The 49,644-nt window shown below is 38.9% G+C and carries 40 protein-coding genes and 1 rRNA gene; 13 read left to right on the top strand and 28 right to left on the bottom strand.

Annotated elements, in window-relative coordinates:
• Window positions 1-8: 8 nt before the first annotated feature.
• Window positions 9-434, bottom strand: coding sequence for a hypothetical protein (locus XM47_RS16900; protein WP_048695194.1), 426 nt, complete (start codon window positions 432-434; stop codon window positions 9-11).
• Between the two features lie 731 nt (window positions 435-1,165).
• On the opposite strand from XM47_RS16900, the gene XM47_RS16890 reads away from it, so the two are divergent.
• Window positions 1,166-2,128, top strand: a complete 963-nt coding sequence (locus tag XM47_RS16890; protein ID WP_048695190.1) for an integron integrase — start codon at window positions 1,166-1,168, stop codon at window positions 2,126-2,128.
• A 204-nt stretch (window positions 2,129-2,332) separates the two neighbouring features.
• Here the strand turns inward: XM47_RS16890 and XM47_RS16885 are convergent, their stop codons facing one another.
• The 6 genes from XM47_RS16885 to XM47_RS16860 all read right to left on the bottom strand — a co-directional run bounded on the left by XM47_RS16885 (window position 2,333) and on the right by XM47_RS16860 (window position 6,599).
• Window positions 2,333-3,673, bottom strand: a complete 1,341-nt coding sequence (locus XM47_RS16885) for a DUF4403 family protein (protein WP_149865546.1) — start codon at window positions 3,671-3,673, stop codon at window positions 2,333-2,335.
• A gap of 159 nt (window positions 3,674-3,832) precedes the next feature.
• The gene (locus XM47_RS16880) at window positions 3,833-4,225 is read right to left on the bottom strand and encodes a TM2 domain-containing protein (RefSeq protein ID WP_048695185.1); all 393 of its coding nucleotides are present in this window, start codon (window positions 4,223-4,225) and stop codon (window positions 3,833-3,835) included.
• Window positions 4,226-4,250: 25 nt separating this feature from the next.
• Entirely contained in the window at window positions 4,251-4,475 is a 225-nt protein-coding gene (yidD, locus tag XM47_RS16875) for a membrane protein insertion efficiency factor YidD (protein ID WP_048695183.1), read from the bottom strand.
• Window positions 4,468-4,692 (bottom strand): DUF4177 domain-containing protein, encoded by a 225-nt coding sequence (locus tag XM47_RS16870; protein WP_048695180.1) that lies wholly within the window; start codon window positions 4,690-4,692, stop codon window positions 4,468-4,470. The genes yidD and XM47_RS16870 overlap by 8 nt, the downstream gene beginning before the upstream one ends.
• Before the next feature lie 83 nt (window positions 4,693-4,775).
• On the bottom strand, window positions 4,776-5,912 hold the full coding sequence (locus XM47_RS16865; RefSeq protein WP_048695177.1) for an FAD-dependent monooxygenase: 1,137 nt from the start codon (window positions 5,910-5,912) through the stop codon (window positions 4,776-4,778).
• A 105-nt stretch (window positions 5,913-6,017) separates the two neighbouring features.
• On the bottom strand, window positions 6,018-6,599 hold the full coding sequence (locus XM47_RS16860) for a uracil-DNA glycosylase family protein (RefSeq protein ID WP_048695174.1): 582 nt from the start codon (window positions 6,597-6,599) through the stop codon (window positions 6,018-6,020).
• A gap of 23 nt (window positions 6,600-6,622) precedes the next feature.
• Between XM47_RS16860 and XM47_RS16855 the strand changes: the two genes are divergently transcribed.
• Window positions 6,623-7,537 (top strand): DMT family transporter, encoded by a 915-nt coding sequence (locus tag XM47_RS16855; protein ID WP_245623494.1) that lies wholly within the window; start codon window positions 6,623-6,625, stop codon window positions 7,535-7,537.
• A gap of 48 nt (window positions 7,538-7,585) precedes the next feature.
• On the opposite strand, the gene XM47_RS16850 is transcribed toward XM47_RS16855, so the two are convergent.
• From XM47_RS16850 to XM47_RS16820, 7 genes are all read right to left on the bottom strand, one after another.
• Complete coding sequence (locus XM47_RS16850) at window positions 7,586-8,041, bottom strand: GDP-mannose mannosyl hydrolase (RefSeq protein WP_048695171.1); 456 nt, start codon at window positions 8,039-8,041, stop codon at window positions 7,586-7,588.
• A 186-nt stretch (window positions 8,042-8,227) separates the two neighbouring features.
• Complete coding sequence (locus XM47_RS16845) at window positions 8,228-12,454, bottom strand: cobaltochelatase subunit CobN (protein WP_048695170.1); 4,227 nt, start codon at window positions 12,452-12,454, stop codon at window positions 8,228-8,230.
• A 141-nt stretch (window positions 12,455-12,595) separates the two neighbouring features.
• Window positions 12,596-16,795, bottom strand: a complete 4,200-nt coding sequence (locus XM47_RS16840; protein ID WP_245623493.1) for a cobaltochelatase subunit CobN — start codon at window positions 16,793-16,795, stop codon at window positions 12,596-12,598.
• Between the two features lie 100 nt (window positions 16,796-16,895).
• A complete protein-coding gene (locus XM47_RS16835) occupies window positions 16,896-17,201 on the bottom strand; it encodes a DUF2149 domain-containing protein (protein ID WP_048695167.1) in 306 nt (101 codons plus the stop codon).
• On the bottom strand, window positions 17,188-17,814 hold the full coding sequence (locus XM47_RS16830; protein WP_078061950.1) for a MotA/TolQ/ExbB proton channel family protein: 627 nt from the start codon (window positions 17,812-17,814) through the stop codon (window positions 17,188-17,190). The genes XM47_RS16835 and XM47_RS16830 overlap by 14 nt, the downstream gene beginning before the upstream one ends.
• A 65-nt stretch (window positions 17,815-17,879) precedes the next feature.
• Entirely contained in the window at window positions 17,880-18,998 is a 1,119-nt protein-coding gene (locus XM47_RS16825; RefSeq protein ID WP_048695164.1) for an HmuY family protein, read from the bottom strand.
• 46 nt (window positions 18,999-19,044) lie between these two features.
• Complete coding sequence (locus tag XM47_RS16820) at window positions 19,045-21,174, bottom strand: TonB-dependent receptor plug domain-containing protein (RefSeq protein ID WP_048695161.1); 2,130 nt, start codon at window positions 21,172-21,174, stop codon at window positions 19,045-19,047.
• 170 nt (window positions 21,175-21,344) lie between these two features.
• On the opposite strand from XM47_RS16820, the gene XM47_RS16815 reads away from it, so the two are divergent.
• The 4 genes from XM47_RS16815 (at window position 21,345) to XM47_RS16800 (ending at window position 23,830) form a co-directional block, all read left to right on the top strand.
• Window positions 21,345-21,797 carry an energy transducer TonB gene (locus XM47_RS16815; protein WP_172656555.1) on the top strand — a complete coding sequence of 151 codons (453 nt, stop codon included), beginning with the start codon at window positions 21,345-21,347 and terminating at the stop codon, window positions 21,795-21,797.
• Between the two features lie 385 nt (window positions 21,798-22,182).
• Entirely contained in the window at window positions 22,183-22,428 is a 246-nt protein-coding gene (locus tag XM47_RS16810; RefSeq protein ID WP_048695158.1) for a hypothetical protein, read from the top strand.
• A complete protein-coding gene (locus XM47_RS16805) occupies window positions 22,425-22,706 on the top strand; it encodes a cell division protein ZapA (protein WP_048695155.1) in 282 nt (93 codons plus the stop codon). The genes XM47_RS16810 and XM47_RS16805 overlap by 4 nt, the downstream gene beginning before the upstream one ends.
• An 83-nt stretch (window positions 22,707-22,789) precedes the next feature.
• Complete coding sequence (locus XM47_RS16800) at window positions 22,790-23,830, top strand: IS110 family RNA-guided transposase (RefSeq protein WP_048695151.1); 1,041 nt, start codon at window positions 22,790-22,792, stop codon at window positions 23,828-23,830.
• A gap of 582 nt (window positions 23,831-24,412) precedes the next feature.
• Here the strand turns inward: XM47_RS16800 and XM47_RS16795 are convergent.
• A complete protein-coding gene (locus XM47_RS16795) occupies window positions 24,413-25,450 on the bottom strand; it encodes a helix-turn-helix domain-containing protein (protein WP_048695147.1) in 1,038 nt (345 codons plus the stop codon).
• Between the two features lie 128 nt (window positions 25,451-25,578).
• Between XM47_RS16795 and XM47_RS16790 the strand changes: the two genes are divergently transcribed.
• The 5 genes from XM47_RS16790 to XM47_RS16770 all read left to right on the top strand — a co-directional run bounded on the left by XM47_RS16790 (window position 25,579) and on the right by XM47_RS16770 (window position 30,176).
• The gene (locus XM47_RS16790) at window positions 25,579-27,693 is read left to right on the top strand and encodes a TonB-dependent receptor domain-containing protein (protein WP_048695144.1); all 2,115 of its coding nucleotides are present in this window, start codon (window positions 25,579-25,581) and stop codon (window positions 27,691-27,693) included.
• Between the two features lie 89 nt (window positions 27,694-27,782).
• Window positions 27,783-28,388, top strand: a complete 606-nt coding sequence (locus tag XM47_RS16785) for a PepSY-associated TM helix domain-containing protein (RefSeq protein ID WP_077066594.1) — start codon at window positions 27,783-27,785, stop codon at window positions 28,386-28,388.
• Between the two features lie 4 nt (window positions 28,389-28,392).
• Window positions 28,393-28,893, top strand: a complete 501-nt coding sequence (locus tag XM47_RS16780) for a DUF2271 domain-containing protein (protein ID WP_048695139.1) — start codon at window positions 28,393-28,395, stop codon at window positions 28,891-28,893.
• Window positions 28,893-29,762, top strand: coding sequence for a DUF4198 domain-containing protein (locus XM47_RS16775; RefSeq protein WP_048695137.1), 870 nt, complete (start codon window positions 28,893-28,895; stop codon window positions 29,760-29,762). Before XM47_RS16780 ends, XM47_RS16775 begins: the two co-directional genes overlap by 1 nt.
• Window positions 29,763-29,798: 36 nt before the next feature.
• Entirely contained in the window at window positions 29,799-30,176 is a 378-nt protein-coding gene (locus XM47_RS16770) for a DUF6746 family protein (protein WP_048695135.1), read from the top strand.
• A gap of 364 nt (window positions 30,177-30,540) precedes the next feature.
• On the opposite strand, the gene pyrC is transcribed toward XM47_RS16770, so the two are convergent.
• The 11 genes from pyrC to XM47_RS16715 all read right to left on the bottom strand — a co-directional run bounded on the left by pyrC (window position 30,541) and on the right by XM47_RS16715 (window position 45,626).
• Complete coding sequence (gene pyrC, locus XM47_RS16765) at window positions 30,541-31,578, bottom strand: dihydroorotase (protein ID WP_048695132.1); 1,038 nt, start codon at window positions 31,576-31,578, stop codon at window positions 30,541-30,543.
• 50 nt (window positions 31,579-31,628) lie between these two features.
• A complete protein-coding gene (locus XM47_RS16760; protein ID WP_048695131.1) occupies window positions 31,629-32,858 on the bottom strand; it encodes a hypothetical protein in 1,230 nt (409 codons plus the stop codon).
• Window positions 32,859-32,889: 31 nt separating this feature from the next.
• Window positions 32,890-34,329 carry a metalloprotease TldD gene (tldD, locus tag XM47_RS16755; protein ID WP_048695129.1) on the bottom strand — a complete coding sequence of 480 codons (1,440 nt, stop codon included), beginning with the start codon at window positions 34,327-34,329 and terminating at the stop codon, window positions 32,890-32,892.
• A gap of 5 nt (window positions 34,330-34,334) precedes the next feature.
• Window positions 34,335-35,159, bottom strand: coding sequence for a carbon-nitrogen hydrolase family protein (locus XM47_RS16750; RefSeq protein WP_245623492.1), 825 nt, complete (start codon window positions 35,157-35,159; stop codon window positions 34,335-34,337).
• Window positions 35,152-39,099, bottom strand: a complete 3,948-nt coding sequence (locus XM47_RS16745; protein ID WP_048695126.1) for a YhdP family protein — start codon at window positions 39,097-39,099, stop codon at window positions 35,152-35,154. The genes XM47_RS16750 and XM47_RS16745 overlap by 8 nt, the downstream gene beginning before the upstream one ends.
• The gene (gene rng, locus XM47_RS16740; protein ID WP_048695123.1) at window positions 39,099-40,574 is read right to left on the bottom strand and encodes a ribonuclease G; all 1,476 of its coding nucleotides are present in this window, start codon (window positions 40,572-40,574) and stop codon (window positions 39,099-39,101) included. Before rng ends, XM47_RS16745 begins: the two co-directional genes overlap by 1 nt.
• Before the next feature lie 8 nt (window positions 40,575-40,582).
• Entirely contained in the window at window positions 40,583-41,158 is a 576-nt protein-coding gene (locus XM47_RS16735) for a Maf family protein (protein ID WP_048695121.1), read from the bottom strand.
• Complete coding sequence (gene mreD, locus XM47_RS16730) at window positions 41,158-41,634, bottom strand: rod shape-determining protein MreD (RefSeq protein ID WP_048695120.1); 477 nt, start codon at window positions 41,632-41,634, stop codon at window positions 41,158-41,160. The genes XM47_RS16735 and mreD overlap by 1 nt, the downstream gene beginning before the upstream one ends.
• A complete protein-coding gene (mreC, locus tag XM47_RS16725; RefSeq protein ID WP_048695117.1) occupies window positions 41,631-42,473 on the bottom strand; it encodes a rod shape-determining protein MreC in 843 nt (280 codons plus the stop codon). Before mreC ends, mreD begins: the two co-directional genes overlap by 4 nt.
• Before the next feature lie 49 nt (window positions 42,474-42,522).
• On the bottom strand, window positions 42,523-43,569 hold the full coding sequence (locus tag XM47_RS16720) for a rod shape-determining protein (protein ID WP_048695114.1): 1,047 nt from the start codon (window positions 43,567-43,569) through the stop codon (window positions 42,523-42,525).
• 146 nt (window positions 43,570-43,715) lie between these two features.
• Window positions 43,716-45,626, bottom strand: a complete 1,911-nt coding sequence (locus tag XM47_RS16715; protein ID WP_048695112.1) for a transglycosylase SLT domain-containing protein — start codon at window positions 45,624-45,626, stop codon at window positions 43,716-43,718.
• Between the two features lie 214 nt (window positions 45,627-45,840).
• On the opposite strand from XM47_RS16715, the gene fadB reads away from it, so the two are divergent.
• Window positions 45,841-47,985 carry a fatty acid oxidation complex subunit alpha FadB gene (gene fadB / locus XM47_RS16710; RefSeq protein ID WP_048695107.1) on the top strand — a complete coding sequence of 715 codons (2,145 nt, stop codon included), beginning with the start codon at window positions 45,841-45,843 and terminating at the stop codon, window positions 47,983-47,985.
• A 13-nt stretch (window positions 47,986-47,998) separates the two neighbouring features.
• A complete protein-coding gene (fadA, locus tag XM47_RS16705; RefSeq protein ID WP_048695104.1) occupies window positions 47,999-49,162 on the top strand; it encodes an acetyl-CoA C-acyltransferase FadA in 1,164 nt (387 codons plus the stop codon).
• Here the strand turns inward: fadA and XM47_RS19525 are convergent.
• Window positions 49,121-49,378: a GIY-YIG nuclease family protein gene (locus XM47_RS19525; protein WP_216595998.1), complete on the bottom strand. Its 258-nt coding sequence runs from the start codon at window positions 49,376-49,378 to the stop codon at window positions 49,121-49,123. The genes fadA and XM47_RS19525 overlap by 42 nt on opposite strands.
• Before the next feature lie 93 nt (window positions 49,379-49,471).
• Window positions 49,472-49,586, bottom strand: a 5S ribosomal RNA gene (rrf, locus tag XM47_RS16700).
• Between the last annotated feature and the right edge of the window lie 58 nt (window positions 49,587-49,644).

Genomic DNA, 49,644 nt, shown 5'->3' with positions numbered 1-49,644 from the left:
AGGTGCAATTACTTGATGTTATTGATTAAGAATTTTCCCAGCAACTTATTATGACTAAGCCCAAAGGTCCTGTACTCACCTCTTGTGCCATTGCCGATAAAATTACCCGTTAGGTGTAAATATGAATCACACCTTCCATTGCGACCAATAATCAATATACCTTCGCTGATTTTATAAGATATCTCTTGGGTAATAGGGAAAAAATTTTCATCTGATGCAGTTACCGAAACAAACTTAATTTTTTTCCAATCACCTTCAATGCAGGAACGTGAAACTTTTTTAGTAAACTTAATGTGAGCAACACTGATGGTTGAATTATTTAAATTATTAATTTCAAGTCGCCAAGTTCCGTCTGGGCTGTGATCCGATGCGATTGCTTGACAGGGTAATGCAACAGTTATGAGTAAGAATAGTTGTAAAATATACCGAAGCATGAATATTGCACCTAACGCCTCACTAAGAGGCAAATAATAGTTGGTTAAAATAAGCGACGAAGGAGCAAAAACCAACTGTTATTTGTCCTTTTGAGTGACTTGTTATGTTTTAAATGTTAACAAGAACAATATTATTTTTTACTAGTTTTTATAAATATTTTATCGATAAGATAGTTACAAATTATAAGTAATAAAATAGTCATGAATATGAAAGAACCTATTAAAGTATAACTACCAAACATAAGTCCATTTTGTGCATAATGGATATTTTGTTCTGAGCCAGAAAATACTTTTAATGATAAGGGTATGTAAATTCCCATAAAGAGAATTCCCATTATAAAAAAGCCAATTTTTTTAATCATAACTCTGATTCATCCATGAAAACATAACAGCTTAATCATTAGAAGTGCGTATAGAACTTTTCAACATTAAGTATAACAACGCCATTCCAATAAGTTTTAAATTAATAATTTCATAAACTTAAGCTTAAATTAACTAAAGTGCAACAACAATTTTAGGCTAGAAACCAAGCCAATCGTCAAAGCGAGTCAAATATAGGGTCGTTATGTAAATTCACTATTATAAAAAACAAATAAAATCATATTGTTAATTACTATTATCTTCAGGAAACCAATACCTTGTTAAAAACAAAGCGAGAAATAATTTGAGTTTTTGGCATCTTGCCATTATAACTGTATAAATAACCAGCAATCAGGTTGGAGGATTTATTGATGGCTAAATCTCAATTTATCGAGTCAATTAGAACTGAGCTCAGAACCAAGCATTACAGTTATACAACTGAAAAATCTTATCTACATTGGGTTCGTACCTTTATTCGCTTTAGCGATTATAAACACCCAAAGGATATGGGGAATTCAGAAATTGAGCGCTTTTTAAATCATCTTGCTGTCAATCGGCAAGTCAGTGCAGCGACTCAAAATCAAGCGCTGTGTGCAATAATATTCATGTATAGATATGTCATTAAAAAAGAAATTACTGAGCTTGCATATTCGTTTACTAAACGGCAAAAAACCATCCCAACGGTACTGAGTACCCAAGAAGCGATGTCAATCATTACTAACCTGTCAGGCAAATATCAAATCATAGCCAGTCTACTATTTGGTGCAGGTTTAAGAATAAGTGAAGCACTAAGACTAAGGGTTAAAGACATTGATTTTCAAAATAAAAGTCTTTTTATCTTCCGTGGTAAGGGAAATAAAGATCGTTGTACAATGTTGCCTGAAAATTTAATTGTCCCGTTACAAGCCCAAATCGAAAACGCTAAGCAGTTACATCAACAAGATCTAAAAGACGGCTTTGGTCTTGCCTCTATGCCAATCAGTTTGATCAATAAGTACAAGTCTGCAGCCAAAGATACCGCTTGGCAATACATCTTCCCATCGAGTGTTCGCTGCATGCATCCACAAGATGGCTATATTTGTCGTCATCATATTCACGAAACCGCATTTCGAAAACAACTCAGACAGGCAGTCAAAAAATCAGCTATAGATAAACGCGTGACAGCTCATACTTTCAGGCATTCATTTGCAACTGAGTTACTGCGTTCTGGCGCTGACATTAGGACAGTTCAGGAACTGCTTGGTCATAATGATGTAAAAACAACTGAAATTTACACGCATGTTATTGGTTCTAAATTTGGCTATGCTCGCAGCCCGCTGGATCTGGCGTACTAAAATAGTCAAAATTCTAATAGAAAACTAGGTGCTTGCTTTGGATCCGAGAGCTAGCTTTCAACTAAAAGCTAATTAAGATCTGCTTCTCACTCATAGCTGCCTGTCAGGTGAAAAATGAACCTATTATTCAATAACAGTAAAATATAAGCTACAGATATTGATCAGTACAATCGCTAATTCATAGCCGTCCATCCACTTTGAAATTTACGGCTCAACTTTAACACTCACTAATCCAGACAAGCGTGTATCCACCACTAAACTATCTTGATTCACCACTAAGTTATCTACACTGATATTTTCTAGCAATGCCAGTACCTTAACATCTTTATCTGTTGGTTTATTTAGCGCTTTGTTGACCTTTGCAATCCCTTCATCCACTTTATCGCCAAATGAATATCTAGCTTTTTGTTTTATGTATTCTCGGATCATTTCAATACGCGCAACCGAAACCAAACCATCTAAAATAGAGTTATCCGTATTGGCCTGATATTCCAAACTATCTAGCGTGATACTTCGGTCTAACTTATTTAGGCTAGGCTTACCTTCAAAAGCAATTGTCCCTTTAAAACTAAACCAATTAAAAACATCAATCCATCTTAAAAATCGAGAGCGGTTGTCATATTCAAGCGTAAGTTTTATCGCCAATAAGCCATTAGCGCTGCTTTGTATATCCGGGTTATAAACTTTTAATTTGCCTTCATTATCTAACTTCTTTTCATATCCATTTGGTAACTTTTGATTAATTGCATCCAGCATCTCTTGGTATGGAATAACTAAAGGCAAGCCAAGTGAAAAGCTTCCTTGGTTAAGCGGCTTAGTTTCACTAATATCCAATAATGGCGCTTTATGCTGAGCTTCTACTTCACCTAAGAAAACATCGGTATGCCCAGAAACATTAATTGTCGTTTTTATCGCTTGCTGAGTTATTGCTAGACCGGAGTAACCAATTAAATTAGGACTAAACAATAAGTTCAGCTTTGGATTATCATTTATTTCCACTGGTTCTTGAATTTTTTGCCAAGCCAATTCGACCTGTCGCCTTAATTTTAAATTCGCTAACATTTCGGGGATCTCAGCGACAAACTCATTCATCTTAGCTCGAATTTGAGGATCGACCTGCTTAGCAAAACTAATTTTAATCAGGCCAAATAGTTCCAAACTTGGCTTTTTATCCCATTTATAATCTGGGTTAACCTCTACCGACAAAGACCAATCAGCATTTAGTTTAGGTTTCGCAATAATATAAACGGTTGCAGCAGCATTAACTGTTTCGCTAATCCCTGCTTTCGCCGATACTTGTGCTTTTATCGGTATAGAAAAATGTAAAGCATCATTAAATCCAGCAAGTTTAATCTCACCATTACGCTTAACCCAGCCATTAAGGTCACATCTTAATTTAATGAATTTATTTTTAACGCAAATTCGATTGGGCTCATTGATATCTGCGAGTAGATCCGGCAGTGCGTCATTCAGCTTGGCTTCAACAAATTCCAAACTCACCTCAATAGGCATAGAAACGGTCGATTGATTGTTTGAATTTGTCATAGCATTGGCCGTACTTCCCAATAAAAACAGGATGAATAAAAATAGCACTGTGGTTAATTTGCTTAACCGCGAAAATAAATACAATGGTGTCGTTAATATTGTTAAATACAAAATAGGTAACCTGGGTAATTCATAGGGTAAAAATAAAATCTATCTTGATTAAATCTGATTTAAATCGGCTTGAGTCATTTTACTGACTTCAGCTAAGGTTGAACGCATCACTTGATTATTATATTGATGCAGTATTTTCTGGCTATTAAATAATTGGAAGCATTCGTATAAGCTAACCGCTGCAAGCAAAACCCAACCATAACTCGTAATGGTCAACAGTCCAATCACTAATAATGCAATATCGATCACAGCATTTAGATTTTTACCTAGATAAAAATGATGCAAGCCGACAATAAAGAAGTAATTAAGTGCCGCGTAAGTATCTGGGTCTTTTATCCTTTTTACTTCGAGCCGGTAATAAAGTTTTTTTTGGTTTGGCGAGAGCTCGGCAATTTGTTGTCTTAAAGCTTCTTCTTCATCTTTTAAAAATTGCTCATCCATAAATCTATTACCAATCAGTGAAGTGCTAGTTTAACGGATCATAAGATGTGCTTGGGCAATCGCTTTGGTTACAGCGACAAATTCGCTTTATGCCCAGTTTAACACCGCTAAGCACACCATATTTTTCAATCGCTTGGGCCGTATATTCTGAACAGGTAGGCGAAAAATTGCAGGCTAAACCAAAGTAATGCTTTGACCCCCCATTCACTTGATAGCGGCGAATGGCAGCTAAAATAGCGCGTTTAACCACGTTTTCGCCCTAAGGTTACAATCACGGATTCTCGACTCCAAAATAACCAAAACCTTTTATTTTCTATCACTTGAAATACCAGTTCCCAACCATCTGCAGCCTCTTGATTTAGGGTTGATTCCAACCTTTTAAGCGGAAGTCCGCTCGAGCCAAATAACAAGGTGCCACAGCCGCCTTCAACCACGTGCATTACTTTATATTCATCAAACCTAGCCATAATAACGCCATTTAAATTGATTAAACTCTGGAAAATCAAGCATAACAAGAGAATCTGAATTTAACCAATTTGCTTAAATCAAACTAATAGGCTTTCTCAGATAATAACTTTTTCCAACCTATAACGTTGGCCGGTCCGCCTTTTTTAATTTTTAAATTACGTAAAAAGCGACCGATCGCAAATCGACCGATTCCTGCTAATTTAATAATTTTATTAGATTCATCCACTACCCACTTAATTCGGGTAAGTCGATTGGATTCAAACTGAACTAGAGCTTGCTCGATCGGCATTTGAGCTAATAACTCAGAGATACAATTAACATCTTCCAAAGCTAACCCAACACCCTGCTGCAGACTAGGCGGACACCCGTGTAACGCGTCTCCAATTAATAACACCTTCTGCTGTACGGCCTTAACTTGGCTAACCGACTTCAACTCACCTACGACTATATCTTGCCTATTTAGCTGAGCAATCGCTTGCTGTACTGGCTGACAATAATGCTTAAACAGTGTTTGAATCGCTTCATGCGCTGCTTGGTTAAAATACGATTTATCTTTATCGAAAATTTGCGCATAACAATATACTTTATCATCCGCAATAGGATAAATCATAAAGGCGGAGTCGCTCCCCACATAATAAACAGGGTGTAAATTTTTTGTCGATATTTGCGCGGTAAAGCGCCAGTTAGTCACACCTGAATAATTCAATTCAGAATTTGGAAAAACCAGCCCTCGAGTTTTAGAGTTAATCCCATCCGCCGCTATCACTAAATCATATTGTGCTGTGCCGCCATGATTAAAGTTAACCAATACTTGTTCACTGCTCTGAGAGATTGAATCGATTTGAGTGGAGAATTTAACTTCGGCTAAGTCAATTCCAGCTCTAAGAATTTCCATTAATTTACCACGCATTAAAGCAACAAATGGCGCTTTATCACAAGGTGATTGCTTTAGCGAAGCCGATGCCAATTCTCTGCCATCAGCTAAAGCGTATTCAATGTCGAAAACTTGATGAGCCGAGTTGAGTAATTCATCTTTAAGACCAAGCTTGTCTAGCTCTAACACGGCATTAGCGGGCAAACAAATAGCCGCGCCATCTTGTCGCCAAGAGTCTGCCTGCTCTATGATATCAGGTGAAAAGCCAAAGGCTCTTAACTTGCGATATAAGCTAATACCCGCAATACCAGCTCCAACTATGAGTATTTTTTTATTTTTATTCATTTTTAATTGCCTAAAGATAGCAGAAATCCATTACCGATTTGATAGTCGCCACATGATAACAAATGATACCAGCCACAGTGTGATACAACTAATTAGATTAAGGACTTAACCTAAAATCGCTGTTATATTTGTGCGTAAGTTTTCAACCACTTCTAATTCAAACCAAGGGTTTTTCTTTAACCAGATCTGGTTGCGCGGTGACGGATGGGGTAACACAAAATATGGAATTGGATATTGGGTTTGATAAGCCTGCCAGTTTTTGACTCTTTCGGTTAAACTTAAATGCTTGTCTCCGAGGTAATATTTTTGCGCATATTGGCCTATAAATAAAGTAAGCTGGATATTGGGCATTTGAGTTAACAATAACTGATGCCATTTAGGTGCACATTCGGGTCTAGGCGGTAAATCGCCAGATTTCCCTTTGCCAGGATAACAAAATCCCATTGGCATAATGGCTAATTGACTTGAATCGTAAAAAGTCTGTTTGTCGATTCCCATCCAATCTCTGAGCCGATTACCACTCGCATCGTCAAAAGGAATGCCTGACTCTTGAACCCTAGCACCCGGCGCTTGGCCAATAATTAGTATTTTGGCGGAAGGATTTGCTTGTACCACAGGTCTAGGTTTATGCTGCAAGCTTTTTGCGCACAACTGACAGTTGCGAATATCTTGTAATAATTTATCCAAACAACACCAAATAATGAGTAAAAGTGAATTTATTAACCATTAAAACTTTTCTAATAACCAGTTTAGCCCTAATTGCATTTGCTGGAAACTCAATTTTATGTCGTTTAGCACTTGGCGAACAGCATGCAGATGCAGCTGGTTTTACCCTAGTTAGGTTGGTTTCGGCCACTCTGGTATTAAGTATTCTGTTATTAATGACAAAGTTATTTGCCAGTAAAAGTTCGTTAACTGAGACCAAGCCAATAAAAGCAGCTGAAGCTAAAGGTAGTTGGCTTGCCAGTTTAATGCTGTTTTTATATGCCGTTACTTTTTCATACGCTTATCTATTATTGGATACTGGCACTGGCGCTTTAATTTTATTCGGTGCGGTGCAATTAACTATGATAACCGCCAGCTACTTATCTGGAAAAAAATTAAATTTACATGAGTGGCTTGGGGTTGTAGTGTCTTTTTCTGGTTTAACCTACTTAGTCATACCAAGCGTCGCTACGCCTAATTTTTTAGCCTTTGTGTTAATGCTTATCTCTGGCATAGCTTGGGGAATTTATACCTTAAAAGGCAAAAATTCAGTGAATCCACTCAGCGATACTAGCTATAACTTTATTCGAACCTTCCCCCTAGTTGTAATACTGGCCCTAATTAGTTTTAAACAAATCGAAATGGATACTCTCGGCTTAGTTTACGCGGTTACATCCGGCGCTATTGCTTCTGGGTTAGGATATGCGATTTGGTATTTAGCCATTAAAAACATCAGTATCACTCAAGCAGGGGTATTACAATTATTAGTCCCCATTTTAGCAACCTTAGGTGGGGTCACTTTTGCTTCTGAACAACTTACAACTCGGCTAATTATTGCGTCAGTATTGGTTTTAGGGGGAATCGTTTTAGTTATTGCTGCAGGTAAGCTAAAAAGCCGCACTAAACCGGTAACGAGTTAGTGGGCTATTTTACGCTTGGTGTTTTCACTAAAAGACCAAGCTTTAAAATTAGAAGTAGTTCTTGGTATTCTGGTGTACTAGCTCACTTGCCATTAACTCAGATTTAGACCACCAGCTCAGCTCCGAATGCTGATTATCTTTATCAAAATGAATTGCTTCGGTCACACTCAATTTATAACCAAGCGCAACATAGTGAGTATTCACATCAGCTTCGTTTGCAAAGTTATCTGAGTAAATATGGTCATATGCCCCTAATAATTTGGCATCGTCAAAGTTTAAGCTTTCAATGCAGCTAGCACCTAATTCGGTTGTAACGATGCGCTCAAAAGCAAGCTGCAGGGTTTCATTTTTACGTATCCTACCACCTGGTACAAACCAAAAACCTTGAGCGGGTTTATTCGCTCTTTGCCCAAGTAAATAACGCTCATTTTGATCTTCAATAATTAAATCAATCGACACCAAAGGTGTTGAGTTGATTATGTCTAAAAACTTTATCTTATCCATTTTTTTACGTGTAGAAAATTACGACTTTAAATTTGGGCCTAGCTTAGCATAAAGCTCAATTCAAACGCATAATAGAGCTAAGCCTAAACATTTAACCACTTACGTTTAGGACTTTAGCTCTATACTAGCAGATTAAGCTGCATTATTTTTCGCTTTGGTTTGCTTGGTGCTTACATTTAGCTGAACTCAGTTTGCAAACTTCTTGTTTGCTTGCTTAGATTGCCTAGTTTGGTAAATCGCACCAAGTAACATAATCAAAGCAATAATCGCTAAGCATTGCCAAATAAAATCGTTATCTTCAGTCTGGCTTTGCTCTGTTTGTTTTTCCAGCTTTTGTCCTTCAACTTGCTGTTTGGCACTATCATTTAACGCAGGTTCTTGAGCCAATTGAGTCTGATTTTTCGCTTTTTGAGCCATAGCTTGAGCTGCCATATCCTCTGCCGTTTTAGCGGCTTGTAAAGCTTGTGAACCAAATCCCTTGGCTAATTCATCAACATGCTCTCTAAGTGCGTCATTTAACACTATCAAGTCATATTGATTGACAAAGTCGACATATTTTTCAACCAGTTGCTTCAAACGCTCAGGATCTGCTTGCCAGTAATCTTTTCGTTCGGCTTCTAACATGCGCTCCATCATTCTAGCGAGTGCTGTTGGATTAACTTCTTCAAACCATTCATCTAACCCTAGGTTCAATTTATCTTTTAGGTAAACATCCATAAATTCATCCCACTGATCATTTCTGACTAAATTAGGATCAACCACCTGCCAACCAAAAAAGTTATCGATTCTAGACGCCATAGATACTGCGCCTGAATAGCCTTCTTTTTGCATTTCAGCAATCCAACGAGGATGGAAATTCCGTGTTCTCAATTCTTTGGCCATAAACAAAGCGGCATCTTCTGCTTTTGCATTATTTGCATCACGTAAGTTAGCCACAACCATATCTGGACTTTTACCGTCTATATTGCGTACCGCTAGGCTTAATGCACCAAAGTATTCAAACGGGTCATCTGTACTTAACATGCCAAACAAGTTAGAAGATCGGGCAAACATGGCAAGGTCTGTCCCAGACAATTGCTTAGCGTATAGCTGTACGTCTTCCCCTTGCGCATTGACGGCTTTTTCTCCCCAACGAGAGCTATCTGGGCCAAAGAAATAGCCCATTTTGCCTAAGTAATTATCGGAGATTTTTTTATCGCTCTCCCAAGTATCACTCGCCCAAGTTGAGTCATCTACACCTGAACCATAATCACCTGATTGATTTGAAAACATACGAATACTTGATAAGTATTCAGCTTCATCGGCTGCAACGCCCTGTTCAATTAAGCTCTGCTTCACTTTTTCGCTGTTGATTTGAACAAAATTATCCCAGATAGAATTGCTCTCTTGTTTTAACTCAGCGACTTGTTTAACCGCTTTGGCTAAAAGTTGCATCACATTTGGAAACGCATCTCGGTATAACCCAGTTGCAGACATAACCACATCAACTCTTGGGCGTTTTAATTCGCTATAAGGGATAACTTCTGTGCCTATCACTCTACCATCTGGTGTCCATTTAGGTTTAACCCCCATGGCGTATAAGATTTGCGATTCAAGGACACCGTAATGGCGCATAGTTTCAATTGACCAAAGCGAAAATGCCATTTTATCTGGATAGGTATTATGCTTTTTCTGATAGTTAGCTATCATTTCTTCAACTAACTCTTGCCCTTGTTGATAAGCCGCAGGCGTTGGCACTCTTGATGGGTCAAAACCATATAGGTTATAACCGGTCGCCAATGATTCAGGATGACGGATCGGGTCGCCACCGGTTTTAACTGGAATATATTTAGCTTGTAAAAAATCAACCATGCTATCGAGTTCACGGATCCCAGCCATGTTTTGATATAGCTTAATGCCGCGATTTATTTGAGTTTGTAAGGCTTCATCTAAATCATCAAACGCTATCGGTCTGTTTGCTTTGTTATCTCCGTCTTTAATAATGTAATTTAATGCGGTTAAATATCCCGCTAATTTTTTGACAGATAAGCTTTTTAATTCATCACCTTGATGCGCTTGGGTTGCGTGTTCATGATCTGAGTGCTCATGATCTGAGTCTTCATCATGTTTATGACTTGTGTTGTGATAGCTATGGCTATGTTCTTCATCGCCATGCTCAGCATGTCTGGTTTCATCTTGATTCAAATAATTTTGATGTTCAAACTCGGTTGCTAAACCGGTGAAGTCACGGCCTAACATCTGCACTAGGGTAGAAATAACTAAGTCTTGCTCAGCCAATGCGCCAAAGGTATGTAAACCCAGTGGCTGGTTTGCAGTTGCCAAAGATTCCATGTGGCTATGTAAGAGACTAAAAAAGTCACTCCACTCAGTAGTCGAAGATAAAGCGGTTTCGATTTGAGTTTGATTCCAACCTATGTCGTTACATATATTAATTTCAATACACTTTTCTGCAATTAGTTTAGCTGTTTTCTGCTTAACACCGCCTTGGTCTAACGCTTTGTATTGATGCATCAGTTCATGTAAATCACTCATGTCACCGTGTAAACCTGCGGCGGCAAAGGGAGGCGTCATGTGAGAGATAACCGTTGCTCTACCGCGTCGCTTTGTTTGCATAGCTTCACCGACATCATCCACAATGAAAGGGTAGACGACAGGCGTATCCCAAACGGCAAGATTACCTTGATCATAAATTGAAAGACCGCGCTCTTTACCGCCTAAATATTCTTGCGAGCCATGCGTACCTAGATGCACTATGGCATCAGACTGCCAATATTGTCTGGCATAAAAATAGGCTGCGAGGTAAAAATGATTCATAGGAACGAGTCCCTGATGATAAATTTGGTTTTCGTCGTTTTTGTTATCTGAGCGCGAAGGCTGACGCATAACCAACATATTGCCGTTTCTAATTCTTGGCAAAATGAAATAGTCTTTACCGTTTTTTTCCACCGCCATAAAGTTTTCTTTGGGCTCTCCCCAGTGATCACGGATTTCCTTGGTTAATTCAGCAGGTAAGCTGTTAAACCATGCTAAATACTCATCTATTGGCATGAGTTCCGCTAGGTCTTGTTCAAGCAACTCAGTTAACTCAAAATCACGATAAAATGGGTCCAGAATTTTTTTGATATTTGCTGTGATGTATTGGGCATCGCGTTCACCAGTTTGATAACCTTCGGCTGCGAGTCTTTGACTGATAGCTTCAATGCTCGCTGGAATATTCATAAATGAAGCACCAACATCTTTATCGCCCCAAACAAATACAGTCAGCTTTTTATCTTGGTTCGCTTTATATTTCAAATTAGCGACATTAACCGCCTTGTTGACCAAGTGCTCTAATTGATAGCTAATAATTTCTGTGGTTTGTGTTTTTCGATCCGTTGCCGCTACAACCATAGGATCAACCACACCTGCGGTTTCGGGTAAAACGAGTGTAAATGCCATCATACCTGGCGCAACGCCTTGCATATCAGCTTCCCAAGCTTGTTGGTCGCCGGAATAATATGTCATTGCCTGCATAACAGGTACGCCAAATTGCTCAAATTCGAGCTTACGTTTGTTCGCCCAATGAATATTCCTAAAGTTAATAATGAGATCAACTTCTGTTTGCTTACCAACTAGGGTGCCACCTTGCTTTACTTCGCTTTGGAGTAAATGACTATAGTCGCCACTAACAGGGCTTAGCTCAAAAAAGAAAGGTACAACATAAGCACCTTTAGCTTCCAATAGGGCAATAGTGGTGTCTATTAACTGAGTTTGTTCGGTTTCAATCAAGGCTCGTTGCATCAGGAGCGCAATCTTGGCTTGATTTGCTTTTGGCGCAGACCATTGTTGATATTCAGCTAAACTTTCACTAATCAGCTTAGCTTGGTTAGGGTGATAAATACCCTGAGTTGGGAATATAATAGGCTCAGGAACAGTGGCCGAGCTCGGATTACGATGCCCTAATAAATTATAGGCAATATAACTCAGCATGTTATTTAAATTAGCTAGGCCTGCATTTTTCCAATAGCTTTGTAAGGTTTGCTGCTGTGCTTCGCTTATTCCCTTTTGCGCAGCTTGATTATCAAGCCAATTAAATGCGATAAATTTGGTTTCTGTGTTGGCAATGCTGGTGATAAAAGCTTGGTATGTTTTACTCGCTTCTCGAGGCGACACAGCATCTAGCACGACTAAATCATATTGGCTAAATAGGCTTTGTGCTGCTGCCATATCAGTCAGGTCTTTGGCGTTTTTCTGCTTAATATTCCATACTGCGCTTGGGTTATTTAATGCAGCTTTATGCAATAATCCAACCTTGGCTTTATTAGAATGTGCTGCACTCACAAATAAGATATCAGCGGCTTCATTCGCCTTTACGGTTAATGACCAGCAGCATAATGCCACCAGCATTAAACTAAATCGGGTGATTATTTTCATATTTATCTCTTATGGATTAGGTGTCTATAGATATAAGGTCAATTAAATTGGGGTAGAGTATCGAGTTAGAGTAGAGTCTGAATCAAAGCTCTGGCAACCAAGTAAACTCAGCCCAAAAGATTATTGGACTGAGTTGCTAAGTTAAGCGGCTTTGTTTTGCTTGTGTTGGGCAAACTGAATTACTTTATGGCTGTGATGCTTACCCGCTTTAGCACTACGAACTTGGTAGTAACCGCCAATAAGCATGATGAGTAGCATGACAAATAACGACTGATATAAGAATGAATGATCAATCTCAATATTTTTCTGATTTTGCTTTTCTAGCTTTTGGCCTTGTACTTGCTCTGATTCAGCTTGGCTGTTAGCCGCAGGTACAGCAGCCGCTAAATCCAGTGCTGCCAATTGCTCTGACAAAGGTTGTTGGCCAAATCCAGTTAGTTTTTGATCCATATATTCATTGAATTTATCGTTGTTAGTCGCCACATCAAACTGCACGGCTAACTCAGCATAAGTTTCAACTAGCTTTTTAACTGTCTCATCATCTGTTTGCCAATAGTCTTTACGTTCGGCTTCTAACATTCGCTCGATGATTTGCGCTAAGCTTTCAGCGTTATTATTTTGGAAAAACTCACGCATATTCATTTGATATTTATCATCCACATAAATTTCAAAAAATTCTTGCCATTGGTCATCACGGATCGCTTCTGGAGTCATCACTTCCCAACCCCAAAGGTTATTAACCCTGTCTAAAATAGCAGTCGCGCCTGCGTATCCAGAATCTTGCATGGCTTTAATCCAACGCGGGTGGAAGTAGCGTGAACGTAATTCTTGATTGACAAATTCGGCTAGGGTCTGGGTTTTAACTTGATCTTTTTTACGCAAGTTAGACACATACATTTCAGGTGTTTTGCCATCTAAATTACGCACAGCTAAACCAATACCACCAAAATACTGGAATGGGTCATCATTCGTCATCATGGCGTATAGATTAGTTGAGCGTGAAAAGATAACACCTTCAGTACCCGACAATACCTTGCTATAAAGATCGGTTTCGCCCATATTTTCACTCCAGCGAGTTTCATCTTTACCAAAGGCAAATCCCATACGGCGTGTGTATAAATCGGCAAGTTTACTATCATCTTCCCATGTACCTGACGCTAAGCTGGCGCCAGCTAAACCAGTACCATAATTACCCGTTTCGTTCGAGAAAATACGAACTGACGACAAGTAATCAGCATCTTCTTCCGTTTTACCTTCTGCGATTAAGCTTTGTTTTAATTGGCTTGCATTACGATAAACAAAGTTATTTTCTTCTTTCATCTTAGCTACTGTATCTATCGCTTCAGCTAACCATAGCATCACATTAGGAAAAGCATCTCGATATAAGCCAGTTGCAGAAATAACTACGTCGATACGCGGGCGTCCTAAATCTTTATATTCGATAACCTCAGTGCCGCTAACATTGCCTTGGCGGTTCCATACAGGCTTTAAACCAAGTGCATGAAGGATTTGCGCCTCTAACGCGCCTTGATGACGCATGGTTTCGAGTGACCATAATGAGAAAGCTAACTTTTCTGGATAGCGACCATGCTTGGCGACATAGGCGTCTATGGTTTGATTCATTAAGCTAACACCAGCAGCGTAAGCTTCTTTGCTCGGCACTTTAGCAGGGTTAAAACCAATTAGATTACGCCCAGTTGGTGCGGCATCCGGGTTGCGAATAGGGTCGCCGCCATGGCTAACTGGAATATACTGACCATCAAGCGCTGATAATAGACTTTCTATTTCACTGATGGCTTGAAAATTATCCCAATACACTTTTGCTTGTTTGAGGTCTGCCTCTAACTCAGGGGTTAAATCGGCTAGTTTTTGGCCTGACTTTTCAGCAGATAAAAATGCTTTTAGTAATTGGAAACCTTCTAAACTAGCTAATTCAGCAACCCCTAATCTTGCCATCTCTTTATCCGCGTCACTTTGCTGCTCGGCAGACATTTGATAAACAAGGCCATTCTCCTTTTCATAAACCGCTGCACGAGCAAGATATTCGTCACCTAGCATTTGCAACATAGTGGTATATAAATGGGCATCTTTAGGGAGCACACCAAAGGTATGAACACCTAACGGTTGGCTCATCTGTGCCAGACTATTTAAATGATCTTGCATGGCTGCAACATAATTCGCGAAGTTAGCTTTAAGCTCTGCTTCGTCGATAGATTCGCCTGAATTAGCAGATAAATCTTTAAGCATATCGAGCTCAATCGCCAGCTTGATAATTTCGGCTTCGGTATTGGCTTTGGTTTGACCCGCCTCTAACATCATGTAGTTGGCTAATTTTTCATTTAATACCGCTACTTCGGCATATAAACCAGCCTTGGCAAACCCAGGCGTTAAATGGCTAATCATAGTTGCACGGCCGCGGCGCTTAGCTTGCATAGCTTCGCCCACATTATCAATTATATATGGGTAGAAAACCGGTAAGTTGCCAATCACTAGATTAGGTGCATCATAAACTGATAAACCTCGCTCTTTACCCGATAACCACTCCTGTGAACCATGAGTGCCTAAATGGACAAAAGCATTAGCACCAAACTGCTGGCGGGCATATAAGTAGATAGCTAAATACGAATGATTTGCGGGCTCTTTAGTGTCGTGATACAAAGCTGCGCTTTCTTTTGCGTTATCGCCACGTAAACCTTGCGGCATGATTATCATGTTACCTAAATCCATACGCGGAATAACGTAAGCATCGACTTTTTCGCCGTTTATCGTGGCTTGGCGTAACATAGCGCTTTTTTCCGGCGCTCCCCAACGTTCGACAATAGGGGTTCTGACATCTTGCGGTAATTGATTAAACCAAGCTAAATAGGTACTGAGCGGCAAGTAATCTGCTAACCCTTTATCAATTAATCCTTCTGCATCTTCATCACGATAATAAGGACGTAGTAATAAACCAGCTGATTCGATCAACCAATCTCTTAATTGACCTTTATCACCCATGCCTTGATGCGGAAATTTAATTTGATAACCTTGCTGAATCATAGCTTTGGCAATTTGCTCAATAGAGCTAGGCACATCTAAAAAAGCCGCGCCGATATTTTTCTCGCCTGGAGGGTAATTCCAGATAAAAGTCGCAATCTTTTTATCACTATTATCAATATGGGCTAAGCGTGCATGATTATAGGCGCGCTCAACTAGGGCATTCATTTGATAAGGAATAACCACTTTGTTTCCCGCGTTTTCGCCTTCTTTTGGGCTAGCCGCGATTATGGTTGGATCTGTGCTGCCTGTGTCTTCTGGCATCACTAAAAAGAAAGGCGTTAATGAAGGTGAAATACCCGCATTATCCGCTTTAAAATCTGCCTCACTGCCCTCGGTATAATTCATAGCGTGTATTACAGGAACACCAATTTGAGTAAATTCCTGACGACGCTTTTCAACATAGTGCAAAGCACGGTAATTAATCAGTAAATCAACTCTAGCTTGATTATTATCGTCTAGTAATAATTCAGGGTAGGTTAAATTTTCATCTTCCCCTTCAAAGAAAAAACCAAATGCTTTTGCGCCTTTAGCTTCTAATCCTTGGATCATGGCATCGACAATTTGCTGCTGCTCATAATCCACAACACTACGATGCATAGCAATCGCTACTGTAGGTTGCTTGGCGGTTTCATTTTCAGCAAGCTTTACTAGCTGGCGTTGGTTTAGCCAAGTATAAAAATCAGCTTCATCCTTGGTCACTAGCGTTTTATAGTCGGGGTGATAAACACCTATATTTGGCACTATATTCGGATTAGCTACCATAACACTGGGCTTAAACTCAATAAACCGATAAGCAATGTAATCCATCATGCTGGCATAATTGTTTCGCCCTGCATTTTTAAAATAAGCACCAATCGTTTGATGATCTTGCGGCGCTAAACCTTGGTTCATGCTTTGGTTGTCTAAATCACCAAGTGAAATAACGGGCACATTAGGCATTTGCGTTAACCAAGCCTGATACTTAGCAAACATAAACTTAGACAAGGCTGGGTTAATACCATCCATCATGACTAAGCTGGCATTTTTCCAAATGGCTTTAAGTTCGTCGTCGGCTAATTTTGTCGTTGTGGTAATCACGAATTCAAAATTTTTGCCTGCAGCCAGCTTCTCTAATAAGTCACTCTTTGCTTTAGCCGCATGCGAGGATCCGAGTAACAAAATCTGGGGTTTTATCGAATTGGATGCTTGATGAATTTTCGGCTCAACGCTTGAAGTTGGCGTATTCGCCAGCGATTGAAATATAGCGAGTAAACTAACCATTGCAATCGCTAACATTGGGATTAGTTTGGTTATCTTTTTCATGTAAATTTGCTCAGTAAAGTCGGTTATCTCGACCTAAAATGGGAAGGTCGAGATAATTCGACCTTGTGCAAAGGGGATTGTTTTCCAGTAGTAAATGACTTTACTCTTTAACGTAAATAATAGAGCCGTCTGCCATTTCATAAGCTGTACCGGCCTTTTTACCAGAACCACTACCTGTCTCACCTTGGCTTTTAAAGCTTTCTATTTTGTTCCCTTTTTTGACAATTATCTCCATATTGTCTTTGCCTTCATTCTTAATCACAGTCACATCTTCCGCCATGAAAGGATTAAGTGGGTTTTGCGCTACCGCAATTAGCAAAGCTGCCACAAGAACTAAAAAAACATCGACCAAGTTAACGACGGATAAAGCAGGGTTAATACCTTCATCTTCATCAAGCAGCCGCATTTTGTGCTCCAAGTTCAGTTGCTGATGTCCCTTTCACATTATTTTCTTGACAGTTCGCTTTAACCTTGTCATTTTGGTTTTCAGCTAATAGCGGGCTTAATGCAACTAATTCTTGCGCTAACCAACGCTTCTTAACGCTCGCAATCCAAAAGGTGATTGAGGCAATAACCAACCCAAAAACAACCGCTGAGAAAGCGACAATTAGGTTTTCACTGATCCCTTGAATATTGCCGTCAGCTAAACTTTTTAGCGCAGGCCCCATAGGAACCATAGTCGCAATTAAACCTAACATAGGCGCAAGGCGACTGACATTTCTAACGCCTTCTAGCTCCTCTAAAGCGCTCACATCAAGTTGATCTTTAGTCACAGCATTATGCGCATTCGCTAATTGTGCTAATGGATACCCTGCAAGATTTAAATCCGTTTTTTCACCCAGTTTGGTATGGGTAAATTGAAAGAAATTAGCGCGGTTTTGTTTGCGCTGTATACTCTGCATTATGTAGCAGCCCGTTGCAAATAAAGCGTAAATAAACAACAAGGAGATAAGCAGTAACACAGGTGCCATAAAAAAGTCTGACAACTGATACATGAGTTGTTCGATTTGAGAAATCATAAAATCCTACCGACATAAACAAGAATAAGAAATGGGTAATGATAACTACCATTACCCATTAAATGTTAAAGAGCAGCAGCTCGGAATGAGTAATTGCCAGAACCACCTTGGCTGTCGTAGTAACTTGTAATTTGGAACTTGTACGTAGCACTTGAGGTTTTAATTAAATAAACCCCAAATTGAGAGTAAATACCGTGCGCAATACCACCTTCAGGTGCATAGGTGTACCAAGGTAAAGCTTTAAATGCGAACTCAGTGACTTCATTCGGCTGGAAGTTGTAATGCACAATCGAATCACGAGGTATGCCGGTAAAAAGGTTGTCAAAATCGCGTCTTGCAGTTGCATCATCGGCGATATCTATTTCAAAGTCAGCACCCGCTGTGCCACATGGCAGGCTAATATCCCAAGCATCTGTTGAGCTTACGAGGTAACTAGAGTCATCAAAATCAATATAAACACCTGAGTAATTATTACATGCATCTGTCGCATCCAGCATAACTTCAGTTTCTGTGGTATCAAACGCATCGGCACTTAAACCTTGATTGGCAAATTTAAGCGTTAAGTTTGTTATAACGAATCCAGATGTTGTTATATCTGTCACTCTAAATTTAGTGATAGTGTCATCTGAATTTACAATAAAGAAATTGTCTTGGTTAGCCGATACTTGATGGCTCGTCGTGTTATAAGTATAAAAACCGCCGCTACCATTAATAATTTTTTCGTTGCTATCAACAATAAAAGCATCTGCTGCTGTTGGGATTGACGCAGTTGAAACGGCGTCAAAATCGGCTAACTCAGATTCAGCAGTGGCATTAACAAACGCTGAGTCAATTCGAGTTCCAGCAGCATCAAAAAAGTCAGCATTATTGCCGGTGAAATATAAGCTAACCGGTGCCTGAGTATTGTTGTAGTTCAGATAAACATCTGTACCTTTAAAAGCTATGTCCCAGTCCGTATTGGTTGCTGCTTCTTCATCCGTTAAAGTTATTTGAGTCATAGTTTCTAAATCGAAGTACGCAAAAACACGGTTCGGAAAAGCACCTGTTGATAATGGACCGTAGATAGTATCAACGGCTGGTTTATCATTATTATCAGTTACGTTTTCTGAATCTGAGCTACCACCACAAGCTGTTAAGGCTAAAGCTGCTAATACAGAAAGTGATAAATTAGTGTTAAAAGTCATATTCTCTCCAAAAACGATGGGTAATTAAATTTGGTTATTAAATGGGTTAAAAAGTAAAATCCATGCCGAAGTAAACATACCGACTGGTATTATCTCTGGCATCGAAAAGTGTTGGTTCAACTGGGCTTTGGTGCGTATCAAAAATATTTTCAACGCCAAATCGCCAGCCAATGAATTTGTTAATTTGTTGATTAAGCTTAAAGTCGACCGTTAACCACTCGTTATCTAATTGATTAACTGCGGTTTCTTGACCATTTATAAAAATAGTCTTGTCAAAGTGTTCGTTGCTTTGATAAACCAGATATAAAACGGCGTCTAAGTCCCAGTTAATTTGGCTATAGCCCAAATTAGCCTTAACTTGATGATATGGTCGATGCTTCAAACGTGTGTGATTGCCGTCTCTAGCATCTAAATAGCTGTAGCTAACTTGGCTGTACCAAGTGTCAAATCTCAGTTCAAAGCTAGTATCGACCCCTTGCATAGTTGCGCGGTCAATATTGTTATAAACCGAAATGTCTAAGCCTTGATCGCTAGAAAGGATTGGGTCGTTAAAAGATTCGATAAAGTTATTTGCTTTTGAATAATGCAGGTTCAACTCAGATTTAAGCTGACCACCGGCTAACAGACCAGAGTTAACTTCGGTCTGAAAATCCCAAGTAGAGTTGGCTGACCAAGAATTTTCTGGTTTTAAATCTGGATTTCCCAGTACCATGTAGCCTAATGCCGAGTGATCAAATTCATATTTCAGTTCTTTTAAATTTGGCACTCTATAGCCTTGGCCTAAACCAAAACGCCATTGCAGCTTATTATCGTCTTGCGACCAATCCCACATACCACTTGCTCTAACGGCGCTATGAAAACCAAATTCAGAATCAAGCTGAGTACGAATACCAACTAATGCCTGATATTCATCATTAATCCAGTTAGCTTGAAGGAAGCCTTCGATACTTTCACGAGAAGAAGGCTCAATTTCATACTTACCTGAAACTAAATTAACTTGAGATAATTTATCTTGGTGCAATACGCCACCTGCGACTATCTCGGCTTCGCCGTTTAAGTTAATGTCTTTATTAGTAGCTTGGCTAAACAAAGCGAGCGGGTTAGTAAAGGAGAAGGCTAAATCAGAGTACTTCCAGACATGCTGAGCATTTAATTCATACAACTCGATGTTGGCGTCTCGTTTAGTTGCCGAGCCGCTAATTTCATCGTGGCGCATCATTCGTGCATTTAACTGCCAACTTGTATCTGCGATCCTGTGACTAGTTTTATCGAACACATCCTGACCCATAGAAAAATCGATTTGATGCTGGTCAACGTCCGAGGTGTAATAAAGTAATTGTATTGGGCTAGAGCCAGGTACGCTACCGGTTGCTCTTGCCTTTTCTTCACTAAAAAATTGATATTTAACTGAGGTTTTGATGCCTGAAATTTTGCCGTTGCTAGCAAAATTAAAAAATGTTTTATCTAATTGACCGGCATTTTGTTGTACATTTTCAGGTTCAAGATCAAACCCAGGTGTTTCTTTGACGAGCAAACTCGCTCTATTTATCCAGTTATGCAGCTCAAAATTAGTCGTTAACCTGACTTGTTTAGCCAGTTTATTTTTTTCAATTTCGTTTCCTAGATAACGACCGACTTCTAAGTCTATCTTGCTATAAGGTTCAAAACTGTCACTGTCCATTTGCTTGGTAATAATATTTATCACACCGCCCATGGCAGCACTGCCGTACATAACCGACGCTGCCCCTCTAATGACCTCAACTTGCTCGATATCATGCGCGCTGATTTGATCTAAATCGACAGCGGAACCAGTTGGCGAAATAAGAGGTTGGCCGTCAACTAAAACCAAGACATTGTCGCCATCAAACCCTTGCATCTGGATGTTATATCCATCTTTCGCATTTCGAGTAACAACAACACCAGGAATAAAGTTAAGCGCTTTAGCAACTGTGCTGCTTGTCAGCACTTTCATTTGAATCGCGTCAATTACATCCACTTTAACGGGTGAATTCGAAAGTAATTTGGGTGTACGAGTGCCGGTTACAACAATAGTCTCTGTGTGATGCTGCTGGTTTTTCCGCAACTCTTGGTGACTTTTTAGTGTGTCTGCAGCTTGAACTAGGCTAGTGCAGGTAAAAAATACAGAAGCTGAGATTAGGGATTTTTTAAATTTCACTTAAATACAAATGAGAATAGTTTTCAATTGCAACTATAATACACAAACAACCCATTAGATACAAATGATAATACTTATCAGTTGCAATATTATTACCCGGTATTTAAGTTAGCTGGTTTGTTTATGTCTTTCTTGCTACATTTGTTTTATTTGCACTAATGAATAGACAGATGATGAAAATAATTCCCTTAACGACTCTAACTGTAATAGCCTTTTGGCTGACGGCGTGTACAACAACTGCATCTTCAAACTCCCCTATCAGAGTTTCAGATGCACAAACAGCAGAGGTTCAATCTGCGAATAATCAGCAAGCTAAGATGAAAAATGTGTCACAGGCAAGAAAAGTAGCAACGGATGCAACTCCTATCGCTAGATTTGCGCCTAGATACCCTGCAAGCGCAGCAAGAGGTGGCATAGAAGGTTGGGTTAGTATGAGCTTTGATATAAGCCCAACAGGCAAAACCATTAATATAAAAGTAATAGACTCTGTGCCCGATGGTGTATTTGATCATCAAGCTCAACAAGCATTGAGTAAATGGATTTATAAACCTAGAATAGTGAATGGTGAAGCCGTTATACAATCAGGATTAGAAGTTCGCCTAGACTTTAATCTTGGCAAGTAGAATATACTTAAGCTTGTGTTCAAATAGGCTAATCAGTTCTATTTGAACCAAGTTAACTTTAACTCTGGATAAGAAATTATCAGGAAGAATTCCCTCATCAAAGCAAGTTGTTATTCCGAGTTAAGCTCACTTAATAATAGTCGTTAGCAAAAATAATTATTAAACCAATAAACTCACGAAAAATATCCATCAAAAGTGCTTGCCCCCTAGGGTGTGATGATCTTTTGAGTGCAATTTTGCAGCAGTTTGTTTGAGATTTAGGCAAAGTATAGCGATTGAAATGTAGTGAGTGCACATAAAACGCCAACACACCCTAGTATTCCATATCGTTTTTGAGTAAATTAGCGCTCCTATTTTGTCTTCAGATCTTTGCCTCGGAATTATCATGCTAAACACAGTATTACCAAAGTTAGAACAACTTGTAGAAAGCTTAATTGAAAAGAACCAAACCCTATCACAAGAACTCAATCAAGCTAAATCTGAAAAGGCAGAGCTAGAACAGAAGATCGCAACTTTAATCGACGAAAATGAAACAATTCAATTAGAAATGTTAGAGCAAGAAGAAAAGCATAACGATTCAATTAATCAAATTAACCAACTTTTATCTCGTCTTGAACAAGCAACCGCATGAGCCAACAATTAGATATCACATTATTAGATAGAAAACTGACCGTCGCTTGCCCTGCTGGGCAAGAAGATGCTCTGCTTGAATCTGCTGAAATCTTAAATAAAAAGCTAACTGAGATGCAAGCAAAAACCCCTAATGCAAACCCAATTAATGTCGCTCTCATTGCCGCATTAAACCTGTGTTACGAGTTAAACGAAAACAAGCAAAAACAACAAAATGAAGAACTCGATAATCTAGTCAAAATAGAGCAATTGTCTGAAAAAATATCTAAAGTCTTATAACCCTAAATAACCTTAACTCGATGTATGGACTCCACCACCCTACTGAAGTAGCGTGGTAGTCACCAAACCAAAGGAGCCCATACATGTATCATCATAACGTTATCTCACTCGATCTTGCAAAGCGTGTTATTCAAATAAGTAAAGTCAGCCCAACAGGTGAAATTTTCTTTAACAAAGCGGTTTCTCCTAAAAAGGCAAAAGAGATCATTGCCAATAGTAAACCATGCATCGTTGCCATGGAGGGCTGTGGTAGCTTTCATCATTGGGGGCGTTTTTCGCAAGCATATGGTCATATTGTACGAGGTATGCCGCCCAAAAAAGTAAAACCATTTATTGGTAAACAAAAAACAGATGCCAATGACACTATCGGAATTGCTGTCGCTGTTCGTCAACCCAATATGACTTTTTGCCAAGTGATGACGATTGAACAACAAAACTTGCAATCGCTTCAAACATCAAGACGCTTTTTAGATAAATCGTTAACTCAAATAGGTAATCATATCTATGCCTTACTATACGAATACGGTGTGAAACTAAATACAGGTAAAAAGTCTTTGCGTTTAGGTATGGAAGAATATATTTCTCCTGACAATGAAACATTACCCAATATCGTTAAAGTATTACTTGGCGTACTGCAAATACAGTGGCTGGAAACCGAGAAACAATACAAGACGATAGATAAATTATTACAGCGACAAGTCACACAATCTGAGCCTTGTAGGCGATTGATGAAGCTTGAAGGCGTCGCAGAAATTGGAGCCGCAGGTTTATTTTGTAGTTTAGGTAATGGACAAGGATTTAAAAATGGTAGACAAGCATCAGTGTATATAGGAGCAACACCAAAGCAGCATAGTAGTGGAGGAAAAACTATTATGGTTGGAATTGACAAAAAGGGAGGCGATAAGAAATTACGTTCCGTGCTTTACCTTGGTGCATTATCCTATATTACTAGCCTTCCCGATAAGCCAAAAAGCCAAAAGCAACAATGGCTAATTGATTTAGTCAAAAGGGCTGGAGTTAAGCGAGCTTGTATTGCGTTAGTAAATAAAACGATCAGAACGGCATGGGCACTATTGCGTTCAGGGCAAAGCTATCAATCGATTCCTTTATCAATGGAGAGCTAAGTGTCCGATACACCTTAATATAAACGTTGTTAAACCGAGTTCTACAATGATGCATAACTAAAAGGTAAGACCAACCTCTTGAAAACCTACTTATCCCGAAAGCTTTAGAAGCTATCAATACGAATAGGACAAGAGGTGCGAAAACATCAAAGGTTAGAAGGTAGCTCCTTCAATTAAAAACCGCATATACGCACGCATCTTAATTTTAGTAAAAAATCATTGTAAAACGGGGGGAGTCCATATACGGGATAAGAAATTAGCTAACCCCATTAAGCTATTGGTATTATTAATTTTTTATTTCTTGAAAGGTATTTTTTCTTAGAACAAGGCGAATTTGCGTACGTAATAGCTGGCTATTACTAGCGAATTCAACGCAGTTATCAGGAAAAAGGCCCTCAAGAAAGCAAGTTGTTATCCCGAATTGAGGTTAAATAGACAATTTTTCAAACTAGGCTAACTCAAACCGCGCTAGCTCGAGTATGGTAAAAAGGTAACGCCGATTGCTGTTGCTTTTCCGCTGTTTTAATTCTTACTTAACAATGGGTCATTAAGATTGACTCACAATACTTGAATGTAAAATTATCAAAATGCTTCATGATTTTCGATATAGCTTTCTCGCAGTTGCTTAGGCGTTAAATCAAATTGGTTTTTAAAAGCGGTTACAAAATTTGAAGTGTGGTTGTAGCCTGCAATATAAGCAGCTTCGCCAATCGTTTTGTTGTCGAATAACAGAGCATTTCTAGCTAATTCTAATTTTTTCCAACGAATATACTGCTTTAATGTCATACCATAACGAATCTTAAAATAGCGCTGTAAGGTGCTGATACTTGAGCCTAAATAGCGTTCTAGTTCTGTTAGGGATAAATTCTGTTCAAGTAGAGACTCTAGCTTAGCCTCATACTTAGTCTGTCCTTCCTTACGTTCTATTTTCGGATTTTCAGCCGTCTCAGATAACCTTTGATGTTCTTTAATAAGCTTGCTGTAGTTAGCAGAAATGAGCCTAAAAGCTAATTGTTCAGCCAATAGTTGAGAGTGAAAGTTATCACTTTGATTCACTTCAAATAGGTGATTAATCAAGTTAGAGATAAGCATTTTAGTGTTCAGCTCACTCGTTTCTCTCACCTCATCAATTGACCAATCAAATACTAGCTTTTGCTGTTCAAAAATAGTATTTAACTGCTCGAGATCTTGTTGGCACTTACAGCGAGATAATAACCACTCTTTGGTCATGAAAACATTGAGTTTCTTAACTTTATTACCCTTGTTAAAGAATCGCTTAAACTCACTCGGTTTATTAATAATACTAACAAAGGTAAGCGGGCTTGGTTTAGCTGAAAATTTAAACTCGGTACCATCAATTGCATAATGCACTTCACCTTCTAATAAAAAGTTAATGCTAATCCCCACCTCAAGTGTTGAGTTTATTTCGCCGGTTAAAACTTCAAATGCATCCGCTACATGAAGGCTCAATCCAGCTGCTAGCTCCTCAAAGCTAAGTTGCCCAGATAGTGCTTTAACCGATTGTGCTGATTCACTAAAACAAACTCTAGTCTGTCGAAAACCAGCCGCTTTTACTTTCTGTAGTAATTCATCCTGTGTAAATGTTGAGCTGATTGGCATTTTTATCCCCATGACGATTTAGCATAACAAATTGGCGATCTAGCAAAACACTTTTTGATAGATGATTATCAATATTTAAATATAATATTGATAATCATTCTCACTTGCAATTAATCATAGGAAATAAAATGTCTTTATCGCAATATCGTGCTTCGGCCATTGCACTCGCTATTAGTAGCGCATTCATCAGCCCGGTATTATCCGCTGCAGAATCTAGTTCAGACGACATAGAAGTTTTGAAAGTTTGGAGTACTCAAGTTAAAACCTCCTCTTTATATTTACGTGGTGATGAAATCGTTAGCAAACAAGCCGACCACATTAGTGATTTACTGCGTACCATTCCAGGAATTGATGTAGGGGGTGCGCACTCTTTAAATCAAGCGATCACAATTCGAAGCTTAGATGATAAAGATTTAAAAATATCAATTGATGGTGCTAGCCAAAACTCTTACATGTATCACCACATGGGTAACTTACAAATTCATGCTGATATTTTAAAGTCCGTTGACATTGAGATAGGAACCAATTCTGTCATCAACGGCGGTTTAGGTGGCGCAGTCCGCTTTGAAACCAAAGAAGCAAAAGATTTATTAGCCGATGATCAGCAATTTGGTGGTCGCATTCAATTGGGCCATGGTGATAATTCAGGTACTACAGCGTCATTAACAGGTTACGGTCAATTAACCGACTCTATCGATTTTTTAGCTTATTTTAATAAAGTAGAAAGGGATAATTTTGAAGTTGGGGGCGGCAATATTTTAGACCATAACGGTCAGTTAATCCCAGATACTGATGGTAAAGTCAGAGGTATCGCTGGTGATTTAAGTGATGTCTTGTTTAAATTTGGCTACGATTTAGGCGACTCACAACGCATTGCGATTTCATACGAAACATATAAAGATAAAGGCAATTATAGCTACCGCCCAGATATGGGATTAGCGACCGATATTGCGATTAGAGATGCCATGATAGATTTATGGGGGTTAGAAACGCCACTAACTTGGCCGACTGAATTTACTCGCGACACCCTCACTTTATCTTATGTTGGCCAGTTTGGGAACACAACTGAGATCAGAGCATCACTGTTTGAAAATGAAAGTGAGTTATGGCGTGACGAGAGAGCTTGGGGTGAAGAAGATGAATACTCAGGTTATGTCACTGGTAAAGCTATTAACCAAGGTCTTAACCTAATTGGTGAAACTTCGTTTGAGGTTTTATCTAAAACTCATAACTTTACTTATGGCTTTGACTATTTACTTTATAAAACACAATACAATCACACGCCTGTCTATGTAGGTGAAGCTTCTTCTTCTGCTGAAGAACTTAAAAGTATTGGCCTTTTCGTTCAAGATAAAATTGAAGTGACCGATGCGTTATTTATTACTCCGGGAGTGAGGTACGATAGCCAAGATTTAGATAGTGTTATGGTTGATAAAGTATACAACCAAACGTCTTTTGCTCTAGCGGCAGAGTACTATTTAAGTCCTAACTTAGTTGTGAAGCTAAGCTCAACTGAATTATTTAAAGCACCAGAAATCGCAGAGGTATTTACTGGAGCGGGTAAAGATAATACGCCACATCAAGAAATCAAAGCTGAAACAGGCTTAAACAGTGAGTTAGCACTCGCCTATCAGACTCAAATTGGTTCAGATATCAAATTAAGCACGGGCGTTACTTTTTTCAATACCAAAATCAATGATTACATTTATGATTATGCAACGGCTAAATGGACTCCTGATAATATCGGGGATATGAAAATCACGGGTTCAGAAGTTTACCTCGCATTAGATATCAGTCACTTCAAGGCAAGTCTTTCGTATTCAGATGCTGACAGTGAGTTAGATGCCGCTGCTGGATATGAGAAATTTCATGAAGCACGTTTAGATAGATCTCAAGGGGATACTGCTTCCGCTGAGTTTAGCTACCTAATTGATAGCGCAGATCTCACCTTAGGCTGGAGCATATTGAATGTAGCAAGCATAGAGAATGCTCTAGATATCAATGGCGCTTCAGAAAATAAAGCAAAACAAGGTTTTACGACACACAGCATTTCCGCAAGCTGGAAGCCGCAAAGCATGCAACAGCTCACTTTAGTAGTTGGAGTTGATAACTTATTTGATGAATATTATGCCTCTCAATCATCACGTACAGGTCTATCAAAACATCCTAAATTTGGGGACTTAGCCTTAACGGATTACGAACCAGGGCGAAATATAAAAGCCACGGTTAGCTATTCGTTCTAATTTAAATTTATACCCAAGTCTTATACCCAAGATTCTTAAAGCCACTTGGGTATATTAATTTTTATTAGAGCTAACTCAGATCTAATTTTATGATGAATAAAAGACAATTTTATAATTGGTCAAGGCTGTTGCATATTTATATGTCGACAGCCTTATTTAGCTTGCTCATTTTTTTTAGTGTCACTGGTATTACGCTCAATCACTTAGAGTGGGTGAGCACCACCAATGAACCAAAAAGTTTACAAGACCAATTGCCCAACTCAGTTCTAAACAAATTAAAACCACCAATCTCTGAAGCCTTGTTAATTTGGCTTGATACTAAATATGGTCTGTCATCAGCGACTAACATTGAATGGGATCAAGATAATCATGAAATCTTACTCGATTATCCATACCCAGCAGGGTATGCCTATGTAATTGTGAACATTAACAATGGCCAACTAACAATTGATTACCAAAACGGTCAGTTTTGGCAAGTCGTGAACGATCTGCATAAAGGGCGCCATGCAGGTAAAGCTTGGTCTTGGCTCATTGATATATCTGCTGGTTTCATGGTGTTTTTTTCAATTACAGGCCTAATCATTCTTTGGCAAAACCGGCCAAAACGAAAATTAGGTATAGCGTTAACAGTATTAGGAACGGTTACACCAGTATTCATTTTTATCCTATTTGTACCAAAACTATCAGGAGCTTAAAGATATGTTTTATCGCATGGCTATCATTTTCACTTTGATATTGATAGCACCCATTCAGTCTATGGCGGCAACTCAAGTTAACTTAAGTGTCACCATTCCAGCATTAAATGTTAACCCATACCATAGACCTTACGTTGCCATTTGGCTCGAAAATCAAGATCGTCAGTACATCACAACCATAGCACTTTGGGCTGATGACATGGAGTGGTACAAAGATTTACGTCAGTGGTGGCGTAAAGCCGGCCGCACGACACAAAGCTTTGACGCCGTCACTGGTGCGACAAAAAAACCAGGTAGTTATGACGTGAAGTGGATTGCAGCAGATAGCAAAGGTAATGCAATCCCTGCAGGTAGTTACAATTTAAAAATTGAAGCTTCACGCGAAGAAGGTGGCAGAGAATATCTAAAAATCCCAATTCAGATTGCTAAAAACGGACGTTTTTCTTTGCAAGGAAAACACGAGCTAGGCCAAATAATCATAAATACACTTAATCAGGAACAATAATGAAAATAACAAACTTAATGACACAACTAAAAAATTTAGTATGGTTAATCAGTTACTTATCTTTCTTTTTCTCAGCTAATTCTTTAGCGCATGGCCGTTGGTTATTACCGAGCCACACCAACATTTCAGGTAATGCAGAACACGTCATAACTTTAGATATGGCGATTTCGAATGATTTATTTCAGGGTCACTACGGTTTTATTCAAGCTTCTCAAATTGCAGATATGTCTAAATTAACCGCAACCCCAGCGTCGTTAGATGTAATACTGCCAGATGGTGTATGGCGTAAAGATATACCTTTTCATTGGCTTAAAATTCGCAGTTCAGGATTTGATACCTTAACTCAAACAGGTACCCACCATTACGTATTAAACCAACCACCCGTTTATTTTGTCATTTTTAAAGATGCCAGCGGAAAATTAGATCGACGCTTTGGAAAACTATCTCAAGTAGATTTACCATCAGGCGCCGAAGTGGTTTCTACTATGCGCTACATGCCTAGTATCCATACGTTTGTATCTCGAAATGCGCTAACCAAACCACACCGTTTAAATAAAGGCTTAGAGCTTATTGCTAGTAACCACCCAAATGATTTATTTGCTGGTGAATCAGCGCAATTTGAAATTTATTTTTCAGGAAAACCGCTCAATGAAGAAATCGAAGTTCAGGTAGTAAAAGGGAATACTCGTTATCGTAATGAAAGAAACCAACAAACCTTTAACTTAAAGAACAGCCATAAATTTACCGTTAATTTTGCTGAAGCAGGTATGTATTTGATAGAAGCTGAATTAAAACGCCCCTCTACTGAAACAGGGATTGAGCTTGATCGTTGGGCTTTATTTACTACTTTAGAAGTTAGCCCTGAATAATCCCAATCAGCCTATAGTTCCCAGAGGATTATTAAAATGAAGAAATTAACAACCGCTCTGCTAGGCGTATTAATCAGCCTAAATACTTCGGCGAGCGAAGTCGCCCATTTCAAAGCGAAACCTGTTACGGATTTAAGCTCTGCATTGTGTAATTTGAAACAATATGATCAGCAGCTTAGAAGATTAACGTCTAAAACCAAGATGACATTTTCAGACAGTGCTCAGGTACACGAGTTAACTTATACTTTAGAGGTGGCATTACAAAAGGTAAAAGACGAAGTGAGCCGTGCAGCAGCCGAGTTAGAGAAGTCACACAAAGCGTCTGAAGTGGCCAACTTTTCTCTTGTAAAACAAGCTTCAGCTGAATATTTAAAAGTGACTAAAGTCTTAACCACTCCGCTAAATTGCAAATAAAGTGCAAAGGCAGCTAAACTGATATAGAGCTGAATCAATATAAATTGCGAGTATCAGAGCCATCACAGACAGTTCAATTCAAGGCGTATCATTGCAGGAATGTAGGCACCTTTCAAAATGATACAACACAGAAGTGAGCTGTCTCTGAGGTTCCTGAAAGGCTGGGCTAAAAGCTATTTATTCTGCGTTAAGTCGGCTTGGCATAGAACCACTATGTCAGTGCCAACTTGCCTTGCCTAAATGGCTTTTATCTCCAGCTGATTATCGCTATTTATATTGATTTAGCTCTACCTAGTGGCTTGAGAAGATAGGCAATGGAATGACAAACTCATCCATTGCCCTAGAAGATTAAACGGCCGAAAAACTATTCGGCTTTAAGCTTCCAGTTTACTGTTTGGCCAGCATAAAATGGTACGATAGGGTTTCCGTTTGGCAAAATAATTTCTGCCGGAATTTGCCACTCTTCTTTAACTAAAGTAACAGTTCCTTCGTTGCGTGGTAAACCGTAAAAATCAGCACCGTGATGGCTTGCAAAGCCTTCTAACTTGTCTAATGCATCTAACTCTTCAAATACTTGAGTATAAAGTTCTAATGCACTCCACGCACTGTAACACCCAGCACAACCACAAGCCGATTCTTTCATGTGTTTTTCATGCGGTGCAGAATCTGTACCTAAGAAGAATTTTTTCGAACCGGTTTTAACTGCGTCTCTTAATGCTTGCTGATGCGTGCTTCTTTTTAACACAGGTAAACAGTAATTATGAGGCTTAACCCCACCGACTAATAAATCGTTACGATTTAACATTAAATGCTGAGGGGTTATAGTAGCAGCTAAATTGTCTGGTCCTTCAGCAACAAATTGCGCTGCATCTGCTGTCGTAATATGTTCAAAAACAATTTTTAATTGCGGCAAACGAGCCACGATTTTAGTCATGTGCTCGTCAATGAAAGCTTTTTCACGGTCAAAAATATCAATTTCATGGCGAGTCACTTCACCATGTATCAATAATAATAAGCCTTGTTCAGCCATAGCTTCAAAAATTGGGAACATAGCATCTAACGCACTCACAGCAGCATCAGAGTTAGTTGTAGCACCAGCAGGGTAAAGCTTACAAGCCACAGCACCAGCTTGTTTTGCAGCGGCTATGTCTTCTACTGTGGTAGAGTTGGTTAAGAATAAAGTCATTAATGGCTGAAAATTACTTTGCGCTGGTTTCGCCGCTAAAATGCGCGACTTATATTCAGTCAACATTGCAGCATTAGTCACAGGTGGCACTAAGTTTGGCATTACGATAGCACGGCTAAAGCAACGTGCTGTCGCAGCTACCGTTTCAGTTAAAATATCACCATCGCGAAAATGTAAATGCCAATCATCTGGCGTTTGAATTGTAATTTGTGTCATCACATACCTATATAAACTTTAAATTTACTGTTTAACAATAAACGTATTTTCTACTTTGCTATTTGATATGTAACTGCGACAAACCAAATACCGTCTTTCTTTTCACTTTTAATTATTTTACGATTAATTACTTCGACTTCCTGCACTTTTTGTTGAGTACTAAACTCGAATTGCGTTGAAGTATGATTCCCTTGCTTCTGTTGTTTAAGTTGGCTTACTCCTGACACCAGAATTTTCTGACTCTGAGCCGCAAAACTATTTGCGTCAGCTTCAGCCAAGCTTTTAGTACGACCTTGACCATACGCAATATTACTGCCGGACAAATTGTAAAACCAATTTGGTGGTATTAAGTTTTTGATCACTTCTGTATAGCGAACGTCTTCATCTTGCAAGCTGATTGTAACCGGCTCAAATTTCACATTTGTTTGGCGTACATATGCTTGATCGACTATATCTGTTAAATAAGTTTTTTTACCGAACTGAAAATGAACGGCCACTAACTCTAAGGCATTATTATCAAAGTTAAAAAAGACTGCTGTTTTGAGATTACGTAAATTACTCCGGATCTTACGCGCTTGTTCTTTAGTCACCTCAAATTTTATTTTTTCTTTAAAATTATTAGTCGTTGCCCTGACCGAAATATACATTTCTTCATCATCAGGATCATAAGATAAATATTTAACTCTAGGCTGACCAAATAGGCTTGCCAACATTAATTCAGCGACACGTTTTTGTGTGCCTGGTAAATTAATATTCCAATTATGTTCAGATTCAGCCAAGGCCATTTTATAATCATAAATAGCATTTATATTTTCACTGTCCGTTAAAAATTCATCAAACTGGACTTTTTTATGTTTATTTTTAAATTGCTGTATATGCTGATTTTTAAGCATTTCATAGAAATATAATTTTAATATTTCCATTTTTTGCGCAAGCTCAAGATCAGCAACGGCTATATTCAGTTTGTGTTTTTTAATGTACTGGCGATAAATGTTATCCGTTCTATGCCGAGAGCCACTATTCCACTTAACAAAATTAGCTTCACGATTTTCAATAATAGATGCATCATCGGAAAAGATTCTAACCAAGCTATTTTCACTAATTTCTGAACTCAATTTATCTTTACTGCTTGTAATAGTGTTCAGTTTTTCTTTAGTTGAATTTTTAACTTTTTGATACGCTAATTTTGTATCATTAATCGTTTCAGTAACTGTTGCACATGACGTAATACAGCCAAACAAAACAGTCACTAAAGCTAGTTTTATAAATTTGCTCATCATTTAATTTCCGTATTAGTAATAAAGCATAAGGTTAGTTTGTGCCACCTACGACAAGTTCATCAACTTTTAATGTAGGTTGACCGACACCGACTGGTACGCTTTGGCCGTCTTTTCCGCAGACACCAACGCCTAAATCTAATTTAAGATCATTACCAACCATAGAAACTTTCGCCATAGCTTCTGGGCCATTGCCAATTAATGTGGCACCTTTTACTGGCGCGGTGACTTTACCGTCTTCAATTAAATAAGCTTCCGAAGTTGAAAACACAAATTTTCCTGAGGTTATATCAACCTGACCACCACCAAAGTTTGGTGCGTAAATACCTTTTTTAACTGAAGCAATAATCTCTTCAGGGCAATGCTCACCTGGCAACATATAAGTATTAGTCATGCGAGGCATAGGTAAGTGGGCATAACTTTCGCGGCGACCATTACCTGTAGGTTCAACGCCCATAAGACGAGCATTTTGCTTATCTTGCATGTAGCCTTTTAGTACACCTTTTTCAATTAAAACGTTGTATTGACCTGCAACGCCTTCATCATCAACGCTGACAGAGCCTCGACGATTTGCCATAGTGCCGTCATCAACTATGGTACAAAGCTCGGAGGCAACAGATTGGCCAATCGCGCCAGAATAAGTCGACGAACCTTTGCGGTTAAAGTCACCTTCTAAACCATGTCCAACAGCTTCATGCAGTAAAACACCAGGCCAACCCGCGCCAAGCACAACCGGCATAGCGCCAGCTGGTGCATCAATCGCGTCCAAATTAACTAAAGCCTGCTTAACTGCAGCTTTGGCATAACTGTGATACCTTGGTTCACCATTTAAAGGTTCGAAGAAATAGCTGTAATCTGTTCGGCCACCACCGCCACAATTGCCCACTTCACGTTTGCCATTAGATTCGACGATAACGGTACAATTTAAGCGTACTAAAGGTCTTTCATCCATAGCTAAAGTGCCATCACTTGCGGCGATTAATACTTCTTCATATACCCCAGTTAAACTCGCGATAACTTGCTTTACTTTTGAGTCTTCAGCTCGAGCAACTTGCTCTATATCTTTTAACAGTTGTACTTTTTGTTCTGGCGTTAAAGAACCTAACGGGCTTGCACCTGTATATATAGGTGTTGTTTTAACTTGCTTTAAAACTGGCGTTTGGAAACTCGCCGAACTTGAAGTTATACTTCTCGCGGCTTCAGCTGCTTTATTCAACGCCGCTAAATTAATTTCATCTGAGTAAGCAAAGCCAGTTTTTTCACCTTCAACGGCCCTAACACCGACACCGCGTTCAATATTAAATGAACCATCTCTGACGATTCCATCTTCCAGAACCCAAGATTCGTGCTGGCTTGCTTGAAAAAATAAATCTGCATAATCAAGTTTACGCTGATGCATAAAAGCCAATGTTTTTTCAAGTTCAGCTAAGTCTAACTGACTTTGAGTTAATAAGTGTTGGTGTACAGAGTTCATGAGATTCACTTTAATTTTCTATGTAGCAAGTTTGGCATTTTATGCCTAATTTGCGTGATTTTATCTAAATTTATTTCACAGCTTAATGTACCGATTTGTACATTTTGCTGGCTAATGATATTGCCCCAGGGATCAACGACCATTGAATGTCCCCAAGTTTCTCGGCCATTTTCATGAGTTCCAGACTGATTAGCTGCAACAATAAAACATTGATTCTCAATGGCTCTTGCTTGAAGTAATACTTGCCAGTGAGCTTCACCTGTCACTTGCGTAAAGGCGCTTGGAACACAAATGATATCCGCATCAAGTGCCTGCATTTGTCGAAACAATTCAGGAAAACGCAAGTCATAGCAAATGGCTAATCCGAGTTTGGCAAAAGGCGTATCAATCACGACGACTTGATTCCCAGCCATAGTTGTTGCGCTTTCTTTATAAGTTCCGGTACTGTCGCTTACTTCAACATCAAACAGATGGATTTTATTATACTGTGTTTTGCAACTGCCGTCTGGTGCAAAAACCAAACAAGCAGCATGGAAGCGCTCATTTTGTTCAATTGCAACCGGCATACTGCCTGCAACAATCCAAATATTGTGTAACCTAGCTTGTTCTGCCAAAAATGACTGAATAGGTCCATCAAGGTAGTTTTCTTTTATGCTTGCTTGGCTGATATCTCTACCGCCAAAAAACGCAAAGCATTCAGGCAAAACGACAAGATGGTTTTCATATCTGGCTAAGGCATTGAATTCGCGTTGCAAAAAGTCTAAATTTTTTTGCACATCGGGTTTAGAATTCATTTGAACTGTCGTAACGACTAGCTTGGTATTATTCACTAACGGGCTGCTCTATAGTTGGCTCTGCTGGTTTTGTTTCCGCCGGTGGTGCTGAATTATTACTGCTCTGGGGCGCTTTTTTCGGTTGTGCTTGAGTTGCAGGTTGTTTAATTTTTTTCAGCTTAATTTCTTTACTTTCTCGACCAGTTTCAACTACTCTAGGGTTATCTATTGTTCCCGTAATTGAGAATTTAATTTGCGAGATTACATCAGCCGACTCTAGCGCCTGATCGATTGCAAGAGCTGCAATGCCTGTGACAGGGTTAACCATCCAAGCAATGATAATAGGTAAACTTGAAGTTACTTTTGGCGAAAACTGTACTTGATAGTCGATCTCTTGAGTCACTAAGTTAGCATTACCTGATACATCAATATTACCCGGTACACCATCCATTCTGGTGTTATTTGTATAGGCTAAGCCATTGGTCAGCTTTACATCGCCTTTCATACCATTATAAAAAAAGCCTTTACTAAACACGTCTCTAAAGTCGAGTTTAAGTTTACGCACAAGCGAATCTATACTTAGCAAAGATAAAATTCGAGTCCCTTTATCAGAAACCTCAGCCAAATAGCCTTGCCCTAGTGTCCAATTGATATCACCATTAAGGTGTTTGTTACTAAGACTCAATGGCGAAGTTGGCCAATTTAGATTGAATTTTGCGTCGACAGATGAATCTCTAATCACGGTTGATAATTGATAATCTCTTAACCAATGGCCAAAATCTTTACTCGATAAATGGCCTGTAATTTTGGTTTCATGTTCTGCCTTGTTCTTCATCAACCAACTGCCATTTGCACTTATCTGATGCTCCCTATATTTCAATGAAAAATCTTTCAACAGGATTTTTTCATTAGCATCTCTAAGCATTAAAAATTTTACTTGGCCTAAGTTTTTCTCATCTAGCTTACATTCTCGGCAGTTAAACTTGATGGGCGGTAAATTTTGATAAATTTCCGCTAAATACGCTTGCTCAATCGGTTCGGCTTCCGCTTCTTTGTTATCTGTCGCCAGCTTAATCCAGAGACGTTCGGCTTCAATTTCGAGTCCCCCTAGCTGTAGATTTTCATGCGCATTTATATTGCCTTTAAACTCGTCAGCAATAATAAAACTTCGCCAAAACTCTTCTTGTAATGAGGTATCAAAATTCACACTGTGCCAGTTCAGTGGCCCCAGTGTTAAGCTATCGACTTTACCTCTAATCCTTTGAGGTATCCCTATTATCGGTTGTCCACTTTGTGTTTGCTTGGTCAAATCTTTATTTAAATCAGAGATAAAAGTTAGATACTCATTCAAATCAGCTTGCTCTAGATAGGCTGAAATATTAAAGCCTTGTGCTGGTTCAGATAAAAACTCACTACCCAAAACTAAATAAGCACGGCTAAATGCAACTTTATCGTGTGGTAACACAGCTTTAAATCTTAAGTCGTTTGCTGATTTAAGTTCAACCGAGGAACTTTCCATATCTCCGTATATCGTAAAATTGGTATTCCGGATAATATCTGCTGATTTGTTAAAGGGTTGAGGTAAATCTAAATTTACGCCATGTAAGTCTGATGCTATGTCTAATCGATAACTAAATCCATTTTTAGGTAGCTTTATCGCTAAATGACCATTAACTTGAGCGGTTCCTTTGACACGGTCTGCCAAAGAGAGGTAACGAGACTGAGTCAAAATTGCATCTAAAGGCCAATTTCCTCTCAAGTCTAAATCAACCAAATAGCCCTGCTCGCCTTGCTTTGCATTCAAATCGACTTGATATGGGACTGATCCCCAATCAAAGGTCAATTTATCAGCTGATAGCTTGTCCATATCGAATTCAAGCAGCCCGTTTACTCGCTGAAACACAAAGCCTGTTGGCTCAATTTTTAATTCATTGCCATTAAATAAAACGTCACCGCGAACATTTAACTCATTCACATTGTGTAAGGGAATATTTAGCTCTAGATTAGCCGTTAAATCGCCTGTCACTGTTAATTGTTCCAGCGTCTTGCCAACTGAGTCCTTGAGACTACCTTTTTGCATTACTTCTGTTGCGGCCTGTCCCGTCGCGGTCAAGTTTGCATCGAGTTCAAGCGTCACACTTTTTGAGTCTAACGCTAAAATTTGAGCGTTTAGCTCGACCAATTTCGCATCGAGCATTTTGCCTTTTTCACTATAGAAGAAGAGGCCATCATTATAAAAAGTTAGCTCTAAAGCTAACTCATTAACAGCCGGCCAATTTGGCTGAAAGGCAAAAGTGGCATTCTCCGTGGTAATGCGTGACTTAAATATGCCTTCGCTAAATTGAAATGGATAAGCGCTTGGGTTGCCTTGCCAAAAAAGTTCAGCCGATTGTACATTACCGTCAACTAATGCCTTTTCTAGATATAGGAAGGTGTCATCGCCCATTAACTTCCTGGGTAGGAATAACGGCACATCTTTAACTTTTGTTTGCCCTATTTCGGCAAAAACAGCAAGCTCAACACCTGTTGATGAAACCGGATCAGGCCGGACCATTACCTCAGCTTTCCCCTGAGTTTGGGCTAAGTTAATATCAATACTTGGGATTTTTAACAACCAATCTTTTTCTGATTGATAACTAAAAATAGATTGAAATTGGATCGCATTAACTTCTAATGGTTGCTCAAAAATAACCGGCCAGTTAATCGTCTTTTGCTCGATAATCCAATCACTCACCAGTGTATCTGGGGAAGCAATTATTTTACCTGTTAGCCCATCCATTTCAGGATATTGCCCAAAGCTACGCCATTTTAATTGTGCAACTTCTGCAGACAATTTCCAGTTTTGACCTTTTTCAGCCCAGAGGTGTAAATTAGCAATTTTGGGCGTGGCATAGATTTGTTTGCTAAATTGCGCTGCAAGCTCAGGTAATTCAAATAGAGGAGCAATGTATTGTAATGGGCGTAAATCTATTTCTTTAGCATTAAACTTCCAGCTGTTTTTGCTGTTTTCAAATAAACTTGATAGCGGAGTATAACTAAAATCACCATTAGATAACTGAAGTTGATCAAGCTGGTAATTATCTTTATCTTTGTCAAAAATAGCCTGAATACGACCTGAATCTAAATTAATAGATTGGAGCTGTTTTGTATGATTCCAACTAAGCTGGCTAGGTTTAAAGTCGACAAGCCAAGACTTCAACTGACTGTTCTCTATATGTAACCAACTTTCAAACGCTAAGTTACTCTTTATTTCTTCAACACTTGGGCTTAAAAAAGGCTTGAGCCAAGCAGAGAAATCAACCCCGTCAGATTGAGTATAGAACTGCCCGGTTAGTTTTTCTTTGCCCGAATCTTTTAAAGATAGAATAAATGCTAGCTTTTCGTCTTTGAGCCCTTCTAAACTGAATTGCCCTACCCCTTGGTGCATATTACCTTGGTTAAACCAATTTAGATTATCAACACTGATTATATGTTCTGTCTGCCCTCGAGTGATCAGTGTTATTTGGCTATTCTGTAAATCGAAGCGCTTAAATTTTGACAAGAAGATATCATTTAATAAATCTAATAACGCAATTTCATTACCGCTAGAATTTGCAGTTTTTAGCTTTTCTAAGTCAATCAGTACATCGACCCCATCCAGTACAAAGTTACTGACGATAAAATCTTGCTTTGTGATTGATTGCCAAAAGTCGATTTCAAGATCAACTTTTTCAATATGAATTAAAATCGGTGGCTGACTTTCTTGTAAAGAGATAAATTGAAAGTCAGATAATTGAATAGTGGGACCTAAATTTTGCCAATCGGCATTCAATTGACCTATTTGTATCGGCTGTTCAAACTCATTTTCAAACCAAGTTGCAATTTCAGTTTTAAACTCATTTGCGTAAGGTAAACCCACGCGAATCGCACTTAAAGTCAGTGCAAAAAAGACTAAAATAAATGCGACACTCAGCCATAAATGTCGAATTGCATTTGCAATTAAACGGGTAATTACCACTAAATCATCACCACATCATATTTTTCTTGGCCATACATAGATTCAGCTTTAACTTTTATTTGCTTACCAATAAATAGCTCTAGTTCACCTAGCGCTTGAGACTCTTCACTCATAATATATTCGCATATTGCAGGTGAAGCATAGACAATAAAACGATCCGCATCATAAGCTCGATTTACTCGAACGACTTCGCGTAATATTTCGTAACAAATGGTTTCAACCGTTTTAAGCGTGCCTCTACCTTGGCAAGAAGGGCAAGCATCACATAAGACATGCTCTAAGCTTTCACGAGTACGCTTACGCGTCATTTCAACTAAGCCCAGTGCAGAGAAACCGTGAACATTACATTTTGTTCTATCGTGTGCAAGGGCTTGCTCTAAACTGTGTAACACTCGACGTTTATGATCTTCACTTTGCATATCAATGAAGTCAATAATAATAATCCCACCTAGGTTTCTAAGCCTGAGTTGTCGAGCGATTGCTTGAGTAGCTTCAACATTGGTATTGAAAATTGTATCTTCTAAATTTCTATGACCAACAAACGCACCAGTATTGATATCTATTGTCGTCATAGCTTCCGTTTGATCTATGATTAAATATCCACCAGATTTTAATTGCACTTTTTTCTCAAGCGCACGTTGGATCTCATTTTCAACTTCAAACAAATCAAAAATAGGTCTTTCACCTGGGTAGTATTCTAAAGCGTTGCTTAGATTGGGCACAAATTCTTTAATAAAGCTTTTTAGCTCTTCGTGTGCTAGTTTTGAATCGACTCTCACTCTTTCTAATTGAGTACCAACAAAATCTCGGATGATACGAAACTCGAGCGTTAAATCATCATATAAGCAGCGGATTTTGCCACTTTGTTTTTTTTGTTTAGATATTTTTTGCCAGAGTCGCTTTAAAAATACTGCGTCTTGTTCTAATTCTGTTTCCGAAACGCCTTCTGCAGCAGTTCGAACAATAAAACTACCACTCTCATCTGAGAACTGGCTAATCAGTACTTTTAATCTTTCTCTCTCTTCTTCCGTTTCAATTCGCTGTGATACACCAACATGTTGCGCATCTGGCATGAGAACTAAGTATCGAGAAGGGACAGTAATATCTGTTGTTAATCTAGCACCTTTTGTGCCTAGAGGATCTTTTACTACTTGGACAACGATAGCTTGACCTTCTTTGACTAAGTCTCGAATATCTCTAACCGGTAAGTCTTCTCTAGCGATTGCTTCCTCTGCATTTACAGCTTCGTGTACCGTAATGTCAGATGCATGTAAAAAGGCGGCTTTATCTAAACCTATATCTATGAATGCGGCCTGCATGCCAGGGAGTACTCGGCTCACTTTGCCGCAATATATATTGCCAACTAAGCCCAGCTTTGCTTGCCGCTCTATGTGAACTTCTTGCAAGCTACCATTTTCCACCACAGCAACTCGAGTTTCTGTAGGCGTAACATTAATTAATAACTCCGCACTCATATCTTTCCTTAATTCAGTTGCTTAAAGCATAACGCTAGTAATTGTTTAGTTTGATACAGAGGCAAGCCAACTATCGCAGAGTAATTACCTGAGATATGTTTGACGAATTGGCCTCCAATTCCTTGTATCGCATAGCTTCCAGCTTTATCAGCTGGCTCACCAGTTTGCCAATACTCAAGGGCCTCTTTCTCTGTTATCTCAGCAAATTCAACTTGGCTAATCACAATTTCTTGATAGTGTTTATTATCAAAAACGATAGATACAGAGGTCATCACTTGGTGCTTTTGACCTGAGAGTTTTAACAAAGTTGCGATCGCATCCGCTTGGTTTTTAGGCTTACCTAGAATCAGGTTATCTAACACGACTATAGTGTCAGAACCTAAAACTGGTCTAGTTTTATCACTTTTTTCCCAACCTGCTTTTGCTTTAGATTGCGCTAATCTATTTACATGCGATTCAGGCTCTTCATTTTCAAACGGTGTTTCATCTATTTCGGCGTGTAGTGTATCAAACTGAATATTCAGTTGGGAAAGTAACTCCTTTCGTCGAGGAGATTGTGAAGCAAGGTAAATAGCTTGTGACATTATCGAATTCTCAATTTTCGACGGTATTTTCTCAACATTAAAAATGCCCAAGGCCAAATCAATGTATTGATTAATGTTGGCCACATTAGTCCAGGAAAAAACTCTGCCGTGGTTAAAAAGTGTTGTGCCCAATAAATCGCTAAATGATAAAAAGCACTCATTAATCCAACAATTAATGCTTGTTGCCATAAAGAAAAATTACGAATCGTTAAATGATTGACCGCTGCAACATAGCTGACGAATGCTAAAACTAAGGCGTGAACCCCAAGCACAGAACCCAAGAGTACATCGAGTAGCAAGCCTGTAACCCAAGCAGTGCCCACATTAATTTTATGTGGCATCGCGATTGACCAGTAAAACAAAACAATCAATACCCAATCAGGACGAAAAGCTTCTGTTATCGCTGGCATAGGTGCGATTGCAAGCACCATAGCAAGTAAAATACTACAGTAAATTAAGCTGCGAGAACCTATCATGGTTTAATAACCTCTTTACGTTCCGTTGGCCATAGTAATAACAAATATCTGATACGTTCTAATTTAGCGATAGGCTTAGCGACAATTTGAGCAAAAGGTAAACTTTCGTTAAATCTCACTTTTGTCACCTCTGCAACTGGATACCCTTCTGGAAAAACATTTCCTAAGCCTGAGCTAACCAATAAATCACCTTCTTGGATATCTGTTGAATGCGGCACAAAACTTAAAGTTAATCTATTGTATATGCCAGAACCTGCCGCTAGGCTTCGTACGCCATTTCGTGCAACCCTAACGGGTATAGAGTGAGTATGATCTGTAATCAATAAAACTCGACTTGTGGTCGACCCCACACTGACAACTTGGCCCACGATACCATTTTCATCTAAAATGGCTTGCCCTTCGAATACACCGTTAAGCTGGCCTCGATTAATCACGACTTGTTGACTATTAGGATTACTTTCTACCGACATAACCTCAGTGACCATTTTGCGCATATCCTGACGCAGAGGTGAATCCAACAAGGCTCTTAATTGATCATTTTCACGTTGTAAAATAGCCAAGCGTTGCAATTTTTCACTGAGAACTAAATGAGATTCTTTTAACTTTTGATTTTCAGCGAGCAAGTGACTTCGTGATGAAAGGGATTCACTGGACCAATAAAGCATTTTTTGCGGTAAATTAGCAGCATATTGAATCGGGCTAACTAAAGAGTTTAAATACACCCTAACTTGTTCAAAACCATTGAGTTTATGATCTACAAACATAAAACAAACAGATAGCAGCACAGCAATAATAATTCGAGTTTGTGGTGCTGGACCGTTACCAAATAGTGGAGTCATAATAAATTGCTTTAAACAAGAAAGTCGGCAAGCGCCGACTTTTTAAACCTTAATCGTAGGAGAATAAATCGCCGCCATGCATATCTATCATATCTATGGCTTGACCACCGCCACGAGCAACACAGGTTAACGGATCATCAGCAATCACAACCGGAATGCCTGTTTCTTCCATTAATAATCGGTCGAGGTCTTTGAGTAAGGCACCACCACCGGTTAACACCATGCCTCTTTCACTAATATCAGAGGCCAATTCTGGTGGTGATTGCTCTAGTGCAACCATAACAGCACTAACAATACCCTGAAGTGGCTCTTGTAGCGCCTCGAGTATTTCATTGCTATTTAGAGTAAAGCTTCTTGGTACACCTTCTGCCACATTGCGGCCTCTAACTTCAATTTCTTTAACTTCATCACCCGGATAGGCTGAGCCAATTTCGTGTTTAATTCTTTCCGCAGTTGCTTCACCAATTAAACTACCAAAGTTGCGCCTAACATAAGAAATGATAGCTTCATCAAATTTATCGCCACCGATTCTGACAGAAGACGAGTAAACAATACCATTCAATGAAATAATCGCGACTTCTGTGGTACCGCCACCGATATCGACAACCATAGAACCTGTCGCTTCAGATACTGGCAAATCTGCACCAATAGCAGCTGCCATTGGTTCTTCAATTAAATATACTTCTCTTGCACCCGCACCCAAAGCAGATTCTTTAATCGCTCTTTGCTCAACTTGCGTTGCCCCACAAGGTACACAAATTAAAACTCTAGGACTAGGACGTAAAAAGTTGTTGCTATGAACTTGCTTGATGAAATATTGAAGCATTTTTTCTGTGACATAGAAATCAGCGATAACGCCATCTTTCATTGGTCTAATAGCTTTTATATTACCCGGTGTACGACCTAACATTTGCTTAGCGGCAGCACCGACAGCTGCGACACTTTTTTGACCGCCAGCTCTTTCTTGACGAATTGCAACCACTGAAGGCTCGTTTAAAACAATACCTTGATCTTTCACATAAATAAGCGTGTTTGCGGTTCCTAAATCGATTGATAGATCATTGGAAAAAACACCACGAAATTTTTTCAAAAACATGAAGGGAAATCCCTATTTAACTATAGACGGCAAAACTGCGCTAACTTTACCAATGAGGCAAGAATTCAGCAAGTAAACTAATCAGTAAATACACGATTAGTTAATAATTTAAGCTTTATTAGCTAATCAAGCTCACTAATTCATAATTATCCGGCAGATTTTACCACTTGCTGTTTAACTAAATCATTAAAAATATATTCTGGTTGTTGAGTCATTAACTCGTATACTTGTTGATACGCTAAAACCGCTTTAACATATTCCCTTGTCTCTTTATATGGGATGGTTTCAATCCAAATATCGAGCGGTTGAGGTTTATCTTCTGGTATCCATTTTTTGACTCTGTAGTAACCTGCATTATACGAAGCTATCGCGAGTGGCACTCTATCTGATAAGCGCTCAATTAATTGACCTATATACTGAGTACCTAATTTAATATTGGTGTTTGCATCAAACAGTTTATATTTATTAATTCTTTTACCATACAACATCTTTGCAGTGCCTGGCATTAGCTGCATTAAACCAAGTGCACCAGCGGAAGAGTTTGCATCAGACATAAATGAACTTTCTCTCCTGCTAATCGCCATCGCTAAAGTAGAATCAATCCCTGCTTTATCTGAATAAGTTTTAAATGAGTCCGCGAATGCAAACGGAAAACGAATTTCAACATCATTATGATACCCAGCTTGTGATATTCCTCGTAAAGCCTGATCATACCAATGCCATTGGCTAGCTAAGTAAGCAGCAGCGGCTTGCTCCTCTTTACTTAAACCAAGCTTAAATTTATTCCATTCACGTCTAGCAGAAGTGTGTCGTTCTAATTGCAAAAATTCATACGCACGCTTAGCACCAGGTGCTTCAGCTAATTTATCAACTAATAATTGATTTAGAGGATAACCTTGATGATTTAATTTCGGCTTAGAATTGACTTGTGCAGCAGCTAAAAAACCATAATAGTGACGAGACTGCGCTAATTTACCTAATCTGTCTTTAGCCGTATGTTTCACTCCAATCTCATCTTGAGCGCGAGACAACCAGTACTGGTAAATAGACTGATTAACAATGCTTTCCGGTAACGACTGTATAAGAGATGCAACCTCTATCCAATCTTGCGCAACTAGGTAAGTTGCTAAATGCCAGTGGGCAATTTGATTATCGATTTTATGCTTAGGTACTTGCTTTAACCAAATTTTGGCATCCTCATGCTGTTTACTTGCCAATGCTAATGCAAATGTATACTTAATTTGATCGATTTGAGCCGCACTCAATTTGATTTGCTTTGCGTATGTATGCCAGTGCTTAATTGCCGCATCTGGGTCTCTCCAAATTAAGCGTTTAAGGCCGTAATATTGGATATCAATGTCATCTTTTTCCGTCGATTTAAAACGAGATATCTGGGTTATATAGGCAGGGTTCTTTCGCACCCTATGCCATTTTTTAGCCCAGGTTTTATCGCTATCCGAAACAAGTAGCTTAGTTAAATATGGTATTAAAGAGTGACTACCGCCATCTGCAGCCAGTTTGATTCGATTTTTAATCGAACTTTGCTCAATTAAACCCGCATCTTTCCATTGTTTGAATAAGGGGTCGCAAGCTTTCGGTTGAGATTTTCCAACAACCCAAAGCTTTTCAACTTGCTTAGAAATATCTTTAATTTTAGCGCCAATTGCTAACTCAGAGCGTAAAAATTGGCAGTTTAACTCAGCATTACTGGTTGGCTTGAAGTCGTTTATAAATAGGAGTGGTTTATTTTTTTTAGCTAAATATTCTAGCCACTTAGCTCTAAGTGGCCATTCTAGTGGCGTGCCTTGATATAAAGCTAAAAAGTCTCTAATTTTTTCTTTGTTAGATAAATAAGGGTGTTTGCTTAGATAAGCGAGTTCAACATACGGTGCTAAAGGATAATCTGCTAATTGCTTTAACATCTTATTATATGTCGAAACTTTACCCGATCTCGCTGCTGATTCAGCTTTAACAAACAGCTTCCTTTGTGCCTCGAGTTCAACAGCCCCGAGCGGGAAACAAATAATTAATACTAATAAAATAAATTTATTAAACAAAAATGAATCCTTTGAACTTAAATAAATACTGTCAAATCAATATTCAAACGCCCGTTTGAATAAAACAAATTACCTATTACACTAAAGTATATAAATAACTTAGTAGTAACAAGGTTCTGCTTAGATTGAACCAAGTTAGCACATACTCAATTATATTGCAGACAAAAAATTGAGTTTGATGCTTTCCAAAAATTTACATTAGTTGGAGTTGTTCATGCTATATGAAGGTAAGAATATTCAATTAGTTCAACAAGAAAATGGTTTAGTTGAACTTATTATTGACTGTCATGGCTCGGTAAATAAATTCGACAAAGAAACGCTAGAAGAATTTAACCAAGCCATCATCACAGCACAATCAACCTCGGGTTTACGCGGACTTCTTCTGACTAGTAATAAAACGGCTTTTTTAGTCGGTGCAGATATCACGGAGTTCATTGCAAAATTCGCCTTACCTGAAGCCGAGCTGGCAAGTTGGATAAAGTACGCAACTGATATTTTCGACAGATTGGAAGACCTGCCATTCCCAACCGTTTCTGTCATTACAGGATTTGCTTTAGGTGGCGGCTGTGAAACCATACTAGCGACTGATTATCGGATTTCCGATGACACAGCGGTTATCGGTTTACCAGAAGTGAAACTAGGCATTATGCCTGGTTTTGGTGGTACAGTCAGAATGTCTAGGTTAATCGGCGCAGATAATGCGATGAAGCTGATAACCACAGGTAAAAATACGACAGCAGCAGAGTGTCTTAAATTAGGAATTGTCGATGCGGTTGTCTCTAAAGACAAATTAAAACAATCAGCTTTAGAAACATTAATCCAAGCTGCTGATGGTGAGTTTGATTGGCAGCAAAAAAGAAACCAGAAACTAAAACCATTAAAGCTTAATCAAAATGAATCTTTAATGTGCTTTAGCTTAGCAAAAGCTATGGTATTTCAAACTGCAGGCAAGCATTACCCCGCCCCTATGATGGCCGTTAGTACAATTGAACAAGGCGCTCGTCATAATCGGCCGCAAGCAATGGAAATTGAGAATAAAAACTTTGTTCATTTAAGCAAAACATCACAAGCAAAAGCATTGGTCGGCCTGTTTTTGGCAGATCAGTGCATAAAATCTAAAGTCAAGAAATTAGTCGTAACACCGCAGGAAATTAACAATGCAGCTGTATTGGGCGCGGGTATTATGGGAGGCGGAATAGCCTATCAATCAGCATGCAAAAATATCGCGATTACCTTAAAAGATATCAATCAAGAAGCATTAGATTTAGGTATGTCGCATGCCTGTAATTTACTAGAAAAACAGGTAGCTAGAGGCAAGATTACCGCAGCACAAATGGGAAAAATTATTTGTAAGATAAACCCAAGTTTAGATTACGCCAGCTTAAATAATGCAGATATTATTGTTGAAGCTGTGGTTGAGAACCCTAATGTAAAATCACAGGTATTGGCAGAAGTGGAAAAGCATGTCAATTCCAACTGTGTAATCACCACAAATACTTCAACCATTTCAATTGATTTACTCGCGGAGTCGCTCGATCGCAAAGATAAATTCTGCGGTATGCACTTTTTTAATCCAGTACATAGAATGCCCTTAGTTGAAATAATCCGGAGTAAATACTCTTCAGAAGATACGATCAACAAAGTCGTTCAATACAGCCTTGCTATGGGTAAGTCGCCGATAATTGTCAATGATTGTCCAGGCTTTTTCGTTAATAGAGTTTTGTTTCCTTACTTAGCCGCATTCAATCAACTATTGGTGGATGGAGCAGACTTTATTCAAATTGATAAAGTTATGGAGCAAGAGTTTGGTTGGCCTATGGGACCAGCTTATTTACTAGATGTTGTTGGATTAGATACCGCATATCATGCACAAAGAGTAATGGCGAGTGGTTACCCACACAGAATGCCACTGGCTGAAACAAATATTATTCATGAATTATTTGAGCAAAATAACTTAGGCCAAAAAACCAATTCAGGCTTTTACCTCTACAGCAAAGATAAAAAAGGTAAAGTCCAAAAAACACCTAACTTGGATTTAATCAGTAGACTGGAACAACATGGCTCTAAACACTTCAGCTCAGAAGAAATCATTCAACGTTTAATGATACCCATGATCAACGAAACGATACTTTGTCTTGAAGAAAACATTATATCTTCAGCTGAAGAGGCTGATATGGCTCTGATTTACGGTTTAGGATTTCCTGCTTTTAGAGGGGGTGTTTTCCGTTACATTGAAACCCTAGGGTTAGCCGAATTGGTTAAGCAAGCAGACACTTATTCAAAATTGGGTCCCTGCTATCAATTAACTCCGAATCTACGTTCAAAATCAGAAACAAATAAGTACTACCTAGCCAATTAAGCGAGATACCATAATGAAAAATGCAGTGATAGTTGATTGTGTTAGAACACCAATGGGACGCTCCAAACAAGGTGTGTTTCGAAATATACGATCTGAAGATCTATCTTCAGAAGTCATGCAACACCTAGTTAATAGAAACCAAATAGATCCAGTCATTATTGAAGACATTATCTGGGGCTGTGTTATGCAAACAAAGGAGCAAGGGTTCAATATTGCCAGAAATGCGGCATTACTTGCTGATTTACCCAAAAGTATAGGCGCAGTTACAGTAAACAGACTATGCGGTTCTTCCATGCAAGCAATACATGATGCAGCAAAAGCTATTATGACAAATAATGGAGATGTATTTCTTGCCGGTGGAGTTGAGCATATGGGACACATACCTATGACTCATGGTGTAGACTTCCATCCTAGTTTAGCCTTAAACACAGCCATGGGCTCTGGTTCTATGGGGCTGACAGCTGAGCTGCTCGCAAAAGTAAATGGCATTAGTCGAGAAATGCAGGATGAATTTGCCATGCGATCTCATCAAAATGCATACTCTGCAGCTTCAAACGGCCTATTCGACAATCAAATGATTTCAGTAATGGGTCATGATTCAGATGGAGGTTTAGCTAAAATTAGTTCAGATGAAGTGATTAGGCCAGATACAAATCTTGACAGCTTGTCCAAGTTACCAACCGTCTTTGATCCTAAAAATGGTACTGTCACTGCTGGTAGTTCATCCGCTTTATCCGACGGAGCTTCAGGCTTATTAATTATGTCAGAAGAAAAAGCAAAACAGCTTGGACTCAAGATTAGAGCTAGAATTCTTTCTATGGCTGTTTCTGGCTGTGATCCTGCCACTATGGGCATAGGTCCAGTCCCAGCAAGCATAAAAGCCTTACAAAGAGCGGGCTTAGATTTATGCGACATAGATATCATCGAATTAAATGAGGCATTTTCAGCCCAAGCGTTATCAGTATTAAAAGGGTTAAATTTATTAGATAGTTATCAGGATAAGGTTAACTTAAGTGGAGGAGCTATTGCACTGGGGCACCCATTAGGCTGTTCAGGGGCAAGAATTACAACTAGTTTGGTCAATCTTTTAGAGCAACAAGATAAAGAGTTTGGCTTAGCTACTATGTGTATCGGCTTAGGCCAAGGTATTGCTACCGTCATAGAAAGATGTAATTAATCTTTCTTTTTGTAATTTTGACATTTTCTTAATTTGGCATTCTCTCTTCGAAGCTGCAGATCTATCCGCTGCAGTTTCGATATAGTCTAAACTTACCACATTTCTTACTCTTAAATACTTAGCCGACAATTTAGATTTAGACTTGTGTTCCTTAAATCGCCGAATAACATTAGTCGAAATTCCCGTATACAAAGAATTATCATCCGATCGAATCATATAGACGAACCAAGTTTCTGTTGAATTCATGCTGATTAAATGGTGTAGATTAAGTTTTAATGAAGGGGATTGTAACAGAAGAAGGAATGAAAAGCCTGGCAGTGTGCTACTCTCACATGGGAACTCCCACACTACCATCGCCGCTATTAGGTTTCACTTCTGAGTTCGAAATGGATTCAGGTGGTACCCTAATGCTATTGCCGCCAGGCATAAACTGTAGATTTAACTTAGCTGCCAAGCAGTCCTAAATTAAAGTCTTTAATCTG

Origin of the sequence: Catenovulum maritimum, assembly GCF_001050375.1 — a bacterium.
Taxonomy (GTDB): domain Bacteria; phylum Pseudomonadota; class Gammaproteobacteria; order Enterobacterales; family Alteromonadaceae; genus Catenovulum; species Catenovulum maritimum.
Note: the sequence above shows the minus strand (reverse complement) of the source record. Positions and strands in the feature narration are given on the sequence as shown.

What these genes read in the sequence shown, in the direction of transcription:
- XM47_RS16900 (WP_048695194.1), bottom strand. Translation starts at nt 434, where the DNA reads ATGCTTCGGTATATTTTACAACTATTCTTACTCATAACTGTTGCATTA.
- XM47_RS16890 (WP_048695190.1), top strand. Translation starts at nt 1,166, where the DNA reads ATGGCTAAATCTCAATTTATCGAGTCAATTAGAACTGAGCTCAGAACC.
- XM47_RS16885 (WP_149865546.1), bottom strand. Translation starts at nt 3,673, where the DNA reads ATGACAAATTCAAACAATCAATCGACCGTTTCTATGCCTATTGAGGTG.
- XM47_RS16880 (WP_048695185.1), bottom strand. Translation starts at nt 4,225, where the DNA reads ATGGATGAGCAATTTTTAAAAGATGAAGAAGAAGCTTTAAGACAACAA.
- XM47_RS16870 (WP_048695180.1), bottom strand. Translation starts at nt 4,692, where the DNA reads ATGGCTAGGTTTGATGAATATAAAGTAATGCACGTGGTTGAAGGCGGC.
- XM47_RS16865 (WP_048695177.1), bottom strand. Translation starts at nt 5,912, where the DNA reads ATGAATAAAAATAAAAAAATACTCATAGTTGGAGCTGGTATTGCGGGT.
- XM47_RS16850 (WP_048695171.1), bottom strand. Translation starts at nt 8,041, where the DNA reads ATGGATAAGATAAAGTTTTTAGACATAATCAACTCAACACCTTTGGTG.
- XM47_RS16845 (WP_048695170.1), bottom strand. Translation starts at nt 12,454, where the DNA reads ATGAAAATAATCACCCGATTTAGTTTAATGCTGGTGGCATTATGCTGC.
- XM47_RS16840 (WP_245623493.1), bottom strand. Translation starts at nt 16,795, where the DNA reads ATGAAAAAGATAACCAAACTAATCCCAATGTTAGCGATTGCAATGGTT.
- XM47_RS16835 (WP_048695167.1), bottom strand. Translation starts at nt 17,201, where the DNA reads ATGCGGCTGCTTGATGAAGATGAAGGTATTAACCCTGCTTTATCCGTC.
- XM47_RS16830 (WP_078061950.1), bottom strand. Translation starts at nt 17,814, where the DNA reads ATGATTTCTCAAATCGAACAACTCATGTATCAGTTGTCAGACTTTTTT.
- XM47_RS16825 (WP_048695164.1), bottom strand. Translation starts at nt 18,998, where the DNA reads ATGACTTTTAACACTAATTTATCACTTTCTGTATTAGCAGCTTTAGCC.
- XM47_RS16815 (WP_172656555.1), top strand. Translation starts at nt 21,345, where the DNA reads ATGATGAAAATAATTCCCTTAACGACTCTAACTGTAATAGCCTTTTGG.
- XM47_RS16810 (WP_048695158.1), top strand. Translation starts at nt 22,183, where the DNA reads ATGCTAAACACAGTATTACCAAAGTTAGAACAACTTGTAGAAAGCTTA.
- XM47_RS16805 (WP_048695155.1), top strand. Translation starts at nt 22,425, where the DNA reads ATGAGCCAACAATTAGATATCACATTATTAGATAGAAAACTGACCGTC.
- XM47_RS16800 (WP_048695151.1), top strand. Translation starts at nt 22,790, where the DNA reads ATGTATCATCATAACGTTATCTCACTCGATCTTGCAAAGCGTGTTATT.
- XM47_RS16795 (WP_048695147.1), bottom strand. Translation starts at nt 25,450, where the DNA reads ATGCCAATCAGCTCAACATTTACACAGGATGAATTACTACAGAAAGTA.
- XM47_RS16790 (WP_048695144.1), top strand. Translation starts at nt 25,579, where the DNA reads ATGTCTTTATCGCAATATCGTGCTTCGGCCATTGCACTCGCTATTAGT.
- XM47_RS16785 (WP_077066594.1), top strand. Translation starts at nt 27,783, where the DNA reads ATGATGAATAAAAGACAATTTTATAATTGGTCAAGGCTGTTGCATATT.
- XM47_RS16780 (WP_048695139.1), top strand. Translation starts at nt 28,393, where the DNA reads ATGTTTTATCGCATGGCTATCATTTTCACTTTGATATTGATAGCACCC.
- XM47_RS16775 (WP_048695137.1), top strand. Translation starts at nt 28,893, where the DNA reads ATGAAAATAACAAACTTAATGACACAACTAAAAAATTTAGTATGGTTA.
- XM47_RS16770 (WP_048695135.1), top strand. Translation starts at nt 29,799, where the DNA reads ATGAAGAAATTAACAACCGCTCTGCTAGGCGTATTAATCAGCCTAAAT.
- pyrC (WP_048695132.1), bottom strand. Translation starts at nt 31,578, where the DNA reads ATGACACAAATTACAATTCAAACGCCAGATGATTGGCATTTACATTTT.
- XM47_RS16760 (WP_048695131.1), bottom strand. Translation starts at nt 32,858, where the DNA reads ATGATGAGCAAATTTATAAAACTAGCTTTAGTGACTGTTTTGTTTGGC.
- tldD (WP_048695129.1), bottom strand. Translation starts at nt 34,329, where the DNA reads ATGAACTCTGTACACCAACACTTATTAACTCAAAGTCAGTTAGACTTA.
- rng (WP_048695123.1), bottom strand. Translation starts at nt 40,574, where the DNA reads ATGAGTGCGGAGTTATTAATTAATGTTACGCCTACAGAAACTCGAGTT.
- XM47_RS16735 (WP_048695121.1), bottom strand. Translation starts at nt 41,158, where the DNA reads ATGTCACAAGCTATTTACCTTGCTTCACAATCTCCTCGACGAAAGGAG.
- mreD (WP_048695120.1), bottom strand. Translation starts at nt 41,634, where the DNA reads ATGATAGGTTCTCGCAGCTTAATTTACTGTAGTATTTTACTTGCTATG.
- mreC (WP_048695117.1), bottom strand. Translation starts at nt 42,473, where the DNA reads ATGACTCCACTATTTGGTAACGGTCCAGCACCACAAACTCGAATTATT.
- XM47_RS16720 (WP_048695114.1), bottom strand. Translation starts at nt 43,569, where the DNA reads ATGTTTTTGAAAAAATTTCGTGGTGTTTTTTCCAATGATCTATCAATC.
- fadB (WP_048695107.1), top strand. Translation starts at nt 45,841, where the DNA reads ATGCTATATGAAGGTAAGAATATTCAATTAGTTCAACAAGAAAATGGT.
- fadA (WP_048695104.1), top strand. Translation starts at nt 47,999, where the DNA reads ATGAAAAATGCAGTGATAGTTGATTGTGTTAGAACACCAATGGGACGC.
- XM47_RS19525 (WP_216595998.1), bottom strand. Translation starts at nt 49,378, where the DNA reads ATGATTCGATCGGATGATAATTCTTTGTATACGGGAATTTCGACTAAT.